Origin of the sequence: Actinokineospora sp. NBRC 105648 (assembly GCF_030269645.1) — a bacterium.
Classification (GTDB): domain Bacteria; phylum Actinomycetota; class Actinomycetes; order Mycobacteriales; family Pseudonocardiaceae; genus Actinokineospora.
Genome location: NZ_BSTR01000038.1, coordinates 1 through 57,671 on the forward strand (window position 1 = coordinate 1; position 57,671 = coordinate 57,671).

At 73.3% G+C, this 57,671-nt stretch carries 30 protein-coding genes and 2 pseudogenes (1 of these 32 running past the window's edge); 19 read left to right on the top strand and 13 right to left on the bottom strand.

The window, feature by feature from the left end; genetic code table 11:
- Positions 1-199 precede the first annotated feature (199 nt).
- The 4 genes from QSK30_RS26775 to QSK30_RS26790 all read left to right on the top strand — a co-directional run bounded on the left by QSK30_RS26775 (position 200) and on the right by QSK30_RS26790 (position 4,290).
- Positions 200-742, top strand: coding sequence for a TlpA disulfide reductase family protein (locus QSK30_RS26775; protein WP_285506901.1), 543 nt, complete (start codon positions 200-202; stop codon positions 740-742).
- 210 nt (positions 743-952) lie between these two features.
- On the top strand, positions 953-1,573 hold the full coding sequence (locus QSK30_RS26780; RefSeq protein WP_285506903.1) for an L-threonylcarbamoyladenylate synthase: 621 nt from the start codon (positions 953-955) through the stop codon (positions 1,571-1,573).
- A 104-nt stretch (positions 1,574-1,677) separates the two neighbouring features.
- On the top strand, positions 1,678-3,459 hold the full coding sequence (locus QSK30_RS26785) for a hypothetical protein (RefSeq protein ID WP_285506905.1): 1,782 nt from the start codon (positions 1,678-1,680) through the stop codon (positions 3,457-3,459).
- 75 nt (positions 3,460-3,534) lie between these two features.
- A complete protein-coding gene (locus QSK30_RS26790) occupies positions 3,535-4,290 on the top strand; it encodes a Calx-beta domain-containing protein (protein WP_285506906.1) in 756 nt (251 codons plus the stop codon).
- 45 nt (positions 4,291-4,335) lie between these two features.
- Here the strand turns inward: QSK30_RS26790 and QSK30_RS26795 are convergent, their stop codons facing one another.
- From QSK30_RS26795 to QSK30_RS26810, 4 genes are all read right to left on the bottom strand, one after another.
- Positions 4,336-4,635, bottom strand: coding sequence for a DUF6191 domain-containing protein (locus QSK30_RS26795; protein ID WP_285506908.1), 300 nt, complete (start codon positions 4,633-4,635; stop codon positions 4,336-4,338).
- 56 nt (positions 4,636-4,691) lie between these two features.
- Positions 4,692-5,660, bottom strand: coding sequence for a LysR family transcriptional regulator (locus QSK30_RS26800; RefSeq protein ID WP_285506910.1), 969 nt, complete (start codon positions 5,658-5,660; stop codon positions 4,692-4,694).
- Between the two features lie 228 nt (positions 5,661-5,888).
- A complete protein-coding gene (locus QSK30_RS26805; RefSeq protein ID WP_285506912.1) occupies positions 5,889-6,893 on the bottom strand; it encodes an aldo/keto reductase in 1,005 nt (334 codons plus the stop codon).
- Between the two features lie 3 nt (positions 6,894-6,896).
- Positions 6,897-7,697 (bottom strand): SDR family oxidoreductase, encoded by an 801-nt coding sequence (locus tag QSK30_RS26810; RefSeq protein ID WP_285506914.1) that lies wholly within the window; start codon positions 7,695-7,697, stop codon positions 6,897-6,899.
- Positions 7,698-7,986: 289 nt separating this feature from the next.
- Here QSK30_RS26810 and QSK30_RS26815 point away from each other — a divergent pair, with 289 nt between their 5' ends.
- The 5 genes from QSK30_RS26815 to QSK30_RS26835 are packed head-to-tail and all read left to right on the top strand — an operon-like array spanning position 7,987 to position 20,892.
- Positions 7,987-14,508: a type I polyketide synthase gene (locus tag QSK30_RS26815; RefSeq protein WP_285506916.1), complete on the top strand. Its 6,522-nt coding sequence runs from the start codon at positions 7,987-7,989 to the stop codon at positions 14,506-14,508.
- A 2-nt stretch (positions 14,509-14,510) separates the two neighbouring features.
- Positions 14,511-18,587: a beta-ketoacyl synthase N-terminal-like domain-containing protein gene (locus QSK30_RS26820; RefSeq protein ID WP_285506917.1), complete on the top strand. Its 4,077-nt coding sequence runs from the start codon at positions 14,511-14,513 to the stop codon at positions 18,585-18,587.
- The gene (locus QSK30_RS26825) at positions 18,580-18,969 is read left to right on the top strand and encodes an acyl carrier protein (protein ID WP_502871893.1); all 390 of its coding nucleotides are present in this window, start codon (positions 18,580-18,582) and stop codon (positions 18,967-18,969) included. Before QSK30_RS26820 ends, QSK30_RS26825 begins: the two co-directional genes overlap by 8 nt.
- 1 nt (position 18,970) lies before the next feature.
- Positions 18,971-19,753, top strand: a complete 783-nt coding sequence (locus tag QSK30_RS26830) for an alpha/beta fold hydrolase (protein ID WP_285506918.1) — start codon at positions 18,971-18,973, stop codon at positions 19,751-19,753.
- Positions 19,750-20,892: a glycosyltransferase gene (locus QSK30_RS26835; protein ID WP_285506919.1), complete on the top strand. Its 1,143-nt coding sequence runs from the start codon at positions 19,750-19,752 to the stop codon at positions 20,890-20,892. The genes QSK30_RS26830 and QSK30_RS26835 overlap by 4 nt, the downstream gene beginning before the upstream one ends.
- A 444-nt stretch (positions 20,893-21,336) precedes the next feature.
- Here the strand turns inward: QSK30_RS26835 and QSK30_RS26840 are convergent, their stop codons facing one another.
- From QSK30_RS26840 to QSK30_RS26855, 4 genes and pseudogenes are all read right to left on the bottom strand, one after another.
- Positions 21,337-23,223 carry an AfsR/SARP family transcriptional regulator gene (locus tag QSK30_RS26840; protein ID WP_285506921.1) on the bottom strand — a complete coding sequence of 629 codons (1,887 nt, stop codon included), beginning with the start codon at positions 23,221-23,223 and terminating at the stop codon, positions 21,337-21,339.
- Positions 23,224-23,235: 12 nt separating this feature from the next.
- The gene (locus tag QSK30_RS26845) at positions 23,236-24,045 is read right to left on the bottom strand and encodes an ABC transporter permease (protein ID WP_285506923.1); all 810 of its coding nucleotides are present in this window, start codon (positions 24,043-24,045) and stop codon (positions 23,236-23,238) included.
- Entirely contained in the window at positions 24,042-24,986 is a 945-nt protein-coding gene (locus tag QSK30_RS26850; protein WP_285506925.1) for an ATP-binding cassette domain-containing protein, read from the bottom strand. The genes QSK30_RS26845 and QSK30_RS26850 overlap by 4 nt, the downstream gene beginning before the upstream one ends.
- 133 nt (positions 24,987-25,119) lie before the next feature.
- Positions 25,120-29,814, bottom strand: a pseudogene (locus QSK30_RS26855) (SDR family NAD(P)-dependent oxidoreductase); the annotation flags it as partial.
- Positions 29,815-30,110: 296 nt separating this feature from the next.
- Here QSK30_RS26855 and QSK30_RS26860 point away from each other — a divergent pair.
- The 5 genes and pseudogenes from QSK30_RS26860 to QSK30_RS26885 all read left to right on the top strand — a co-directional run bounded on the left by QSK30_RS26860 (position 30,111) and on the right by QSK30_RS26885 (position 40,640).
- The gene (locus QSK30_RS26860; RefSeq protein WP_285506929.1) at positions 30,111-31,553 is read left to right on the top strand and encodes an arylsulfotransferase family protein; all 1,443 of its coding nucleotides are present in this window, start codon (positions 30,111-30,113) and stop codon (positions 31,551-31,553) included.
- Positions 31,550-32,833: an adenylyl-sulfate kinase gene (cysC, locus tag QSK30_RS36990; protein ID WP_352231629.1), complete on the top strand. Its 1,284-nt coding sequence runs from the start codon at positions 31,550-31,552 to the stop codon at positions 32,831-32,833. The genes QSK30_RS26860 and cysC overlap by 4 nt, the downstream gene beginning before the upstream one ends.
- Positions 32,830-33,468 carry a sulfotransferase family protein gene (locus QSK30_RS26875; RefSeq protein ID WP_285506931.1) on the top strand — a complete coding sequence of 213 codons (639 nt, stop codon included), beginning with the start codon at positions 32,830-32,832 and terminating at the stop codon, positions 33,466-33,468. The genes cysC and QSK30_RS26875 overlap by 4 nt, the downstream gene beginning before the upstream one ends.
- A 74-nt stretch (positions 33,469-33,542) precedes the next feature.
- A pseudogene (locus QSK30_RS26880) lies at positions 33,543-37,442 on the top strand (type I polyketide synthase); the annotation flags it as partial.
- A 39-nt stretch (positions 37,443-37,481) separates the two neighbouring features.
- On the top strand, positions 37,482-40,640 hold the full coding sequence (locus QSK30_RS26885; protein ID WP_285506935.1) for a S8 family serine peptidase: 3,159 nt from the start codon (positions 37,482-37,484) through the stop codon (positions 40,638-40,640).
- Positions 40,641-41,655: 1,015 nt separating this feature from the next.
- Here QSK30_RS26885 and QSK30_RS26890 read toward each other — a convergent pair.
- A complete protein-coding gene (locus QSK30_RS26890) occupies positions 41,656-44,649 on the bottom strand; it encodes an AfsR/SARP family transcriptional regulator (RefSeq protein WP_285506937.1) in 2,994 nt (997 codons plus the stop codon).
- A 189-nt stretch (positions 44,650-44,838) separates the two neighbouring features.
- Between QSK30_RS26890 and QSK30_RS26895 the strand changes: the two genes are divergently transcribed.
- The 4 genes from QSK30_RS26895 (at position 44,839) to QSK30_RS26910 (ending at position 50,571) form a co-directional block, all read left to right on the top strand.
- Positions 44,839-46,449 (top strand): vWA domain-containing protein, encoded by a 1,611-nt coding sequence (locus QSK30_RS26895; RefSeq protein ID WP_285506939.1) that lies wholly within the window; start codon positions 44,839-44,841, stop codon positions 46,447-46,449.
- Between the two features lie 230 nt (positions 46,450-46,679).
- On the top strand, positions 46,680-47,762 hold the full coding sequence (locus tag QSK30_RS26900; RefSeq protein WP_285506940.1) for a hypothetical protein: 1,083 nt from the start codon (positions 46,680-46,682) through the stop codon (positions 47,760-47,762).
- Between the two features lie 814 nt (positions 47,763-48,576).
- Positions 48,577-49,800: a hypothetical protein gene (locus QSK30_RS26905; protein WP_285506942.1), complete on the top strand. Its 1,224-nt coding sequence runs from the start codon at positions 48,577-48,579 to the stop codon at positions 49,798-49,800.
- Positions 49,801-49,803: 3 nt separating this feature from the next.
- The gene (locus tag QSK30_RS26910) at positions 49,804-50,571 is read left to right on the top strand and encodes a hypothetical protein (RefSeq protein WP_285506944.1); all 768 of its coding nucleotides are present in this window, start codon (positions 49,804-49,806) and stop codon (positions 50,569-50,571) included.
- A gap of 206 nt (positions 50,572-50,777) precedes the next feature.
- On the opposite strand, the gene QSK30_RS26915 is transcribed toward QSK30_RS26910, so the two are convergent.
- The 4 genes from QSK30_RS26915 to QSK30_RS26930 form a co-directional block, all read right to left on the bottom strand.
- Positions 50,778-51,248 (bottom strand): DUF6328 family protein, encoded by a 471-nt coding sequence (locus tag QSK30_RS26915; RefSeq protein ID WP_285506946.1) that lies wholly within the window; start codon positions 51,246-51,248, stop codon positions 50,778-50,780.
- Positions 51,249-51,344: 96 nt separating this feature from the next.
- Positions 51,345-52,646, bottom strand: coding sequence for a caspase, EACC1-associated type (locus QSK30_RS26920; protein WP_285506988.1), 1,302 nt, complete (start codon positions 52,644-52,646; stop codon positions 51,345-51,347).
- Positions 52,647-52,705: 59 nt separating this feature from the next.
- Positions 52,706-55,138, bottom strand: a complete 2,433-nt coding sequence (locus QSK30_RS26925; RefSeq protein WP_285506948.1) for a CapA family protein — start codon at positions 55,136-55,138, stop codon at positions 52,706-52,708.
- Between the two features lie 44 nt (positions 55,139-55,182).
- Positions 55,183-56,112, bottom strand: a complete 930-nt coding sequence (locus QSK30_RS26930) for a hypothetical protein (protein WP_285506951.1) — start codon at positions 56,110-56,112, stop codon at positions 55,183-55,185.
- A gap of 160 nt (positions 56,113-56,272) precedes the next feature.
- On the opposite strand from QSK30_RS26930, the gene QSK30_RS26935 reads away from it, so the two are divergent.
- Positions 56,273-57,671, top strand: partial view of a HAMP domain-containing protein gene (locus tag QSK30_RS26935; RefSeq protein WP_285506953.1) — the 5' portion only. It continues 842 nt past the right edge of the window; only the first 1,399 of its 2,241 coding nucleotides appear in the window; it begins with the start codon at positions 56,273-56,275; its stop codon lies beyond the right edge, outside the window.

A 57,671-nucleotide genomic window follows, 5' to 3' on the forward strand; every position in this document is an offset into this window, starting at 1 on the left:
CCACGCCGTGGAATACGGCATCAACCTGCTCAAACAACACCGGGCGGTCGCCACCCGCTACGACAAACTCGCCCTGCACGACCAGGCCACCATCCACATCGCCACGATCAACATCTGGCTACGCCACATCTGAAACACGGCCTAGCCGCCGCGGTGGGGGACCGGCGCTCGGTAAGATCACGCGCGGGAAGGGGACCGCTTGCGTGCGCGACTGATCGGTGTGTGCCTGGCGCTCGCGCTCGCCGCGTGTTCGTCGTCGGGCGCCGAGCCGGTTCCCGTCAACGGGGCGGAGATCCCGGTCCGGGACCGGATCGCGATCGAGGGCCTGAGCGGTGAGAGCCTGCTCGAACCCGGTGCCACGGTCTCGCTGTCCGACTTCGCGGGCCAGGTCGTCGTGCTCAACGTCTGGGGCGCCTGGTGCGGACCGTGCCGTGCGGAGACACCGGAGTTGATCGCCGCGCACGACGAGACGGCGGACCTGCCGGTGGGGTTCCTCGGCATCGATGTGCGCGACAACGACCGGGGCTACGCCGAGGACTTCGCGCGGGACCGGCGGGTGCCGTACCCGTCGATCTACGACCCGCCCGCCCGGACCCTGCTCAAGCTGGGCGAGTACCGGGGCGTGACGGTCCCGGGCACCGTGGTGCTCGACCGGCGGCACCGGGTGGCCGCGGTCTTCCTCGGCGACCTGCTGCGGACCGACCTGGTCCCGGTGGTGCGCCGGGTAGCGGCGGAGACCTGACCCGGGCCGGACTCACCTGGCCGAGCCGGTCGGGCTGGGCGGGGCCGAGTCGGTCGGGCTGGGCCGACTGGCGCGGGCTGATCGGGCCGAGTCGGCTGGTCGATGGGTCGAGTCGATCGGGTCGGGCCGGCTGGGCCGAGTCGGCTGGGCCGGAGTGGTCGGAGCTGAGCTGATCGGACCACCGGTCGCGGTGGTCCGTAGACTCCGCCCATGGCCAGGTACTTCGACGTGCACCCGGACAACCCGCAGCGGCGGTCCATCGGCCAGGCGGTCGAGCTGGTGCGCGACGGTGGGCTCATCGCCTACCCCACCGACTCCTGCTACGCGCTGGGGTGCGCGCTGGGGAACCGGGACGGCATCGACCGGATCCGGGCCATCCGATCACTCGACGACCGGCACCACTTCACCCTGATGTGTCAGGACTTCGCCCAGCTGGGGCAGTTCGTGCACCTCGACAACGCGGTGTTCCGGGCGATCAAGGCCGCGACCCCGGGGAGCTACACCTTCATCCTGCCCGCCTCCCGCGAGGTGCCGCGCAGGCTGCTGCACCCCAAGAAGAAGACCGTGGGGGTGCGCATCCCCGACCACGTGGTGGCCCAGGCCCTGCTGGCGGAGCTGGGGGAGCCGATGCTGTCGAGCACGCTGCTGCTGCCCGGCGAGGCCGAGCCGATGGTGTCCGGCTGGGAGATCAAAGAGGCGCTCGACCACGTGGTCGACGCGGTCATCGACTCCGGCGAGTGCGGTACGGTACCCACCACGGTGATCGACTTCTCGGACGGCGAGCCGGAGATCATCCGGTACGGAGCCGGTGACACCACTCGATTCGAGTGATCGGGCGCGCTCCGGCCGGAGGAACTCAACCGCCGTTCGGGTTGCATCGTGTGTCGATCGACACGATGACTGTATAACGAGCGGATTACGCTACTGTCTGCCGCGTGTCGGACACCCAACCTTCACCCGATCGGCCGTTGCGCGAGACGCCGAAGTTCCCCCCGCGACCGGAGGAGCAGGCAGCGGCGCCCGCCATGATCGTGAGCGCCCTGCCCGACCGGCTGCCCTGGGCGCCCAAGAGCGCGGCGCCACCGGTACCGGACCAGGTACGAGCCGACCGGGCCGCGCCGCCGGACCACACGCCGCCGCCGCACGCCGGGCAGGCGGCTCGACCGCGGCAGCCCGAGCAGCTCGGGCACGCGCCGCGGACAACCCGGGCCACCGCACCCCCGCCGCGGGGCGAACAGGTCACCCAGGCGCCGCAGGCCTTCCAGACCGAGCAGCTCGAACTCCTGCCGCGATCGGTCCACGCCGTCGCGCCGCCGCCCGCGGACGAGCAGGTGGCCGGCCCGCCGGCGACCGACCGCCCCGGGTCGGTGTCGCAGCCGACCGCGGTGTCGTCGTGGGGCGACCAGGAGGCCGGGCGGCCGTTGGCCGACCCGTTGGGGGCCGTGCCGCAATCGACTGTGGTGCCGTCGCAGGGTGGGCAGGTGGCCGGACCGGGGCGGTTCGGGGTGAATTCGCAGTCGGTTCAGGCCGCTGTGCTGCCGGACGGTGAGCCGGAGGCCGGGCCGCGGCCAGCCGATCAGTTCGGGGCGGTGCCGCAGCCGACCGCTGTGCCATCGACTGCTGTGCCATCGACTGTGGTGCCGTCGTGGGGTGGGCAGGTGGCCGGGTCAGCGCAGGTTCAGCTGTCCGGGGTGGCGCCTGTGGCTGTGCCCCCGCAGCCGGGTCAGTCCACTGTGGTGCCGCGGTCTGCGGCTCAGGATTCCGGGATCGCGCCGGGCGGGCTGCCCAAGCGACCGCCGCGTGGGACGGCCGCCGAGTCGGTTGCTGAGCGCGCTGCCGGACGGGCGCCAGGCGCGGGAGGCGCCGAGATCGGACAGGCGGAGCCGGCCGCGCTCGTCGGCCCGTCAGTGCCGGGCAGTGTGTCCGCGGCCAGGCAGACCGCCGTCGTCGAGGCGGGAGCCGGTCGGCGCCCGGGGCTGGGGTTCACCCGGTCGCGGCAGACCACCGAGCTGCCCACCGTCGTGGACGCGCCGCCGCCGCTTGCCCGGTCGACCCTCCAGTCGCTCAGACCGGTGGAGCCGCCACGCGAGCCCCAGCCCGAACCGTCCACCGACCAGCCCGAGGACCCGCCCGCGAAGAAGACCCGGCCGCGCTGGCTGTTGCCCGCCGCGGCCGTGCTGGTCGCCGCGTTGGTGGCCGCGCTCGTCGCGTGGCTGACCTCCGGTGACGAGCCGCCGCCGGTCCGACCGCGGCCGGAGGGCGCCTACCTGTTCCAGCGGATGGGCGAGACCGCCGAGCCGTTGCGCGACAGCGATTGCGCCGCGCACGCCTACGGCGAGGTCAAGCAGTTCCTCACCGACACCCCGTGCAGGCAGCTCTCCCGCGCGGTCTTCCTCACCGTCACCGACGATGGTCGCACGGTGCACACCGCGATCGCGGTGATCCGCATGCCCGACCGCTCCAGCGCCGAGCGGCTGGAGCTGCTGGCCCGCCAGGACGCGACCGGCAGCGTCAACGACCTGGTCCGCGAGCGGCGGGTCAGCGTGCCCGGTCTGGACCGGCTCAGCCAGGGCGGGTTCGCGGCCACCTCGTTCGACCGGGACGTGGTCATCGCCGAGTCCGACAGCGCCGACCGCAAGCCCGACCTGGCCGCCCACCGCGCCGAGATGAAGCGGGTCAGCGACGACGCCCTCCGGCTGGGCCGCGAGCTCGGCTGAGCCCCGGCCACAACCGATCCACAACCGGGATGCGCTACGCAGACCCAGGGGCGGTTGACGAAAGAGGGTTGGTCGATGAGGGCTGTGTTGCTCGCCGCGGCGGTACTGGCCGCCGCGCTGCCGGTGGCGCCCGCGGTCGTGGGTTCGGCGACGGCCTGCGGGCCCGCCGAGGTCTCGGTCGGGGACTACCGGCAGTACGAGGGCACCGGATCGGGCACGACCGGGTTCGCCTTCACCGTCTCGGTGGCCGTGGCGACCGGGTGCGCCGCGACCGGGTCGGTGGACTACGTGACCGAGCACGTGACGACGGCGCCCGCCGACCTGGTGCCCGCCACCGGCACCCTGCACTGGACCGCGTCCACCGCGGCCCAGCAGGTCGTGGTGGGCGTGGTCCGGGACGCCGCGGCCGAGCCGGAGGAGGCGTTCACGCTGCGGCTGGCCAACCCGCAGAACCTGGTGATCGCCCGGGAGAAGGGTCGCGGGCAGGTCGTCGACGACGACCTGCCGCCGGTGGAGACCTCGCTGGACGGCGGCAAGATCTGCTGGCGGTCGCAGGGTGTGGTGGAGCTCGGGGTGCACACCTCGACCCCGGCGCGGGCGCCGATCACGGTGCACTACCGCACGATCCAGCAGGGTCCGAACAAGCCGGGCTACTACCCGGTCCGCGACGGGATCATCACCATCCCGACCGGCTCGACCAAGGGCGTGGCCACGGTGCGGCTGATCACCGACCCGACGTTGCCGGACGAGCAGTTCCTGGTGGAGATCTTCAACCCGTCCGCGGGCACGCTGGGCCTGTCCAAGGTCCCGGTGACGGTCAAGTCCCACTGAGGGTTCGCGGGTGGCGCTCGGACCGCCGGTCCGGGCGCCACCCGCTCAGTCCTCGGTGCGGCGCCGGGGCAGGACGATGCCGCGCTCCAGGTCCTCGCCCAGCCACGGGCGCTCGCCCTGGGCGTCCTCCTCGCGCATCATCGACGTGGAGTCGCGGTGGTCGAGCTCCGTCCGCTTGGTGCCGTAGAACAGCGCGGTGAACTCGTTGACGTAGGTGGAGGTCAACGGGGCCGCCCCCGCCCGGCCGCGGCGCTTGGACCGCGCGAGCTCCACCGTGCCCACCGCCACCATCGCCAGCACGCCGCCCGGGATGCTCCAGGTCAGCACCGCCTCCACCGAATCCATACCCGCGGAACGCCGGTCCGGACCGCCGGGTTCCCGCGAGACCACAGTGGAGTGTGCTAGAACGTCGGCGTGGTGTGCCTGCCCTCGTCGGCCCACCAGCGCTGGAAGTACTCGTTCGCCCCGCGCCGCTGGTAGGTCCGGACGAGCTGGGCGCAGATCTCCTCGACGTGCTCGGCGACCACGCTGCGCGGGCAGTAGACCAGCCGCAGGCACTGCCGCAGCGGGTTGCCCGCCAGGCCGCGCAGCCGGAGCCTGCCCGGTCTGTCCTGCCCGGTGGCCAGCGCGGGCGCCACCGCCACGCCGGTCGAGACCAGTTCCTGCGCGGTGGGGGAGAAGAGCACCTCGTGCTGCTGGTCCATCGACACCCCCACCCGGTTGCACACCTGGCTCAGGTAGCTGGGCCACTGGCTCATCCCCGGCGGCTCGTCCACCCACGGGTACTCGGCCAGCGCCTCCAGCCGGATCTCGCGCTCCTGGGCCAGGGCGTGGTCGGGGGAGAGCATCACCAGCACCGGCTCGGCGGGCACGATCACCACGCTGTGCACCTCGTCGCCGAGCCGGACGCCGAAGCCGGGCCACTCGTAGACCATCGCCAGGTCCAGGATCCCGTTGGCGACCATGTCGGCGCTGCACTGCGGGTCGGTCTCCTCGGTCAGCCGCACCCCGGGCGCCCAGTCCCGGCCCGCCAGCCACCGGCTCAGCTCGATGTGCAGGAAACCGCCGTAGCCGCCCAGCCGCAGCGGCGCGGCGCCGGTGAGCCGGGACTGGGTCTCGGCCCGCCGCCGGATGCCCTGCAGCCCGCGCAGCACCGCGCGCGCCTCGGTGAGCACGTTGTGCCCGAACGGGGTCGGGCTCGACCCGCGTTCGGCGCGGAAGAACAGCTGGCCGCCCAGGCTGTTCTCGATGCGCTGGAGCTGCCCGGTCAGCCCCGGTTGGGACAGGCCGAGCACCTTGGCCGCCCGGTTGAGGCTGCCCGACTCCGCGATGGCCACGATCACGCGCAGGTGGCGGATCTCGACCTCCATGTGTTGTCTCCGTCCGCAGGGCGGGCGCGAAGCCTGCGTCGCCAGGTGCCGCGACGCGCCCGGTCGGAACGGCGGACCGCCCGGGGACACCCCGTCCGTGTGTGCGCGCCGGACGGGCGGTAGGCGATTTCGCCGTTCGCAGCAGGGAAAACGCGGCCGGTCGGACCGCCGCACCATTATGGTGTGGGCCGCGGTGGCTGGCCTATCCCAATGTTGCATAGCGGATGTCTATAGTGCCACGTGATCCATTGTCCGATATTGCGGTGGGGTGAATGTCAGCCTTGGGTCGGTTTGCACGAAACTTCCCAATAGCTGGTCGACCTGGCTGAGCACGTCGAGGTCGAGCACGACCCCGGCCGCGCGCGCGTTCTCGCGCACCTGCTCCGGTCGGGAGGCGCCCGCGATCACCGTGCCCACCAACCGGTTCTGCAGCACCCAGGCCAGCGCCAGCTGGGCCATGGTGAGCCCGCTGTGCTCGGCGACCCCGCGCAGCGGCTCGATCCGGCCCAGCAGCTCGTCGTGCAGCAGCGGCCAGACCAGCGCGCGGGCCAGTTCCCCGCCCGCGGCCCGGGAGTCGGTCGGCACCCGCCCGTCGCTGTAGCGCCCGGCGAGCAGTCCCTGGGCCATCGACACCGCCGCCAGCTGCCCGATGCCCAACCGCTCGCAGGCCGGGAGCACCTGCGCTTCCGGTACCCGCCAGAGCATCGAGTACTGCGGCTGGTTGCCCACCAGCGGCACCCGGTGCCGCTCGGCCAGCCCGGCCGCGTGCTGGATCTGCTCGGCGGTCCACTCCGCGGTGGCGACGTAGTGCACCTTCCCCTGGCGCACCAGGTCGGACAGGGCCAGGAAGGTCTCCTCCAGCGGGGTCTGGTAGTCGAAACGCAGCAGGTGGTACAGATCCACGTGGTCTGTACCAAGTCGGCGCAGTGAGGCGTGCAGCGAGGCGAACAGGCTCTTGCGGCTGAGCCTGCCCTGGCTCGGCGCGTCCTCCTCGGGCCAGAACACCCCGGTGCTGAGCACGATCGAGTCCCGCGGTGTGCCCGCGAGCGCGCGCGCCAGCGCCGTCTCCGCCGCGCCGCGGCCCCACGCCGCGGCGGTGTGGAACAGGGTCACGCCCTCCTCGACCGCGGCCCGCACGCACGCCTCGGCACCCGCGGCGTCGTGGGTGAGCCAGTTGCCGTAGCCGATCTCGCTGACCACCAGGCCGCTGCGGCCCAGGTTCCGGTACTGCACAGGTCATCCCTTCCCGTTCGGCAGCGCGGCCAGCGTCTCGCGGATCCACTCGTCCGGGGACGCGGCCTTGCGCGCGTAGGTCTCGCCCGCGCTCGGGTGCGGCAGGATCAGCAGCCGCTCCTCGGCCATCGCCGAGACGACCGCCTCGGCCACGTCCTCCGGCTCGATCAGCGGCCCCATGGCCAGTACCGCGGCGGCGGCGGGGTGGCCCGCGTCGACGCCGTCGAACAGGAACGGGGTGCGCACGCCCAGCGGGCACAGCGCGCTGACCTTGATCCCGCGGGTGTGGTAGGTCAGCGCGAGCCACTCGGCCAGCGCCACCGCGGCGTGCTTGGTGACCGAGTAGGGCGCGTCGCCGGGCAGCGTGAGCAGGCCCGCGCTGGAAGCGGTGATCACCAGGTAACCGTTGCGCGCGCGCAACATCGTGGGCAGCGCGACCTGTGCGGCGTGCACGTGCTGGAGCACGTTGAGCGCGAAGGAGTGCTGCCAGCGCTCGTCTTCGGCGTACACCCCGACGCCGTAGGCGATGCCCGCGTTGGAGCAGAACACGTCCAGGCCGCCGTAGCGCTCGACCGCGAGCTCGACCAGCGCCCGCAGGTCGTCCTTGGCCGCGGCGTCCACCCGCAGGCCCACCGCCCGCCCGCCCGCGTGGTTGATCGACTCGGCCACCTCCTCGGCGGCCGCGCCGTCGAGGTCGGACACGACGATCCCGCGCGCCCCGGCGGCGCCGAAGCGCCGGGCCATCGCCGCGCCGATCCCGTGCCCCGCGCCGGTGAGCACCGCCACCCGACCGGTGAGTTCCATGAGTTCGCTCCCGTTGTCCCGGTGCCGCCGGGTTCGCCGGATCTGTGAAAAATGGCATCGGTGAATTCCCGGCCGACTCGACGCTAACACGGGATCCGGGCCCGGGTGGGCCGGCTGAAATCTCGCTCAAGGGACGCTCAAGGCCATTTTCGGAATATGGCGGATGGCGCGTTGTCGCAGGCATTGTCGGTACCACCGCCGGTGCGGGCGTTCACATTGTTCACATTTCCTGGAAATGGCCGTGTGATTACCCGGCCGGACCACAGGCTCACGGAGAACTGGAGGCGCGATGTCCGACGCGCAGGTCGGCGCCCGGTGGCGCGTGCTCGGGACGAGCCCCTTCGACGTGCCCGACCCGCGGCTGGCCGCGGCGGTGTGCCGGGGCGGCGGGATCGGGGTCCTCGACCTGGGCGCGGACGCCCGCGCGGTGCTGTCCCGCGCGGCCGGGTTGACCGACCGGATCGGCGCGCGGGTGCGCCCCGGGTGCCCGCTCGACGCCGCGGACCTGCCCGCCCACGGGGTGGAGCTGGTCCTGCTCGGGCCGGACGCGCCGTGGTCGGTGTCCGCGACCGCCGCCGTGTCGCCGGTGCTGGTCGAGGTGACCGACGTCGCCCAGGCGCGCGCCGCACTCGACGCCGGCGCGCACGGGGTCGTTGCCGTGGGCAGCGAGGCGGCGGGCGCGGTCGGCGAGCTGACCGCCTTCGTGCTGCTGCAACAGCTCCTGGGGTTGGGCGCGCCGGTCTGGGTGCGCGGCGGGATCGGCCCGCACACCGCGCTCGGCGCGGTCGCCGCGGGCGCGGCCGGGGTCGTGCTGGACAGCCAGCTCGGGCTCTTCGACGAGAGCGACCTCCCGCCCGCGCTCCGCGCCCGGCTCACCGCGGTGGACGGCCCGGAGACCGAACTCCGCGCGGGCCACCGGGTGCTGCGCGGCACCGACCTCCCGCTCGGCGAGGACGCGCACCTGGCCGCCGTGCTGGCGAGCCGCCACGACTCCGCCGAGGCGCTGGTCCGCGGGATCGCGCAAGCCCTCGCCACGGCAGGCGCCGATGTCGACCCGCGCGTCCAGGGCGCGCCGCTGTGCCGCACGCTCGGCGTCGAGCGCGCGATCGCGCAGGGGCCGATGACCCGGGTCAGCGACCAGCCGGGGTTCGCCCTGGCGGTGGCCGAACAGGGCGCCATGCCCTACGTCGCGGTGGCGCTGGCCGACGGCCCGCGCACCGAGCGGCTGCTGCGCGAGACCTCCGACCTGCTCGGTGACCGCCCGTGGGGCGCGGGGATCCTCGGGTTCGTCACCGAGGAGCTGCGCGCCGCGCAGTTGGCCGCCATCCGCGCGGCGCGCCCGCGCAGCGTCCTGGTCGCGGGCGGAACTCCTGGGCAGGCCGCCGCGCTCGAGGCCGACGGCATCGCCGCGTACCTGCACGTGCCTTCGCCGACGCTGCTCGGGCAGTACCTCGACCAGGGCGTCCGGCGGTTCGTCTTCGAGGGCGCCGAGTGCGGCGGGCACATCGGTCCGCGCACCAGCTTCTCCCTGTGGGAGGCGCAGTTGGCGGTGCTGGCCGACCGCGCGGATGTCTCGGACGTCGAGATCTTGTTCGCCGGCGGAGTGCACGACGCGGTCTCCGCCGCCGTCGTCGCGGCGATGGCCGCCCCGGTGGCCCGGCGCGGCGCGGGCGTCGGGGTGCTGATGGGCACCGCGTACCTGTTCACCGACGAGGCCGTCGCGCACGGGGCGATCACCGGCAAGTACCAGCGCGAGGTCATGGCCGCCGAGCGCACGGTCACCGTGCGCACCGCGCCCGGGCACCAGACCCGCTGCCTGCCCAGCCCGTTCGTGGACCAGTTCGAGGCCGTCGCCGCCGACCTGGCCGAGCGCCGGGTCTCCGCCAGGGACCGCTGGCTGGCGCTGGAGGAGCTCAACGTCGGCAGGCTGCGCATCGCCAGCAAGGGACTTCGCCGCGACGGCGCCGAGCTGGTCGCGGTCGACGAGGACGGGCAGCTGGCCGAGGGCATGTACATGGTCGGCCAGGCGGCTGTGCTGCGCACCGAGCGCACCGACATCGCCGCGCTGCACCGCGCGGTCACCGAGGGCGCGGCGGAGTTGTTGCGCGCCAAGGGTTCCCCGGCTCACACCGAGGTGCGCGAGCGGGTCGAGGAGCCCGCGGTGCCGGTCGCGATCGTCGGGATGGCGTGCGTGTTCCCCGGCGCGCCGGACCTCGCGGCGTTCTGGTCGACCGTGCTGCGCGGGCTCGACGAGGTGACCGAGGTCCCGGCGGAGCGCTGGGACCCGGAGGTGTACTTCCGGGCCAGCGGCGAACCCGGGACCACGCCGTCGAAGTGGGGCGGGTTCCTGCCCCCGGTCCCGTTCGACCCGATGTCCTTCGGCATCCCGCCCGCGTCGATGGGCAGCATCGACCCGGCCCAGCTGCTCTCGCTGGAGGTGGCCCGCCGCGCGCTGGTCGACGCGGGCTACCTCGACCGCGCCTTCGACCGGGAGCGCGCGGGCGTGATCTTCGGCGCGGAGGCGGGCGGCGACCTCACCAGCGCCACCGTGGTGCGCGCGCTGCTGCCGTCCTTCCTGGGCGAGGTGCCCGAGGAGCTGCGCGCGCTGCTGCCGACACCGACCGAGGACACCTTCCCGGGCACCCTCACCAACGTCATCTCCGGCCGGATCGCCAACCGCCTCGACCTCGGCGGCGCCAACTACACCGTCGACGCGGCCTGCGGCTCGTCGCTGGCCGCGCTCGACCTGGCCTGCCGGGACCTGGCCCGGGGCAGCAGCGACCTGATGCTGTGCGGGGCGGTCGACCTGCACAACGGCATCAACGACTACCTGATGTTCGCCTCCGCCCGCGCACTCTCGCCGACCGGCCGGTGCAGGCCGTTCGACCGCGGCGCCGACGGGATCGCCCTCGGCGAGGGCGTGGCCTGCGTGGTGCTCAAGCGCCTCGACGACGCCGAGCGCGACGGCGACCGGGTCTACGCGGTGGTCCGCGGCGTGGGCGTGGCCAGCGACGGCCGCTCGCTGGGGCTGACCGCCCCGCGCCCGGAGGGTCAGCGGCGCGCGATGGAACGGGCCTACGTGGCCGCGGGCGTGTCCCCGGCCGCGGTCGAACTGGTCGAGGCGCACGGCACCGGCACCGTCGTGGGCGACAGCACGGAGCTGACCTCGCTGACCGACTTCTTCGTCGCCGCGGGCGCCCGGCCGGGGACCTGCGCGCTGGGCTCGGTCAAGAGCCAGGTCGGGCACACCAAGTGCGCGGCCGGGCTGGCCGGGCTGATCAAGGCCGCGCTGGCGCTGTGGCACGGGGTCGTCCCGCCCACGCTGCACGTGGCCGAGCCGATCGAGGTCTGGGACCGGCGGCGCAGCCCGTTCACCTTCAGCACCGCGGCGCGGCCGTGGCTCACCCCGCGCGGCGCGCGCACGGCCGGGGTGAGCGCGTTCGGCTTCGGTGGCACCAACTTCCACGCCGTGCTGACCGCCGGCCCCAGTGGTCCGCTGGAGCGGCACGCGCTGCGCGACTGGGACGCCGAGCTGTTCCTGCTGCGCTCCGAGGCCGCGGTGCGGGACCTGTTGGCGCTGACCGACGAGCCGCACACGCTGACCGACCTGGCCGTCCTGGCGGCGGGCTGGTCGCGCACCGAGCCGGTGCGGCACGCCATCGTGGCCCGCGACCACGCCGAGCTGTCGTCGGCGTTGCGCGCGGCCCTCGCCGGTGGCCGGGACCGCGCGCTGTTCACCGCCGACCCCGACGCAGACCCCGGCAAGATCGCGTTCCTGTTCCCCGGCCAGGGGAGCCAGCGCACCGGCATGCTCGCCGACCTGTTCGTCGCCTTCCCCGACCTGCGGTCCGGCCTCGACGACCCGGCCGCCGCGGTGGCCTTCCCGCCGACCGCGTTCGACCCCGAGACCACCACCGAGCAGGACGACGCGCTGCGCGACACCCGGGCCGCCCAGCCCGCCCTCGGCCTGGCCGCCACCGCGGTCGCCGAGCTGCTGGACCGGGTCGGCGTCCGCCCCGACCTGCTCGGCGGGCACAGCTACGGCGAGCTGGTCGCCCTCTCGGTCGGCGGCGCCTTCGACCGCCCCACCCTGCTCCGGCTCAGCACCCGGCGCGCCGAGGCGATCACCACCGCGGCGGGCGCCGAGCCGGGTGCGATGGCCGCGGTGCGCGCGGCGGCGGACGTGGTGTCCGCGCTGCTGGGCGACTGGGGGCTCGACGGGGACGTCGTACTGGCCAACCACAACGGCCCTGAGCAGATCGTGCTGTCGGGCCCGACCGAGCGGGTCGCCGACGCCGTGGCCAGACTGCGCGCGGAAGGCTTGTCCGCCAAGCGGATCCCGGTCGCGTGCGCGTTCCACAGCGCGGTCGTGGCCCCCGCCGCCGGTCTGTTCGCCGCCGTGCTCGCCGACGAGGACGTGCGCCCGCCCCGGCTCCCGGTGTACGCCAACCGGACCGCGGCCGCCTATTCGTCCACTTCGGACGTCCGGGCCGAGCTCGCGGCGCAGCTGGCGGCGCCGGTGCGGTTCGTCGAGCAGGTGCGCGCCATGCACGCCGCGGGCGCCAGGACCTTTGTCGAGGTCGGCCCCGGCTCGGTGCTCACCGGGCTGGTCGGCGCGGTTCTCGGCGCCGACCCGCACACCGCGCTGGCCTGCGACCCCGGGGCCCCCGGGCTGCGCGGGTTCCTGACCGCGCTGGCCCGGCTGGCGGCGGCCGGGGTGGACCTCGACCCCGACTGGCTGGTCCGCGGCCGGGGCCGGGTGCCGACCGCCCCGGCCCCGTGGACGGTCGACGGCCAGCTGGTCCGCCGCGCCGACGGCACCATCCCGCCCGGGGCACTGGTCCCCGCCCGACGAATCACGAGGTCCCCGATGTCACCGGACACCCCCACCGAGCGCGACCACGTGGTGGCCGCCTTCCTGCGGACCAACCGCGAGATGGTCACCGCGCAGCGCGACGTGCTGCTCGGCTACCTCGGCCACGTGGCCACCGCGGGCCCGCTGCCCGCCCCCGCGGCGGTGCCCGCCATGATCGCCGCCGCGCCGGTGATCGTCCCCGAGCCCGAGCCGATCGACACGTCCGAGGTGCCCGCCCGCGCGCCCGAGCCGGTGGTCGTCGAGCCGCCCGCCGACGTGCTGGCCGCGGTGGTCGAGGTGATCAGCGCCCGCACCGGCTACCCGCCGGAGATGATCGACGGCGACCTCGACCTGGAGGCCGACCTGTCCATCGACTCGATCAAGCGCACCGAGATCGCGGGCACCCTGATGGCCCGGCTGGGCGTCAGCGCGCAGGACACCGTCGACGACGAGCTGCACCGCAGGCGCAGCGCCCAGGCCATGGCGGACTGGCTCGAGGTGCGGCTTGGGGTGGCGACCGCGCCACCCGCTCCCGTCCAGGGGCGGCAGATCGCGGGCGTGCCACCGCGGCGGTTCCTGCCACGGGCGGTGCCCGCGCCCGTCGCGGGTGTGCCCGACCTGATCGGTAGGCGGGTGCGCGTCGTGCACGACCCCGCCCGCTCGGAACACGCGGCGGCCGTGCGGTCCATGTTGTCGCTGTACGAGGCGATCCCGGTCGAGGACGGCCCGGACACCGTCATCCTGCTCACCCCGCTCACCCCGGCCGACGACCCGTTGGCGCCGCAGGTGTTCGCCACACTGCGCGACGCGGTGACCGCGGGCGCGCGCACGCTGCTGGTAGTGGCACCGCACGAGTCCGGCTTGGCACCGGTGCACGCCGCGGGACTGCGCGGCTTGGTCCGCGCGGTCAACCACGAGCACCCGGATCTGGTGACCCGCCTGGTCGAGGTGGCCCCGGACCTCGAGCCCGGCGCGCTGGCCGACGTGCTGGCCGCGGAACTGGCCGACACCGGCGCCCGGCCCGTGGTCCGGTACACCGGCGCCGACCGGTTCGCCTTCGACGTCGTCGAGGCCGCGCTGCCGGAGACCGCACCCGCCGACGGCCCACTCGGTCTCGACCGCGACTCGGTGGTCCTCGTCCTCGGCGGCGCCCGCGGCATCACCGCCCGGTTCAGCGCCGCCCTCGCGGGCGCCGTGGGCTGCCACATCGAGCTCGCGGGCCGCACGCCGTGGCCGCCGGAGACCGTGCTGCCGCCCGAACTGGCCGACGCCGACGAGCACCGGCTGCGCCAAGCGCTGGCCGCCGAGGGCAGGCCGCTGCCCGAGGTCGAGCGCGCGGTGCGCGCCATCCTGGCCCAGCGCGAGGTCGCCGGGACCCTGGCGGCCGTGCGCGCCGCGGGCGGGCAGGTCGACTACCGCTCGCTCGACGTGCGCGACGGGGCCGCCGTGCGCCAGCTGGTCAAGGACGTCCACACCCGGCACGGCAGGCTCGACGGGGTCGTCTACGCCTCGGGGGTCCTCGACGACCGGTTGATGCTGGAGAAGGGCGACGAGTCCTTCCGCCGGGTGTTCTCCACCAAGGCCGACGGGGCGCGGGCGCTGCTCGACGGGCTCGACGAGGCGGGCGTGCGGCCCGCGTTCACCACCTTCTTCGGCAGCGTCTCGGCCGTGTTCGGCAACCGCGGCCAGACCGACTACGCCGCGGGCAACGACGCGCTGGAGACGCTGGGCGCCCGGTTCGCCGAGCGCACCGGCTGCCGGGTGCTGACCGTCCACTGGGGACCGTGGGCGCCCACCGCCGAGCACGGCGGGATGGTCTCCGCCGAGCTGGCCAGGGACCTCGACCGGCGCGGCGTCCGGTTGATCGACCCGGCGGCGGGCACCGCGTGCCTGCTGCGCGAGCTGGCCCACGGCGGCCGGGACACCCGCGCGGTCGTCTACACGGCGTGGGTGTGACGATGCGGCCCTCGCGCGAGCCGGTGGCCGTCGTCGGGATGGCGGTGATGCTGCCCGGCGCCCCCGACCTGGACACCTACTGGCACAACCTGCGCACCGGGTACGACGCCATCACGGTGATCCCGCCCGAGCGGCGCGACCCGGTCTTCCACGCCGAGGTGGCCGACCCGCACGCCCCGGTGCCGCCCGACCGCACCTACTGCCACCGCGGCGGTTTCCTCGACCCGTTCACCGTCGACGCCGCCGGGCTGGGCATCATGCCCAACTCGGTCGACAGCATCGAGCCCGACCAGCTGCTCACGCTGCGGGTAGCCGCCGCCGCGGTCGCCGACGCCGGTGGCCTGCCCGGTCTCGGCGACCGCGCCCGGATCGGGGTGATCCTCGGCCGCGGCGGCTACGGCGGCCCGCGGATGGTCCGCTTCGACCACCGGGTCCGCGCGATCCGCCAGATCGTGCGGGTGCTGGCCGAGCTGAGCCCGTCGCTCCCGGCGGCCGAGCTGGCCCGGGTGAGCCGGGCGCTGCTGGACCCGCTAGGACCCGCGCAGCCGGGCTCGGAGATCAACCTGGTGCCGAACCTGGCCGCGTCCCGGGTCGCCAACCGGCTGGACCTGCGCGGCCCGGCCTACACCGTGGACGCCGCGTGCGCGTCCTCGCTGCTGGCCGTCGACCAAGCGGTCGGTGAACTGGCGGGCCACCGCTGCGACACGGTGTTGGCGGGCGGGGTCTACCAGGGCCACGACGAGGCGTTCTGGGCGGTGTTCAGCCAGTTGCGCGCGCTCTCGCCCACCGAGCGCATCGCGCCGCTGTCCCGGGACGCCGACGGGTTGCTGATCGGTGAGGGCGCCGGTTTCGTGGTGCTGCGCAGGCTCGCCGACGCCCACCGCGACGGCGACCGCGTGTACGCGGTGATCCGCGGCGTGGGCACCGCCAGCGACGGCCGCACGCAGAGCCTGTTCAACCCCGACGCCAGCGGCCAGGTGGGCGCGCTGCGCCGGGCCTGGGCGGCGGCTGGCCTGGACCCGACCGCCGCGGACTCGGTCGGCCTGGTCGAGGCGCACAGCACCGGCACCCCGGTCGGCGACGCCGCGGAGCTGACCGCCCTGGGTGAGGTGTTCGGCGCGCCGCCGGGCGCGTCGGCGGTGATCGGGTCGGTCAAGTCGATGATCGGCCACACGATGCCCGCCGCGGGCATCGCCAGCCTGATCAAGGCCGCGCTCGCGGTCCACCACGGCGTCCTGCTGCCCACCCTGCACTGCGCCGACCCGAACCCGCTGCTGGCGGCGACCCGGTTCCGCACCCTCGACGCGGCCAAGCCGTGGGAGGGTGTCGGACCGCGGCGCGCGGCGGTCAACGCGTTCGGGTTCGGCGGTATCAACGCGCACGTGGTCATCGAGCAGGACCGCCCCGCACCACCCCGTTCGCCGGTGCGGGTGGCCGAACCCGAGCGGGTCCTGCGGCTGGCCGCGGACGACCCGGCCGAGCTGTCCCGACTGCTCGTCGAGCAGCCCACCGACCGGCTCATCGGCCGCTACCGGCTGGGCGTCGTGGACCCGACCGAGCGCAGGCTCTCGGTGGCCCGCCGGGTCCTGGCCAGGGCCGGGCAGCCGGACTGGACCTGGGGCTCGGGTGGCGTGTGGTTCACCGGCGTGCCGCTGCTGCGCGAGCCAGGGGCCAAGACCGCGTTCGTCTTCCCCGGCCTGGAGGCCGACTTCGCGCCGCGGGTCGACGACGTCGCCGCCCGCCTGGGCGAACCGCCGCCGCCGAGCGACACCGGCACGGTGCCCGGCCGCGCCGCCGCGGCGGCCGAGGTGGGGCTGCTGCTCGAGCGCGCCCTGGCCCGGCTGGGCGTGCGCCCGGACGGCCTGGCCGGGCACAGCATCGGCGAGTGGACCGCCGCGCTGGTCGCCGGGATGTACTCCGGTGACCGGCCGCGGATCGGGCTGCACGACTTCCCGCTGCCCGAGGTGGACTACCTGGCCCTGGGCTGCTCGGTCGACGAGGCCGCCCGCTGGATCGCCGAGGAGCCGGAAGTCGTTGTCTCCCATGACAACGCGCCCCGGCAGACGGTGGTGTGCGGACCGCGCGCGGCGATCGGGCGGCTCACCGCGCGGATCCGGTCGGCGGGGGTGTTCGCCCGGCCGCTGCCGTTCTCGACCGGCTTCCACACCCCGATGATGGCCCCGTACCTCGCGCCCTACCTCACCGCGATGGCGGCGAACGGGGCCCGCCCGCCCACGCTGCCGATGTGGTCGGCCACCACCGCCGCCCGCTACCCGGACGACCCCGCCGAGCTGGGCGCGCTGGCCGTGGCCCACCTGCTGCGCCCGGTGCGCTTCCGCGAGCTGGTCGAGGCGATGCACGCCGACGGGTACCGGGTTTTCGTCCACATGGGACCGGGGCAGCTCGGCTCGTTCGTCGGCGACACCTTGGCCGGGCGCCCGCACCTGGTGCTCAACGCCGCCTCGGCGTCCCAGCCCGGGCTGACCCAGCTGCGCTGGCTGGCGACCGCGCTGTGGGTGGAGGGTGCCGACCCGGACCTGACCGCGCTCGACCCGGTCGTCCAAGCCCCGCCGAGGAGCAATCAGTCGACAAAGGACAGTCCGGGGCGGGTTGGGGTTCCGGTGAAGGTGAGCACGCCGGTGCTCGTGGTCGAGGAGTCCGCGCGCGGGATGCTCGATCGGCGGGTGCCGCTTGGCGCGGGCGCTGTGCCTTCAGGTCTGCCCTCGGGGTTGCCCGCGGAGGTCGCCGCCGAGTTGTCCGCGCTGCTCGCCGAGGCCGACGCCGCTGTGCGGGTAGTGGCAGCCGCGTCGGTCCGGCGGCCCGCCGCGCCCGCGGTGATCGACTCGCCTGTCGGGCTCACCACACCGATTGGATCCACTGTGGACAACCCAGTCGCGGTCCGGACGAGTGTGCTCCGGGTGTCCCTCGTGGACATGCCTTACCTGGCGGGGCACCGCTTCTTCCGGCAGCGCGCGGACTGGCCGGACGAACTGGACCGCAGACCGGTCGTCCCCGCCACCACACTCGTCGAGTGGGCCCAGCGGGCCGCTGAGGCGGCGTGGCCGGGGGAGGTGGCGGTAGCGGTGCGCGACATCCGGTTCCTGCGCTGGGCGCTCGCCGAACCCGCGCGGCCATTGGAGATCAGGCTCGAACGGCACGCGGCCGGCCCGGTGTCGGTCCAGCTCGGCGAGTGCGCCGCGATGACCGTCGAGCTGGCGGCGGAATACCCGCCCGCGCCCGATCCCATGTCCGCCCCCGGGCCGGCAGTGGGCCCGGTGGTGACGCCCGTACAGGTCTACGGCGACCGGTGGATGTTCCACGGCCCGCAGTTCCAGGGCCTCACCCGGGTCACCGCGCACGACGGCGACCTGGTGAGCTGCTCGATCGACGTGCTGCCCGCGCCCGGTGCCGTGCTGGACAACGTCGGCCAGATGCTCGCCTGCTGGCTGCGGACCCGGACCGAGGACCGGGTGCTGGCCTTCCCGGTGCGGGTGGACGCGATCACCTTCCACGGCCCGCCACCGCCGGTGGGCGCCCGGGTGGACTGCGTCGCCGCCGCCCGGACCCCCGACCCGACCGCGCTGGAGATGGACGCCGAGGTCACCCACGCGGGCCGGGTATGGGCGCGGGTTACCGGCTGGCGCGACATCCGGCTCGACTGCGACCGCGCCGACCAGCGCGTCTACGCCTTCCCGCTCGACCACTCGCTGTCCCGGCGGCTGCCCGGGGAGTGGTGGCGGGCCGAGGACCGGTGGACGACCGTCGCCTCCCGCGAGGTGTTCGTCGGCGTCTACCTCAGCGCGACCGAGCGCGCGGCCTACGCGGTTGTCCCCCCGCGCGAACAGCGGGCGTGGCTGCTCGGCCGGATCGCGGTCAAGGACGCCGTGCGCGGCTGGCTGGTCGAGCACGGCGACGAGCGGGCGTTCCCCGCCGAGATCCTGGTGACCGGGGACGGTGACCGCCTCTCGGTGCGCGGGCACCACGGCCGGTCACTGCCCGGACTGCGCGTCACCCTGGCGCCCGACCGCGGTCCGACCGCGGTGTCCGCCCGAGTGGAGAGGACCTATGGCCATGACTGAGACCGACACAGGGGCAATTGACACAGCGGCGATCGGCACCGGGCCAATCGACACAGGGGCGATCAACGCGGGGACAGTCGACACAGGGGCGGTCGACACGGTCACGACCAGCGTGTTCGACGCCGTGGTCGAGCTGATCGGCACCCTGGTCGGCGACGACCTGGAGGTCCTGGGCGTCCAGGTGCGCCACGACACCCCGTTCCACGAGGGGCTCGGTCTGGAGAGCATCGACCTGGTGACCCTGGCCGGGCTGCTCACCCGGCGGTTCGGCCCGCGGGTGAACCTCGCCGAGCACCTGGCCGAGCTCGACCTCGACGAGGTGATCGGGCTGACCGTCGGCGAGATCGCCGACTACGTCGCGCTGCGCGTGCGGGAGGGCTGAGGTGCCCGAGTTGAAGGTCAACGGGTTGCGGGTGAACTACCAGCTGATGCCCGGCGCGGGCGCGCCGTCGGAGTCGGTGGTGTTCATCCACGGGATGGGCACCGACAGCCTGGCCAGCTTCTACCTGACCCTGGCCGCGCCGGTCGCCGCCGCGGGCATCGACGTGATCAGCTACGACCTGCGCGGGCACGGCAAGTCCGAGCGCCCGGTCAGCGGCTACGCGCTGCGCGACTTCGTCGACGACCTCGACGAGCTGCTGCAGGTGCTCGCCCCCGACCGGCCGGTGCACCTGGTGGGCAACAGCTTCGGCGGCACCATCGCCTACGCCTTCGCCGCCGCGCACCCGGACCGGGTGCGCAGCGTGGTCTCGATCGAGTCGGAGCCGCCCACCGAGGTCTGGGCGGCGAAGATGGCGGGCATCCTGGCCGCGACCGTCGAGCTGCTCGGGGTCGAGGAGAACTTCGAGTGGATCGAGGCCACCTTCGGCGCCCACCACCGGCGGCTGGCCCGGCTCGCGGCCGCCCGGATCAGCTCGACCACGATGGCCGAGGAGGTGCCGACCGGGCCGATGCTCTCGCCCGCCGAGGTGGCCGCGATCGGCTGCCCGGTGCTCTCGATCCTGGGCAGGCACGGCTACCAGTCCGACGACCTGGACGCGCTGACCGCGCTGATGCCGCGCGGCGAGCTGTTCGTCTTCGACGGGCAGGGGCACTCGGTGCTGGTCGAGCAGCACCGCGCCGTGCGCGGCCTGCTGGTCGACTGGGTGCGCAGGCACGCCGGGTGAGCAGGCTGCTGTTCGTCGTCCCACCGCTGGCCGGGCACGTCAACCCGCTGGTCGGGGTGGCCGCCGCGGCGGTGGCCCGCGGGCACGAGGTCGCCTGGGTGGGTCCGTGCCCGGTGGTGCGCGATCTGGTGGGGGAGCGGGTGTACCCGGCTGGGTCCACTGTGGAGCGTCGACCCGCGGGCCTGCGGGCCTACGCGGCGCTGCGCTTCCTGTGGACCGGGTTCCTGGTGCCGCTGGCCGACGCGATGGTGCCCGGGGTGCTGGCCGCGGTCGAGGACTTCGGCCCGGACCTGCTCGTGGTCGACCAGCAGGCGTTCGCCGGAGCCCTGGTGGCGAGTCGGCTCGGGCTGCCGTGGGTGACCTCGGCGAGCACCTCGGCCGAGCTGTCCGACCCGCTGGGCGCGCTGCCGCGGATCGCGGACTGGGTGCGCGAGCAGCAGCGCGGCCTGCGGGCCCGCCACGGTGTCGAGGGTGAGGACGACCTGCGCTTCTCACCGCACTCGGTCGTGGTGTTCAGCACCGCCGAGCTGGCGGGTGAGCCCGCGGTCCGGGTGGCGGGCCCGCTGTTCGTCGGCCCGTCACTCGCCCCCCGGCGCCCCGTGCTGTTTCCCTGGGCCAGGCTGCGCCCGGGTGGGCGGATCGTGTTGGTGACGCTGGGGACCACGAACTCCGAGGCTGGTGGCCGGTTCCTGGCTGAGTGCGCCCTTGCGCTGGCTGAGGTGCCTGAGTTGCAGGGTGTGCTGGTTGATCCGGGCGGATTCCTTGTCGGGGTGGCGGACACCGTTGTGGTGCCCGCGGTTCCGCAACTGGAGCTGATGACCCGCGCCGCTGCCGTCGTCTGCCATGGCGGGCACAACACGGTCTGCGAGGCGCTGGCGCACGGCGTGCCGTTGGTGATCGCGCCGATCCGTGACGATCAGCCTGTTCTTGCCGATCAGGTGGTTGGCGCGGGTGCTGGGGTGCGGCTTCGGTTCGACCATGTTCGGGCGGGCGATATCGCGCGGGCGGTGCGTACGGTGGTTGGTGATCCTGCCTATGCGTTGGCGGCTGGGCGGGTGCGGGGGTCGTTTGAGCGGGCGGGTGGGGCTGAGGCTGTGGTGTCGCATGTGGAGGATCTGCTGCGGGCCGTGCGCAGGTGATGTGGGCAGCGCGTGCACATGGGTTGCCCGAGTAAGAGCGGGGCTCGATCTAGTGAACTCGCTTCGTGTGGGGCCCCTAGAGCACCGCGGTGGGAGAAAAGCGTGGGGTGAAGGGCATCCCCACCACAGGTCAAGTTTAGCGGTGCTCTCCCCCCACACGAAGCGAGTCCACTAGATCGAGCATCCGTAGCGGGGCCGGCGGTACCAGCGGGGTCGGGAACCCGCTGAGGTTGCTGGACGTGGTGGCCTGTTGCGTACCAGCGGGGTTGAGACTCTGTTTCGTACCAGTTGGCTCGGGATGCCGCTGCGATTTGGTGGGGTGGGGATCCTGTTGCGCACCAGTGAAGTCGGGATTCTGTCGCGGTGCTGGCGAGGTCGGGGTCTTGTTGTGTAACTGTGGCGTGGGGATCGTGTTGTGTGCTGGTGGGGTCGGGATGCTGTTGGCTACCAGCGGGCTCGGGATTCTGTCGCGGTGCCGGCGAGGTTGAGGTCCTGTTGCCTACCAGCGGGGTTTGGATTCTGGTGGGGCCGGCCATCGTGCGAGCGTGGGGGTGGTGTCCAGACTGTCGTGTCGTAGCGGGAGGACCTCGCGCACAGCTCGCGGACCGCGCGCAGGTACAGCGGGTCGATTCGGTACCGCTCGGCCGTGAGGCCCCGGCCCGGTGGTGCTTGATCTGCCAGTCGTACCAGGGAAAGGCGTTCCAGCAGTGCTGTCGCGGTCGTGCGGGGTAGGGCCAGGGCGCGGGCCGTCCAGTCCGCCGTGACCGTGTCCGGTCGGGGGTCGCGGTGGGCCAGGCGCACCAGGGCTGCCCACTGTGGGGGTGTCAGCCCGGACGCGCTTCGGGCCACGCTCGCGGCCAGGTCCAGCGGACCCGCGGCCAGCAGGGGGTCCGCCGCCAGTCGTTGGGCCAGTCGTCCGAGTGACCAGTGTGGACGGTAGCGGGCCAGTTCGGCCAGCACCGCGGCGGCCAGGGGCAGGCCGGAGCAGCGTGACACCAGTGACCAGGCCGCGGCGGGCTCGCGTTCCACCCTGGCCGGGCCGACCCGAGTGGCGAACAGTGCCAGCAGGTCCTCGGCCGACATCCTGGGCAGCTCCACCGCCGGGATGCCTGCGGGCAGCCGCGCGGCGCAGCCCAGCAGCAGTGCGCTGTCCGGTGATCCCGGCATCAGCACCGACAGATCGACCCGGTCGTCGACGTTGTCCAGTACCACCAGCAGTCGGGAGTCCGCGGTGTGCCTGCGGAACAGCCGCGCCCGCGCGGTCACCCCGTCCGGTACCGGGGCGTCCGGCCGCAGCGCGACCAGGAAACCCGCCAGCACCTCGGCTGGGCCGCGGTCGGCGACGTCGGCCGACAGCCTGCCGTCGGGGTAGGAGGCGCGCACCTCGTCGGCGACGCGGGCGCAGAACGTCGTGGTGCCCGCGCCTGGGGCGCCGACCACCGCTAGGACCGCGGGTCGGGTGCGCCGGGTCCGGGTGAGCTCGGCCCGCGCGGACTCGACCTGCTTGTCGCGGCCGACGAGCTCCCCGACCGGCGCGATCTGCTCCGGCCGCGCGCGCAGCGGTCGCACGGTCGCCACCGGGGCCGCGGGCTCGTAGCGCAGCGCTTGCTCGAAGGCCGACCGCAGGGCCTGGCCGGGTTCCAGCCCGGACTCCCTGGCCAGTCGGGCGCGCACGTCGTGGAACAGGTCGGTCGCCCGGGCGCGCTGCCCGACCAGGGCGAAGCCCAGCAGCAGCGAGGCGTAGAGCTGCTCGTGCCGGGGGTCCTCGCGCACGATCCGGTCGGCCAGCGCCAGCACCGCGTCCGGGCGCCCCAGGTCCAGCTGCACCCGCAGGTAGCGCTCCAGCACCCCCACCCGCAGCAGGTCCAGGCGGGCCTTCGCCAGTCGCAGCACCGGGCCCAGTGACACGTCCGAGAGCACCTCGCCGCGGCACAGGCCGACCGCGGTGCCCAGGACCTGGGCCGCGGCGACCGGGTCGGCCGCGCGCAGGTGGGCCTCGGCCGTCTCGCGCAGCCGGGTCAGGCGCTCGGCGTCGAGGTAGTCCGGCGCGCGCAGCTCTAGCCGGTAGCCGACCTTGGGCGTGTGCACGCAGGCCTCGGCCGTGCCGAACAGCTTGCGCAGCTGGGAGACGTAGGTCTGGGTGATCCGCGCGAGCTTCACCGACGGCGGGCCGGACCACAGCTCGTCGGTGATCGTCTCGTGCCGGACCACCGCGCCGGGGTCGACCGCCAGCAGCGAGAGCAGCTGGCGCAGCTTGGGCTGCGACGGGGTGACCGGCACGCCGTCGACGGTGGCGCGCAGCGGCCCGACGATCTCGATCCGAATGCTCATGGCGTCCTCGCCTCAGGTCGCCCGGCGGAAGTTCCGGACGGCGACGGCACCCGCGCCGAGCGCCGCGCCCAGCGCCAGCAGCAGCGCCCACGCGGGCGCGGCGCCCGGGGGTCTGCCCAGCGCGAGGGCGCGGGTGGCGTCGATCGCGTAGGTGATCGGGTTGACGGTGGCGACCGCGCGCATCCACCCGGGCATGCTGGCCAGCGGCATGTACGCGCTACTGGAGAACATCAGCGGGAACATGGCGACGAACGACACCGCCTGCATCAGCTCGACGTTGCGCCGCCAGGTCGCGATGGCCACGAAGACCCAGCTCAGGCCCCAGCCCACGACCGTGGCCAGCAGCACCGCCGCGGCCAGGCCGAGCACGCCGCCGCGGGGCTGGAAGCCCAGGAACAGCACGCCCGCCCCGGTGATCGCGGCCAGCTGCACGGTCAGCCGGGCGCTGTCGGCGAAGGTGCGGGCCAGCAGCACCGACACCGGGCGGATCGGCAGGCTGCGCAACCGGTCCACCACCCCGGTGTAGGTCTCGGCCATCAGCCCGGCGCCCGCGCCCATCGCGGTGATCACGGCGATGTTCACCAGGGTGGCGGGCATCAGGTAGTTGACGTAGCCGGCGTAGGGCGCCACCCCGGGCAGCGCCCCGACACCGGCGAACACCTGGGTGAACAGCAGCAGCAGCACGACCGGCTGCAGCAGGCCGAAGAACACCAGCCGGTAGTCGCCGAAGGCCGCGCGCAGCGAGCGGGTGGTCAGCACCCACACCTGGGTGGGCAGCGAGCTCCCGGTCCACTCGGCGCGGTCGGGACCCGGCGCGCTCACGCGAGGTCCCAGGCGGCGTGGTGCAGGGCGAGGTAGACCTCGTCGAGGGTGGGCTCGGTGACCGCGAGGTCCACCACGTCGAGGCCGGCCCGCTCGAGCGCGCGCAGCAGCGGCAGCAGCCTGCCCGCCTCGGGCAGCGGCGCGCTCACCCGGTGCCCGCCCGGGTCGAGCACCGGGGCCAGCCCGCTCTGGCGGAACCGGTCCAGGGCCGAGCGCGCGGACCAGGCGTCCGGGAAGCCGAGCGCGGCGGTGCGCGCCCCGACCCGCGCCTTGAGCTCGCGGGGCGTGCCGCCCGCCACGACCGCGCCCGCGGCCAGCACCACCAGCCGGTCGGCCAGCTGGTCGGCCTCCTCGAGGTACTGGGTGGTGAGCACGACCGTGGTGCCCGCGCGCGCCAGCTCCCGGACCAGGTCCCACAACCCGTTGCGGCCCACCGGGTCCAGCCCGGTGGTCGGTTCGTCGAGGAAGAGCACCTGCGGCGAGCCGACCAGGCAGGCGGCCAGGTCGAGCCTGCGCCGGGTACCGCCGGAGTAGGTGTGCGCGGGCCGCTTCGCCGCCTCGGTCAGGCCGAACAGCTCGACCAGTTCCGCGGCCCGTTCCCGCGCCGCCCGGGCGGGCGCGCCGAGCAGCCGGGCGAACAGCACGAGGTTCGCCCTGGCGGACAGCGTCGTGTCGATCGACGGGGTCTGGCCGGTGAGCGCGATCCGCCTGCGCACCTCGTGGCCCGCGCGGCGCACGTCGAACCCGCACACCGTCGCGGTGCCCGAGGTCGGTGGGACCCGGGTGGCCAGGATGTCGACCAGGGTCGTCTTCCCGGCGCCGTTGTGCCCGAGCACGGCCAGCACGGTGCCCGCCTCCACCTGTAGGTTCACTCCGGTCAACGCGGTCACCTCGGCGTAGGTCTTGCCCAGGTCGACGGCGTCGATTCGTGGTCGCGGCATTGTTGTTGGCCTTGTCGCCGGGTCCGGAAAAGGGTGGTCCAGTGCGTTTGTCCGATTTCGCGGCACTGGCTCGTCCTTTCCGAACAATCGGGCCGCACGCGGTCGACGATCTATTGTGAATACTGGTGGTGAATCACTGGCCGGGGTAATCCCAGCCGCTCATAAGGTCGTCCGCCGCCGGTGCCGCCGACACGCTGACCGGCCGCGCGCGCGGTGGGTCGTCCGCCGCCAGAACCCTTGTGGGGCTGGGGTTCGCGGGGCTCTCGGGTGTGTCGAGGTGCCGGGCGAGCGCGGCCGGGCTGGGGTGGTCGAAGACCAGCGTCGGCGGCAGCGCCCGGCCGGTCGCCGCGCCGAGCCGGTTCCGCAGCTCCACCGCGGCCAGCGAGTCGAAGCCCAGTTCGCGGAATGGCCGGTGCGGGTCGACGGCGGCGGGGTCGCGGTGTCCGAGCACGGTGGCGACTTCCCGGCGCACCAGGGTGAGTACGTCCGAGGGCGCGTCCGGTTCCGGTTCCAGGTCGGTGGTGTCGCTGATATCGCTGTGGCGCAGGGGGACCAGCAGCGGGTCGGGGCCGCGCAGCGCTCGGTCGAACAGCGCGAGGGCCTCCTGTGTGGACAGTGGAGCGAGGCCCGCGCGGGCGATCCTGGCCAGGTCGGCGGCGTCGAGGTCCGCGGTCATCGCGCCCCGGTGCGCCCACACACCCCAGGCCAGGGCGGTCGCGGGTAGTCCGGTGGCGTGCCGGTGGCGGGCCAGCGCGTCGAGGTAGGCGTTGGCGGCGGCGTAGTTGGCCTGCCCGGCGGCGCCCAGGACGCCGGCCGCCGAGGAGAACAGCACGAACAGGTCGAGGTCGGCCCCCGCGGTCAGCTCGTGCAGGAGTCGCGCACCGGTGACCTTCGGTCGCATGACCTCCTGGACCTGTTGGGCGGTAAGCGACTCCACCGTGGCGTCGGCCCGCACACCCGCCGCGTGGACCACGCCGACCAGCGGTCGGCCGGCCTCGATCCCGGCCAGCACCTCGGCCAGCGCGGCGCGGTCGGCGACATCGCACGCCCGCACGACGACCGTCTCGGCCCCGGCCGCGCGCAACTCCGCCAGCTGCCCGTCGGCGACTTCGCCAGTCCGGTTCAGCAGCACCAAGTGCCGCACGCCGTGCGTCGAGACCAGGTGCCGGGCCAAGATCCGGCCCAGCGCACCGGTTCCGCCGGTGATCAGCACCGTGCCGAGCCCGAGCCGGTCGGCGGGGACGGTCACCACGAGCTTGCCGGTGTGCCCGCCCGAGCGCATGAGCCGCAGCGGGCGACCGATGTCGCGGACGTCCCACGCCCGCGGCGCGGGCGGGTCGAGCACCCCGCGCCCGGCCAGGGCGGCGAGCTCGGTGAGCAGCTCGGCGATCCGGTCCGGCCCGGCGGAGTCGAGCAGGTCGAACGCCCGGTAGGCCACGGCGTGCTCGCGCTCGACCCGCTCCGGGTCCCGCACGTCCAGCTTGCCCAGGTCGACCAGCCTGCCGCCGGGGGCCAGCAGTTCCAACGAGGCGTCGAGCAGCGGCCCGGTCAACGAGTTGAGCACCAGGTCCGCGCCGTGCAGGCGCCGCGCGAAGCGGGTGTCCCGGGAGGAGGCGACATCGTCGACGCCCAGGGACCGCACCAGCGCGTGCTTGCCGGGTGCCGCGGTGGCCAGCACCCGGGCGCCCGCGAGCTGGGCCAGCCGGACCGCGGCCATCCCGACCCCACCCGCCGCCGCGTGCACCAGCACTGTCTCCCCGGCACGCAGTCCACCGAGGTCGAACAGGCCGTGCCAGGCGGTCAGGTAGGCCACCGGGACCGCGGCCGCGGTGGCGAACGACCAGCAGGCGGGCATCGGCGCGAGCAGGCGTCGATCGGTCACCGCGCGCGCCGCGAACGCGCCCGGCACCAAGCCGAACACGCGGTCGCCCGGCACGAGGTCCGCGACTCCCTCGCCGACGCGGCGGACCACGCCAGCGGCCTCGCTGCCCAGCAGGCCCGAACCGGGGTAGCTGCCCAGCGCGAGCAGCACGTCGCGGAAGTTGATCCCGGCCGCGCGCACGTCGATCTCCACCTGGCCCGGTCCGGGCTCGGACTCCGCGGTCGCGCCGGGAGCCACGTCCTCGATCGCGCCCCGCTCGCCTGGAACGAGTCGCCACTGGCCCTGGGGGAGTGGGAAACCCCGGGGTGCGTACGGCCGCAGCTCGGGCACCAGCACCTCGGTCCCCGACGCCACCGCCTCGCCGACCGCCGCACTGGCCACTGTGGACACATCAAGCGGTCCGGCGCGGTCGACCACGGCGAGTCTGCCGGGGTGCTCCGCGCGAGCCGAGCGCAGCAACCCCCACACGGCCGCGCCCGGCAGGTCCGTCGGCGGGTCGTCACCCGCCGCGCCCCGGGTCACCACGACCAGCATGCTGCCTCGCCACCGCGGCGCCGCCAGCCAGGCGCGCACGGTCGCCAGCGCCCACGTCACGGCGGACTCCGCGGTGGCGCCCTCGCGTTCGACGAGCACCAGGTCCGGCACCGGGTCACCCGCGTCGACCGCCACCGCCAGCGCGGCCAGGTCGCTGTGCCGGTGCCCGGTGGCCCCGACCCAGTCCGCGTCGCCCAGCACCGCGACCACGCCGGGGTGCGCGGCCGGGGAGGTGGACGTCCACACCTGGCTGAAAAGTCCACCGTGGCTGGTGCGGAGCCCCATCGACCCGATCGCCAGCACAGGCCTGCCGCCGGTGTCCGCGGCGGCGATCTCCAGGGATCTCCCGCTCGTCGGGGTGATCCGCACCCGGAGTCCGCGCGCGCTCGCGTTCAGGGAACGGACCTCGGTGAACGAGTGCGGCAGACCGTCGGCGGTGTCGGTGTCGGCGAGCACGTGCAACGCCGCGTCGAGCAGCGCCGGGTGCACGTCGAAGCCCCGAACCGCGTCGACCGGTCGGGTCGTCTCGGCGTAGCGGTGCCCGTCCGCTCCGTGCCAGGCGCGGCGCAGGGCCCGGAACCCCGGACCGTAGCGGTAGCCCCTCTCGTCGAGGTCGCGGTAGAGCCGGTCGAGGTCGATCAGCCGCCCACGTGGCGGCCACGTCGTCGCCCACGGCAGCGGGGGGAGTGGTTCGTGGTCGTCGCTGAGCACGCCGGTGGCCCTGGTTGTCCACTGCGTACCTGCGGTGCGCGCCTCGATCCGCAGCGCCCGGGTGCCGTCGACCGCGGGTTCGGCGGTGAGCCGCAGTTCGCCGTCCGCCACCGCGATCGGCGCGTGCAGGACCAGTTCCGCCACGACCGGGTGCCGGGTGCGCCGCCCCACGTGCAGTGCGCACTCCAGCAGCGCCGAGCCGGGCAACGTCGCCGTGCCCGCGACGACGTGGTCGGCGAGCCAGGGGTGGGCGTCGAGCGCGCCGGTGAACACCACCGCACCATCCGCACCCGTCATCTCGTTGTCCAGCAAGGGGTGTGGCGCGGCCGGGACACCGGTCTCCAACGGCGCGTGGTCGTGCAGCCAGTACCTCGTACGCGTCCCGGGGTGCGGCGCGGGTTCCGCGGGCCAGGTGGCGTCGCCCTGTTCCAGCACCACGTGCGCGTTGGTGCCGCTGATACCGAAGGCGGACACCCCCACCCGGCGCGGACGGCCACGGTCGGGCCAGAGCACGTTGTCCCGCAACACCTCCACCGGCCCGGCTGACCAATCCACGCCGTCGCACACCTGCTCGGCGTGCAGCGTGCGCGGCAGCACGCCGTGCAGCAGTGCCGCGATCGCCTTGATCACCCCCGCCGCGCCCGCCGCCGCCGCGGCGTGGCCGATGTTGGACTTGACCGACCCCAGCCACAGCGGCGCGGTCCGGTCGCGCCCGTAGGCGGCCACCAGGGCGCGAGCCTCGATCCGGTCGCCCAACGGCGTTCCGGTGCCGTGCGCCTCCACCAGGTCCACCTCGTCGGGCGCCAGCCCGGCGGCCTCGAGCGCCCGTTCGATCACCACTTCCTGCGCCGCGCCGCTGGGTGTGCGCAGACCGTCGGACGCCCCATCGGAGTTCACCGCGCTGCCGCGCACGAGCGCCAGTACCCGGTGCCCGTTCCGCTGCACGTCCGACAAACGTTCCACGACAAGGACTCCGACGCCCTCGGCCCACACCGTCCCGTCCGCGCCGCTACCGAAGGCCTTGCAGCGCCCGTCCGGCGCGAGCCCGCGCAGCTGGGCGAAGTCGACGATCCCGCCTGGGGTGCACATCGCGGTGACCCCACCCACCAGCGCCAACGACGACTCGCCCGCGCGCAGCGACTGGCACGCCAGGTGCAACGCCACCAGCGACGACGAGCACGCGGTGTCGATGGTCATCGCGGGACCGGTCAGCCCCAGCACGTAGGCGACCCGGCCCGAGGCCACGCTGCTCAGGCTCCCGGTGAGCCGCTTGCCCGCCACCAGCGCCGGGCTGAGGTGCAGCGGCATGCCGTAGTCCTGGTACGCCACACCGGCGAACACGCCGGTCCGGCTGCCGTGCAGGGAAACCGGGTCGATGCCCGCGTGCGCCAGCGCCGAGTGGCTGACCTCCAGCAGGAGCCGCTGCTGCGGGTCCATCGCCAGCGCCTCGCGCGGGGAGATGCCGAACCGGTCGGCGTCGAACAGCGGCAGGTCATGCAGGAAACCGGCCGCGCGCGTGTAGGTCCGGCCCGCCCGGCGGGGTCGCGGGTCGTGCAGCGCGTCGAGGTCCCAGCCGCGGTCGCGCGGGAACGGCCCGATGCCCTCGCCCCCGGCGACCACCAGCTCCCACAGGTCGGTCGCCGAGGCCACGCCGCCGGGGTAGCGGCAGCCAAGCCCGACCACGGCGACCGGTTCGTTACTCGGGTTGTCGGTGTGCACCGGTCGAACATAAGGCGAAACAGTCGCCACTGGCCATATCCGGCTGTTCTCCGACGTTATAAGAATTGGCTATAACGTCCGCTCCCGGACCAGTTCCGGGAATTGCCGGATCTTGGCCTGCTCGACCGCTTGTGCCATGCTGGCTGGACTTCCGGATCTCGGCGGTGCCGATCCGGTATCCCCTCGGCTGTCTGGATGTCGAAATGCCTTTAGCGCCGAAGCTTTTCCTCGACCGTACCCGAGCGTCGTTTCTCGGTGCCATTACCGGGGTCATTGTCGTGGTTTTCCCCGGTTTCTCGGTGCCGCCCGCGGCGCTGGCGGCGGTGCCGGTCGCCCCGCTCGCGCCGGTCGACGCCGCCGGGCGCTTCCTGTCCCGGCCCGACCTGTTCCCACCCGCGATCACCGTCGACCGGGCCGTCGCGCCCACCTCGCCGGGCACCATCCTGCTCGCGCCGAAGTCCGCCGCGGGCACCGCGCAGACCGGCCCGATGCTGGTCGACGACAGCGGCAGCCCGGTGTGGTTCCTGCCCCGCGGCGACAAGCTGCGGCTGGTGATGAACGCCCAGGCCCAGACCTACCAGGGCAAGCCGGTGCTGATCTGGTGGGAGGGCTCGTTCGTCCCGCTGGGCTGGGGGCAGGGCATGGTGACCATCGTCGACCAGAACTACCGCACGGTCGCCCAGGTCGGCCAGGACCGCAGCGTCGACCTGCACGCCATCCGGATCACCCCGCAGAACACGCTGATCACGGTGGGCTACCGGACCACCACCACGACCCCGGACGGCGTCTCGCTGCGGCCGATCGTGGAGAACGTCATCCGGGAGATCGACATCGCCTCCGGGCGGGTGCTGATGACCTGGTCGAGCCTGGACCACATCCCGCTCGCCGAGTCCTACCTGCGCTCCAACGAGCTGATGGGCTACGACTACCTGCACATCAACGCCGTCGACCTCGACGACGCCGGGAACCTGGTGGTCAGCGGGCGCAACACGCACACCGTCTACACCCTCGAGCGCGGCACCGGCCGGGTGCTGTCCCGGTTGGGCGGCAAGCACTCCGACTACGCGCTCCCCCCGGAAGCGGTGTTCGCCTGGCAGCACAACGTCCGCGCGGTGCCCGGCGGTGACATCAGCATGTTCGACAACGAGGCCGCCGCCTCCTTCCCGCCCACCACGCCGACCCGCCCGTCCTCCCGCGCGATCACGCTGCACCTGGACCCGGTCGCCCGCACGGCCACGCTGGCCCGCTCGCTGAGCACCCCGGACGGCTTGTCCACCGGCGCCCAGGGCAGCAACCAGACCCTGCCCGACGGGCACGCGCTGGTCAGCTGGGGCGACCGCGGCCGGTTCAGCGAGTTCGACCGGGACGGCGCGATGATCTACGACGCGCACTTCGCCAACCCCAGCACCGACACCTACGTGGCGAACCGGGTCGACTGGCACGCCACGCCCACCGAGCCCCCCGCCGTCGCCGCCCTGCGCGCGGCCGACGGCGGCGTCACCGCCTACGCCAGCTGGAACGGCGCGACCGAGGTCCGCCGCTGGCAGCTGCTCACCGGGTCCAACCGCAACCGCCTCACCGTGGCGGGCGAGGCGTCCCGCAGCGGGTTCGAGACGGTCGTCAGCGCCGCGCGGGGCGACGGTTTCGCCGCTGTGCGGGCGTTGTCGGCCGACGGCAAGGTGCTGGGCACCTCGCCGGTCGTCGAAGTGCGGTCGACGTGAGCGCCCCGGGGACCGTCGTCTGGCTGACGGGTCTGTCCGGGGCCGGGAAGTCGACCATCGCCCGGCTGCTGGCCGCCGAGCTGGACCGCACCGGGGTGCCCACCGAGGTGCTCGACGGCGACGAGGTGCGCGCCGCGCTGTCCACCGAGCTGGGCTTCAGCAAGCGCGACCGCGACATCCAGGTCAACCGGGTCGGCTACCTCGCGCGCCTGCTCACCCGGCACGGCGTCACCGTCATCGTCGCGCTCATCTCGCCCTACCGGGAGGCCAGGGACACCGTCCGGGCCAGTCTTCCGTCCTTTGTGGAGGTACACGTCCGGGCGCCGCTCGACGAGCTGGTCCGCCGCGACACCAAGGGCCTCTACCGCAAGGCGCTGGCGGGGGAGATCTCCGGGTTCACCGGCGTCAGCGACCCGTACGAGACGCCGACCCGGCCCGAGGTGGTCGTCGACACCGACACCTGCACCGCGACCGAGGCCGTGGCCCGGATCCTCGCGGTGCTCCGGCGCTCGCCCGGCGACACCCGCGACCACGTGCTCGCGGGCAACCTCGCGGCCACCGCGGGCAGGCGGCTGCTCGACCTGCGCGACCAGCTCGGCTTCACCGACCCGGAGGCGCTGCGCGCGGCGGGGGACAAGCTCTCGCACCGGTTCCTGGCCGACCGGATCGCCGAGCACCGGCGCACCGACCGGCTGCGCTCCGAGGAGGCGCCCGGCGACGGCGCGGGCGACCGGCTCTGGATCGTCGACCCGCTCGACGGCACCCGCGAGTTCGGCGAGCCGGACCGCACCGACTGGGCGGTGCACGTCGCGCTCTGGGAACGCGGCGCGCTCGCCGCGGGCGCGGTGTCGCTGCCCGCCCGGGACCTGGTGCTCACCACCGGGAGCGCCGTCGCCCGGCCGCGCGCGCCGGGCCGGTTCCGGATCGCGGTCAGCCGCAGCAGGCCGCCCGCGCTGGCCGGGGCGCTGGCCGAGCGGCTGGACGCGGACCTGGTCCCGATGGGCTCGGCCGGGGTCAAGATCGCCTCGGTGCTGCTCGGCGAGACCGACCTCTACGTGCACGGCGGCGGGCAGTACGAGTGGGACTCCGCGGCGCCGGTCGCGGTGGCGCTGGCCGCCGGGCTGCACGCCTCGCGCCTGGACGGGTCCCCGCTGGTCTACGGCCGCCCGGACGCCTGGCTGCCCGACCTGGTGGTCTGCCGGACCGAGGACGCCGAGCGGGTGCTCGCCGCGATCCGCGCGTCCGCCACCGAAACCGAACCGCAGGAGGAGCTCGCATGAAGGTCATCGGCGCCGGGCTGGGCCGCACCGGCACCGCCTCGGTGAAGGCCGCCCTGGAGCGGCTGGGCCTGGGCCCGTGCTACCACATGTTCGAGGTCACCGAGCACCCCGGCCACGGCGAGCGCTGGCTCGCCGGGCTGGCTGGGGAACCGGTCGACTGGGCCGCGCTCTACGACGGGTTCCAGTCCACAATGGACTGGCCGGGCTGCGCGTTCTGGGCCGAGCTGGTGGAGCGCTACCCGGAAGCCAAGGTCGTGCTCACCGAGCGGGACCCGCAGAGCTGGTACGACAGCCTCGCCCGCACGCTGCTCCCCGTGTGGCGCATCGCCGCCGACCCCGAGCGGGCCGCCCGGGTACCCGGGTACGAGTGGTACGGGCAGCTGGTCACCGCCATCTCGGCGCGCTCGTTCGGCGGCCGCACCGACGACCGGGAGCACATGGTCGCGGCGTTCACCGCGCACAACGCCGCCGTCCGGGCGGGCGTGCCCGCCGACCGGCTGCTGGTCTACCAGGTGGGCCAGGGGTGGGCGCCGCTGTGCGAGTTCCTCGGCGCGCCGGTGCCCGACGAGCCCTTCCCGCACCTCAACGACACCGCGTCGTTCCAGTCCATGGTCGAGCGGCTGCTGACCGCCTGAGGTCGAAGGACCCCCTGATGGAAGAGCTCCTCGCCGAGCTGCGGGTGCTGCGCGCCCGGGTGGCCGAGCTGACCGAGCCGATCGCGATCGTCGGCGTCGGCTGCCGGTTCGCCGGTGGTGTCGACTCGATCGACGGGCTCTGGGACCTCGTGGCCGAGGGCCGCGAGGTGGTGTCCGCGCCACCGACCGACCGCGGCTGGGACCTGCGCGGGGTGACAGGCGGCGGCGGTTTCCTCGAGCACGCGCTGGACTTCGACGCCGAGCTGTTCGGCGTGAGCCCGCGCGCGGCGCTGGGCATGGACCCGCAGCAGCGGGTGCTGCTGGAGGTGTGCTGGTCGGCGTTCGAGGACGCCGGGATCACCCCGGGCGGCGCCGAGCCGGTCGGGGTGTTCGTCGGCGTGGCCCACCACGACCACGGCACCCGGCTGCGCGCGGTGCCGCCCGAGGCCGCCGGGCACCTGGGCCTGGGCAGCGCCACCAGCGTGGTCTCCGGCCGGGTCGCCTACACCTTCGGGCTCACCGGTCCGGCGCTGACGGTGGACACCGCCTGCTCGTCGTCGCTGGTGGCGCTGCACCTGGCCGTGCAGTCGCTGCGCCGCGGCGAGTCGGCGCTGGCGTTGGCCGCCGGGGTGACGGTCCTGTCCACGCCCAGCACCTTCACCGAGTTCGCCCGCCAAGGGGCGCTGTCCGCCGACGGGCGGTGCCGGGCTTTCGCCGAGGGCGCCGACGGGTTCGGCCCGTCGGAGGGCGCGGGTGTGCTGGTGCTGGAGCGGCTCTCGCGGGCCCACCGCCTCGGGCACCGGGTGCTGGCGGTCGTGCGCGGCAGCGCGGTGAACTCCGACGGCGCGTCGAGCTGGCTCACCGCGCCTGACGCCGACGCCCAGGCCCGAGTGATCGCCGCCGCCTTGGCCGACGCCGGGCTGACACCGTCCGATGTGGACGCGGTGGAGGCGCACGGCACCGGGACGCCGCTGGGCGACCCGATCGAGGCGCGGGCGCTGGTGGCCGCGTACGGGGCCGGGCGGGACCGGCCGCTGTGGCTGGGGTCGGTGAAGTCCAACATCGGCCACACCCAGGCGGCGGCGGGGATGGCGGGCGTGATCAAGACCGTGGCCGCGCTCCGCCGGGGTGTGCTGCCCCGGACGCTGCACGTCGAGCACCCGTGCGCGGGTGTGGAGTGGGGGCCGGTCTCGCTGTTGCGCGAATCGGTGCCGTGGCCCGAGACCGGGCGTCCCCGTCGAGCGGGTGTGTCCGCGTTCGGGATCAGCGGGACCAACGCGCACGTGCTCTTGGAGCAGGCGCCTGAGTCTCCGTCGCGCACGACCGAACCGGGCGTTGGCCTGGTGGGGGCGACAGTGCCGCTGCTGTTGTCGGCCGCGTCGTCGTCGGCCTTGCGCGCCCAGGCGGCCCGGCTGGCCGATTCCCTGGCTGGCCGGTCGACCGCCGGCGTGGCGGTCACGTTGTCGGGCAGGCCGCTGCTCGGTCATCGCGCGGTGGTGCTCGCCGCCTCGGTGGAGTCCGCTGTGGACGGTCTGGGCGAGGTGGCCGCCGGGCTGGTGCCCGGTCCCGGCGATGTCGGCCGTGCGGGTTCCGGTGTGGTGCTGGTCTTCGGCGGCCAGGGCTCGGAGTGGGTGGGCATGGGGGTCGAGTTGCTCGACACCTGCCCGGCGTTCCGGGACCGGATGGCCGACTGCGCCGCCGAGTTGTCCCGTTGGGTCGACTGGGATGTGCGCGCGGTGCTCGCCGACCCCGTCGCCCTGCGCCGGGTGGAGGTTGTGCAGCCCGTCTTGTTCGCGGTCATGGTTTCCCTCGCTGCTGTCTGGGCGGCCGCGGGAGTGCGCGTCGACGCGGTCGCCGGGCAGTCGCAGGGGGAGGTGGCCGCCGCCTGCGTGGCGGGCGCACTGTCCCTTGTGGACGCCGTGCGGGTCGTGGTGGTCCGATCCCGGTTGGTGGCCGAGCTCGGTGGCGGTGCGATGGCCTGGGTGCAGGCGCCGTGGGAGTGGTTGCACGCGGCGGCACACGACGTCGCGGGCGTGAACGGCGCGCCGTGTGAACCGGATGGCTGCCCGAGCACCGGGGTGTGGTTGGCGGCGGTGAACGCGCCCGCGTCGATCGTGGTGTCCGGCACGCCCGAAGTCCTCGAAACCCTGCTGGCGCACTGTGAACTGAACGGCGTTCGCGCGGGCCGTACCCCGATCGGCTACGCCTCGCACAGCCCACACGTGGCCGTGGTCGAACCCGCCTTGCTGGCGGAACTCGACGGGATCACCCCGTGCGCCCCGACCATCCCGATGATCTCGACCGTAACCGGGACCGAGGTCGAGACCCTCGACCCGGCCTACTGGTACCGCAACCTTCGTGCGCCGGTCCGGCTCGACCGCGCCATCGACGCGCTTCTTTTTCTGGGCCACAAAGCTTTCGTCGATTGCAGCCCGCATCCGATCGTCACCGCGGCGCTGAACCAGAACTTGCACGGCCACGGCGACCACACCGTGATCTCCACCATCCGCCGCGACGACGGCTCCCCGGCTCGGCTCCTGATGAACCTGGCCGCCGCGCACGTGCACGGCATCGGTGTCGACTGGCGGGCGCTGCTGGCTGATATCCCGGACACCCCGGAACCGGTGCCCGGCTACCCCTTCCAGCGCACCCGCTACTGGATTCCGGCCGAGCGCCACCTCCTCGGCGCGCTTCTATGTCCTCAGTGGATAGAGGTCGACCCTGTCCCGGCGGAGGTACGACTCGCCGACGAGGTCGTGGCGGGGGAGACCTTGACGGGGTCGGTTGTCCTCCCGGTCACCGACGAGGACGCGTTGAGCGCGCTCCGCCAGGTGTCCACACTGCTCGAACGGTGGCGCACCGACCCGGACTGGGCGGACGCCCGACCGGTGGTGGTCACCCGGGTCGGCACACCCGACCACCCCGCGACCGCCGCGGTGTGGGGGTATGTGCGCTCGGCCCAGCTCGCCCACCCGGGTCAGGTGGGGCTGATCCACCTGCCCACGGCGGAGCCACTGTCTATTGTGGCCACAGTAGCCGGCAGCGGTGATCAGTTGCTCGTCCGTGACGGCGCAGTGTTCGAGCCCAGGCTCCTGCCCGCAGGCGGCCACTGCCCGCCACCCGATCTCTCGGCCGGCACGGTCTTGATCGCGGGCGGATCCGACGACGATCGCGCGTTGTTCGCCCGCGCGATGGCCGACTTGGGTGCGCTCCACCTGCTCCTGCTCGGCACCCCATTACCCGGTTTGGCGGAGGAACTGGTCGACACCGCGATCCGCTTCACCGATGACGACATCCCGCACGCGCTCGCCGAAGCGCTCCCCCTCGCCGGTGTCGTCTACGCGGGCGGGCGCCCGGATGAGGCGCGCGCCCTGCACGAACTCACCGCCGAACACGACCTGGCCGTGTTCGTTCTCTCCGGCTCGGCGACCGGACTGCTGGGCGGCAAGGGCGCTGTCCCCGCCGCCGCCCTCGACGCCCTCGCGCACCGCCGCGCCGCGCTCGGTCTCCACGCTCTGGCACTGGCTTGGGACCCGGGCGAGGTGGACCACCCCGGCGTCACCCCACTGTCTACTGAGGACAAGCGTGCGTTGGTCGTGGCGGCGCTGAGCACCCAGGGGACCGTGTTCGTGCCGGTCGAGCTGGATCCTGACGCGTTGCGGATATGGCCAACGGTGCCGGTCCCGCTGCGCCACCTGGTGGTCCGCCAGACGCCGGTGGCTGTGTGCGCGGCCGAGCTGCCAGACCTCTTGGAGCTGGTGCGCGGGCACGTCGCCGCGGTGCTCGGCCACCGTGGCCCGGACGCTGTCGACGCCGCCGTTCCGTTGCGTGAGCTGGGTTTTGACTCGCTCGCCGCGGTCGAGCTGCGCAACCGGCTCAGTGCGGCCACCGGCCTCGTCTTGGCGCCCACCCTGGTCTTCGACCACCCCACACCCGCGGCGGTGGCCGAGTGCCTCCGTACCGGACTCGCATAGGAGAGACCATTGCGTACAAGTAGGAGACGCGCGACGAGGGTGGCCGCCGCCACCGTCGTCCTCGGCACCGTGCTGAGCGGCGTCCAGCTCGCCCCGGCCCAGGCGGCGCCACCGGCGCCCGAGCCGGTCGTCGGCCGATCGGTCACGCTGCTCACCGGTGACCGCGTGGTGGTGGACGCGCTCGGGCACCGGTCGATCCGTCCCGGGCCATCGCGGGAGAGGACCGCCTTCTCGCACTACGAACGCGACGGCCACCAGTTCGTGGTCCCGGTCGACGCGCTGGCCGCGATCACCGACGGCAAGGTCGACGAGCGGCTCTTCGACATCACCACCCTGCTCGACTCCGGCTACGACGACGCGCACGGCGCGGGCCTGCCGCTGATCGTGACCTACGACCCAGGTCTGGCACCGGTCGCGCTCGCCGGGACGGTGACCACCGCGAACCTGGCTGCTGTCAACGGTTCCGCGGTCACCGCCAGCCGAGACGGCTCGGCTTGGCGCGCGGTCGGCACGCCCGGCGTGCACCGGATCTGGCTCGACGGCGCCCGCAAGGCACAGCTGGACCGCAGCGCCGCCCAGATCGGCGCCCCCGCGGCCTGGCAGGCCGGGTACACCGGCGCGGGCGTCACCGTCGCCGTGCTCGACACCGGCGTCGACGAGACCCACCCGGACCTGGCCACCCGGGAGGTGGCCGAGCACAATTTCTCCGACGCCCCGGACACGGTCGACCGGGTCGGCCACGGCACCACGGTGGCCTCCATCCTCGCCGGGACCGGCGCCCGCTACCGCGGCATCGCCTCGGGCGCGCGGCTGCTGGACGGCAAGGTGTTCGACGACAACGGCCTGAGCCGGGACTCGTGGATCATCGCCGGGATGCAGTGGGCGGTCGAGCAGGACGCCAAGGTCGTCAACCTGAGCCTCGGCGCCGCGGACCTGCCCGGGGCCGACCCGCTGGAGGAGGCGGTCAACACGCTCTCGGCCCAGCACGGCACGCTGTTCGTGGTCGCCGCGGGCAACACCGGCCCGAACCCGGGCACCATCACCTCACCCGGCAGCGCCGAGGCCGCGCTCACCGTCGGCGCGGTGGACCGCGCCGACAAGATCGCCTCGTTCTCCGGCAGGGGCCCGCGCATCGGCGACGCCGGCGCCAAACCCGACATCACCGCGCCCGGCGTCGGCATCGTGGCCGCGCGCTCGTCGGCCTCACCCGGCGACGGCCTCTACGCGGCCGACACCGGTACTTCGATGGCCGCCCCGCACGTGGCGGGCGCGGCGGCCCTGCTGGCCCAGCAGCACCCGGACTGGACCGGCGAGCAGCTCAAGGCCGTGCTGATGGCCAGCGCCAAACCCGGTGTGTCGCAGACGATCTACCAGGAGGGCCTCGGGCGCGTCGACCTCGCCACGGCCATCAAGCAGACGCTCGCGACCAGTCCGCCGTCGGTGCACCTGGGCGTGCAACAGCTCCCCGACACCAGCGGCCGCACGCACGCCAAGACCGTGACCTACCGCAACACCGGCACCGAGCCGCAGACGTTGGACCTGTCGTCGATCATGTACGGCCCCGACGGCAAACTCTCCACGCTGGTCACCGTCACCCCGGCCCGACTCGTCGTCCCGGCGGGCGGCACCGCGACCGCGACCTACACCGCCGACGCCGCGACCGCGACGCTGCAGGGCATCTACGCGGGCGTGGTCATCGCACGCGGCCCGGGCCAGTTCGTCCGCACGCCGGTCGTGTTCCTCCGCTCGGAGCAGACCTTCGAGATCACCGTCCGCCAGCTCGGCCTGGACGGCCACCCGGCGATCGCCTCGCAGGCCGGGTTCACCTCGACGACCACCGGCAGGCAGTGGGGCGTGCCCGCGTCCGGCAGGCTCCGGCTGCCGAAGGGGGACTACGCGGTCAGCGCCCTGCTGACCGGTGACAACCTCAGCTGGCTCTACCAGCCCAAGCTCACCGTCACCGGCGACACGGAGGTGGTCCTGGACTACCGCCTGGCCAAGCCGATCGACATCAAACCCCCGGTCGACGCCCGCGGCTACTTCCTGGATGTCGCCGTCTCCTACGGCCTGGCGTCTGTCGGCTTCACCATCGCCGACGTCACCCGACTCGCCACCGCGGGCCTCGGCGACCCGGTGCCCGGCAGCGACTTCACGGCCCGGTTCCACACCCAGTGGCTCACCGACGACGCCACCTTCTACGGCCTCGCCTGGTTCGTCCACGGCGCCATGCCCACCGGTTTCACCAAGCGACCGAGCAAACGCGAACTGGCCCACGTCCACGCGGACCTGCGCCCCACCCACCCCGCCCAACCGGCCCTGCGCGGCGAGTTCCCGTACCCGGTGGAGGGCAAGCTCCCGGACCCCTTCGTCGCCAACGACACCATCACCCTGCCCCGCGTGCGCGAGGAGTACTACACGACCGAGGACCAGGGCACGCTGTGGAACACCCAGTTGGTGCAGCTGCAGCCGGACGGCCAAACGGTCGAGAGCACCGTGCTGAGCCCGATGCGCCACTACCGCTCAGGCCGCACCTACGAGGAAACCTTCAACCACGGCGTTTACGGCCCGGTCTTCCCGGCCTTGCCCAAGGAACAATCCTGGGTCAGCCGAATCGGTGATTACGTGCACGCCTACATCCCACTGTTCGGCGACGGCAACGGCAACGCGGGCACCTCGGCCATGGCCACCACCGCGACCACCCTGTACCTGGACGACAAGAAGATCGGCGAGTCCACCGCGCCACCCCCCGTCGACTTCGCGGTCCCCGCCCCAGAAGGCAACTACCGCCTCGTCGCCGACGCGACCCGAGCACCGGGCACGGCCGACGTCTCCACCAGGGTCACCGCGTCATGGAGCTTCCGCTCAGCACACACCGACACCCTGACACCGCTACCGCTCTCCACGATCCGCATCACCCCGAACCTGGACAAGGCCAACGCGACCCCGAAGGGCCGGTTCTTCGCCGTGCCGTTCTCGTTGCAGGCCCAGGGAAGCAGTGACCTACGGCCAGCGAAGACACTGTCGGTCGAGGTCTCCTACGACAGCGGGACAACCTGGCAGAAGGCCCCGGTATTCGGCGGCACCGCATTCCTGTGCCACCCCAACAAGGCGGGAACGGTCTCACTACGAGCCAAGGCGACTGACCGCACAGGCCAGGCGTTGGAGCTGACCGTCATCGACGCCTACAAGCTGGTCTGACGAACCTGCGGCCCGGGCTCCCACACCGGATCCCGGCCCGCGCTGGTTCGACCATGCCGCGCGGCCCGGGCGTGCAGGGCCCGGCCGCGCGGCACTGCCGGTCCAGTCCCGTGCCGAAAAGCCATGAACTCCCTTGGTGCCAACCAGAACCGCATGGCGAGTCCAGGTCCTAGCCCACCGCCAACCAAACCGCAGTGCCAAACTCCGCCTGCCCTGGCAATAGCACCAACAGGAACGGGACTCACCACTGATCCGTTCCTGGCTTTCCCCTGGCAAACCCCGCCGCTGCGACCCCGATCGACTACCCCACAGCCCATTCACCCTGCCGCCGCCCCCACCAACGTCCCCACTGACCAGCCCGCCCCCTGCATTCCATACGCAGCCAAAACACGGCCTGTGATTGTTTGTCAAGGTACTCTTTCCCGCCTTGACAAACAATCACAGGCCGTAGTGATAATTGGCGTAGGGGATTCAGGGGATCACGGGTGGCTTACACTCCACAGGCCTCGGGCGGCACATACACATGGGCTGCCCGAGGAAAAGACGGGGGCTCGATCTAGTGAACTCACTTCGTGCGGGGCCCCTAGAGCACCGCGGTGGAGAGAAAAGGGCAGGGTAAGGGCATCCCCACCCACGGCAAGTTTAGCGGCACTCTCCCCCCACACGAAGCGAGTCCACTAGATCGAGCATCCGTAACGGGACTTGCGTACCAGCGGGGTCGGCCTATCTGCTGTGATTTCGTGGGGGAGGGGGGCGGCCTTCGGGTGCGGTTGTATGGGCGTGAGGGTCTGTCCGCGCGGGTGAGCGGGGAGTGAGGGCGATCTTCCGCTGCAGTTGGTTGGTGGGCAGGAGTCGGTTGCGGCACCGGCGGGGCAGTCATTCCGCTGCAGTGTGGTGGTGGTGCGGCGTTCTGCTGCGTCAGGTCGGCTGAGCACCGTAGTTCCCGCCGGTGCCAGCGAGATCAGCACCAGCACGATTCCTTGCCGCGGTCAGAATTCCCGAGCCGTCATCGATCCTAGGTCAGTTGGGTCATCAGCTCAGCTGCCTCGACCATCGCGTTCGCCTGGTGGTACAGAGCCCTCGCCCGTGCCCAGTGCCGCCCAGCCGACGCTCGATCGCCCACTCGGGCCTCCAGTTCGCCCAGGTCCCGGTGCAGGTGTGCCAATTCGTAGTCATCCGGCACCGCGGTCCGCACCGCCAGTGCCCGCTCCAAGTGCTCTCGGGCCGCGGTCAGGTCGTCGCCCGCCAGGTAAGCGCGGCCGAGTTGGTTGAGTGCCGAGGCTTCGCCGTGTCGGTCGCCGACGTCTCGGCTCAGGTCCAGGGCCGATCGGAAAGTGGTCACGGCCGCCCGGACATCGCCTGCCGCCAGGTAGGCCCGGCCGGTGTCCAAAAGGGACTCCCATTCCAGCCACCGGTCGCCGATGGCCCGGCTCATCGCCACGGCCTCGTCCAGGTGGGCCAGCGCCGCCTGGTGGTCGCCACGCTGGAGCCAGGCCTCGCCGAGGGTGTCCAGGGTTGCCGCGGTGAGGCGGTCGTTGCCCAAGCCCCGGAACGTCTCCAGGGCCTCGGTCAGCGGCGGCAGGCTCTCGCTGGCGCGGCCCATCCGCACGAAGGTGTGTCCCAGGTTCCGTTGTGACAAGGCGCGCCCCAGGTCGCTGCCCGCCTCGGCGCAGCGGGTCACGGCCAACTGGTGTGCGGCGATCGCCTCGTCGAATCGGCGGAGTTCGGCGTAGGCGTTGGCGATGTTGTTGTGCACGTGCCCCTCGCCCGCCAGGTCGCCCGCCGAGCGAACGGTCCGGAGCGCCCGCTGGTTGGTCTCGAGGGCTTCCCGGAGGCGTCGCGTCATGAAGTACGCGACCCCGAGGGCCCGCAGCATCTCCGCTTCCGCCACCGGGTCGCCCAGTGCCGTGGCCGCGGCGGCGCCCTGCCTGCACAGCTCCACGCGGTCGTGCCAGTGGCCGGTGGTGTCGTAGAAGCTGGTCAGCAGGTACGTCAGCTGCCACGCCGAGTCCAGCCTGCCCAGTTCCCTGGCGCACTGCGCCACCGCGCGCAGGTTCGCGCGTTCGGCGTCGAGGAAGGCCAGTGCGCCGTGCCGGTCGGCGAACGGCACCGACGGCCGCGGGTGCCGCAGCGTCGGGGTCACCAGGTCGCGGTTCGGGTCGATGACCCGGTTCGCCTCGTCGGCCACCACCAGGTACCAGTCCACCAACCTGGACAGCGCCGCCGCGCGCTCGTCCGCGCTGGCCTTGCCCGCCGCGAACTCCCTCACCAGGTCGTGGAAGCGGAAGCGGTCGTGTTCGGTCTCGGTGATCAGGTGCGCGGCCGCCAGCGCCGCCAGCGACTCGCGCGCGCTCTCCTCGGACACCCCGCTCAGAGTCGCCGCAAGCGCGGTGCTCACCGTGCTGCCGGGACTGACCCCGAGCAGTCGGAACACCAACGCCCGCAACGGTTCCAGTGGCTCGTACGCGCTGGAGAACACCGCTCGGACCGTCCTGGCGTCGCCCTCGACCGCCAGGGTGTCGAGCCTGCCCGCGCCGACCAGCTCGGCCGCCGACTCGGCCACCGTGCGGGTGGGGTGCGCGACGAGCCGGGCCGCGGCGATCCGCAGGGCCAGCGGCATCCCACCGCACAGCCTGCCCAGCCGGGCCGCCGCGCCTGCCTCGCGCTCGATCCGCTCGGTACCGACCACTCGGGCCAGGAGCGCGAGGGATTCCTTGTGCCCCAAGGTATCCAGCGCGACCGAGTGCACCGCGTGCCGCGTCCCCAGGGCCGCCAACGTCTGCCTGCTGGTCACCACCAGCAGGGTGTGCCCGCTGCCGGGGACCAGCGGGAGCACCTGGTTGACATCGCCCGCGTTGTCCACCAGCACCAGGCAGCGCCGCTCGTGCAGCAGCGACCGGTACAGCGCCGCCCGCTCGGGCAGCTCGGCGGGCATCCGCTCGTCCGGCACGTCCAGGGCGCGCAGCACGTGCGCCAGGGCGTCGGCCGCGCTGGCCGAGCGGCGCGCGTCGTGGCCGCCGAGGTCGAGGAACAGCTGACCGTCCGGGAAGCGCGCCGACACCCGGTGCGCCCACTGCACGGCCAGCGCGGTCTTGCCCATCCCGGCCGCCGCCGAGATCACCACGACCGGCCGCTCGTCACCCGGGTCGGCCACCACGGCGTCCAAGGTCGACAGTTCGCGCTCGCGCCCGGTGAAGTGCCCGACCCGGGCGGGCAGCTGGGCGGGCCCGCGCACCGCGGGCCGCGGGTCCAGCGCCGGGTCGCGGCGCAGGATGGCGGTGTGCAGGGCGACCAGGTCCGGTCCGGGGTCCACGCCGAACTCGTCGGCGAGCCGCTCCCGGACCTCCCGGTAGACCGCGAGGGCGTCGGTGTGCCTGCCGCGCCGGTGCAGGGCGAGCATGCACAGACCGGCCAGCCGCTCCCGGGTCGGGTGCGCCGCGACCAGCCGGGGCAGCTCGCGCTCGGCGTCCTCGTGCCGCTGCAGCCGCAGCTCGGCGTCCCACAGGTCCTCGACGGCGGCGATCCGCTGCTCGCGCAGCGAGTCGAGCTCGCCGCGGCCCCAGCCGTCCAGCACGGCGTCGGCGAACGGGTCGCCCCGCCACAGCGCGAGCGCGGCCCGCAGCAGCGGCGCGGCGTGCTCGGCCTCGCCCGCGGCCAGGTGCTTGCGCGCCGAGCGGACGTCCCGTTCGAACCGGAGCGCGTCGACCGACTCCGGCTCGACGACCAGCACGTACCCCGGCTCGCGGGTCTGCAGCACGGCCGGGAAGCCGCACGCGGTGAGCGCCTGGCGCACCCGCGCGACGTGGCTGTGCAGGGTCTTGACCGCGGTGCGCGGCGGGTCCTCGCCCCACAGGACGTCGATCAGCCGGGACGCGGGCAGCACCGTGCCCGCGTGCAGGGCCAGCACGCCGAGCACGGCGCGCTGTCGGGTGCCGTGCACCAGCGCGCGCCCGGCCGGGCCGACGGCCTCGACCGGACCCAGCACGCGCAGTTCGCCGGGTCCGGTCACCCCAGCTCCTTCCGCGCACCTTGGTAAAGAAAGCGTAACCAGGCGACTGCGCCGCGCAAACGGCCAACCGGCTGAGCCGGACGGTCCACGCGGGCCAGCGTCGGTTGCGCTGCGCGACAACCGTGCCACAACCGGTCGCCAGCAGGCTCGCGGCACACCCTGTCAGCGTGACCCGCGAGGAGAACCCCGATGTCCCGCAGTCGCCCAGCACTACTGGCCACCGCCGTCGCGGCGGTGGTCGGCGCGCTCGTCCCCGCGCTGCCCGCCGCCGCGGCCGACGCCGTGGCCCAACCCCTGCTGCCGCCGCCCACCAGCCAGTGCGGCCCGCTCGACGTCACCTTCGTCATCGACGACACGTCCAGCATGGGCGGCGCCATCGCCAACATCAAGACCGGCATCAACGCGATCATCTCGGACGTGGCCACCCTCTCCGGCGGGGACTTCAAGCTGGGCCTGGTCAGTTTCAAGGACAACGTCCGCGTGCTCAACGACCTGGCCGCGGGCAACCAGGCCGCGGTCACCACCGCGGTCAACGGCCTGGTCGCCAGCGGCGGCGGTGGCACCCCGGAGGCCTCCGACGAGGCGCTGAACACCGCGGTCAACAACCTGCCCGCCGCGGGCCGCCCGCAGACCGGCGACTTCCTGGGCACCTGGCGCAGCAACGCCACGAAGATGATCGTGCTGGTCACCGACGCGCTGCCCGGCGGCTTCGACGACGTGCACGCCCCGGTCGACGTGACCAACGCGCACACCCGCGCGCTGCAGGCGCAGAACAACATCAAGATCAACAGCATCTACGTGCCGACCGGCGGCGTGTCCGCCCCGGTCGTCACGATCATGCAGGACTACGCCACCACCACCGGCGGCGTCTACACCCAGGCCGCGGCCAACGGCTCGAACGCGGCCACCTCGATCCAGCAGAGCCTGCGCAACTGCCGCCGCACCGACGTGTTCATCCGCGATCACGGCTCCGACACCGGCGTCGAGCCGCACGGCCTGAACCCGATCTGGACCAGCCCGGACATCACCGTCTGCCCGACCATCGCACCGTGCGCGGGCACCAACCCGGTCGTCGGCGGCACCAGCTACATCCACGTCAAGCTGAACAACCCGGGCCCCAACGGCTCGGGCAACGGCACCGGCAACCTCAAGCTCTACTACACCTCGCAGGGCGGCGCGGCCGTCTGGCCGACGCACTGGACCCACATCAACACCGCGGTGAACGTGACCGTGCCCGCGGGCGGCATCAACGTGGTCATCCCGTGGAACGGCGTCCCCGGCCCCGGCCACTTCTGCCTGCTGGCCCGCTGGGTCTCGGCGACCGACCCGATGACCTTCGCCGAGGGCCCGAACACGCTGACCAACACCCGCAACAACAACAACATCGCCTGGCGCAACGTCGACACCGTGCGCCTGGTGCCCGGCCAGCCGACCACGCACCCGTTCACCCTGGGCAACCCGAACCCGCGGGCGACCACCAACCTGGTGATCACCGCCGTGGACGAGCCGTTCGTCGGCCGCGGCAAGCTGGTCATCGACCTGGGCCAGGCCCTGACCGCCCGCTGGAAGGAGTCCGGCGGCCGCGGCACCGGCGTCCGGCAGGTGGGGGAGACCCAGTTCGAGGTCACCGACGGCAAGCTGGCCCGGCTCGACGGCCTGGTCATCGACCCGAAGGAGCGGTTCGAGACCAAGCTGACCTTCACCGCGGGCGCGGACGTCAAGTCCACCCTGCGGGTCAACCAGACCGACGAGAAGGACGAGGACCTCGGCGGCGTCGAGTTCCGCATCACCACCGGCTAGGGGCGGGGTAGGGGAGGGAACGGTCCGGCCACCGCGCGGTGGCCGGACCGTTCGCCTGCCGGGATGCCCGCTGGACATGCCTCCCGGACATGCCTGCCGGGGATGCGTGGTGGACATGCCCGCGGGACATGCGTGCCAGACATGCCCGCGGGGGATGTCTGTCAGGCATGCCGGACAGACATGTCGTCAACCATGTCTGTCCGGGACGCAGGGGAGCGATACTGTCGCGCATGCGCGCAGCGGTCTGGGCAGTGGCGGCGGTGGTGGTCCTCGCGGGATGCGCGGCCCCGGACACGGCGGTCCGCTTCGAGCGGGTCGACCTGCCCGCGGAACCGATCACGCTGACCACCGCGGGCGACGCGCTGGTCATCGGGGTGCGCCGGGGCGAGACCCCGGGCATCCTCCGCCGGGCGGCCGACGGCACGACCACCGAGATCCCGGCCCACGGCACCACCCCGTACGGCCTGCTCGCCCGCTGGACCGCCATCGCCGTCGACGGCGACAAGGTCGTGGCCGTCGGCGGCGAACGCGGCGGCGCCCACGGCAACGTCCGCTGGAGCGTCTGGAGCGGAACCACCGCGGGGATCACCGAACAACGCCAAGCCTTCAGCACCTTCGGCGGCTACGGCGCGGGCGACCTCTTCGACGCCGAGATCACCACAACCGGCCCAGTGGTCCTGGGCGGCTGGGAAAGCGCCAAGGTCGGCTTCGACGTGGCCACCTGGCTACCGGACGGCGACATCTGGAACAGGCAGAGTTCGGCCGGAACAGCACTGGAAAGCTCCCAGGCAGAACTACCGTTCCCACTGGCCGCGACAACCACCGGCGACGGAATCCTGATCGCGGGCTGGGAACTGGCAGGCAGCCGAGAACAAGCAGTCGTCTGGCGATCGACCAGGGGTGTGACCGGCTGGACAAAGCAACCATTACCGGACACCGGCACCGCGGCCCAGGCAATGGCCATCCGCTGCACCGGACCGAGCTGCCTCATCTCCGGAGCAGTAGACGGAAAACTGGCCATCTGGCGCTTCGCGGACAACACGTGGACCCGCCTATCGGGCGTACCGGCGATCGCGGTGAACCCCCAAGAGCCCATCGCCGCCCCACTGGAGTCCAACGGCCAGGTACTCCAACTCATCACCGACGGCGACCGGGTGAAAGCGATCACCGGCCAACCGGGAAGTTGGCAGACCCACGACACCACAGGCCCCACCGGCAAGATCACCACGGCGATCCAGCTGGCCGACACCACCTACGCCATCACAACCCCCGGCACCCTCTGGCGAGTGTCCATAAAGGATCTGAGTGCATAGATCGCAGTCAGCGGCTCCCACCATTCGGCAATGCCCAACTCACACACCGTCATCCACGTCGGTCGGGGGCAGCCGCAAGGCGCCGATTGCTTCCATCTCTCATTCTCAAGCCCTACGGAACGCAACACCCGTTACGGATGTGCTCGATCTGGCGGACTCCCTTTGTGTGGGGGAGGAGTGCCGCTAACCTTGACCTGGTGGTGGGGATGCCCTTCACCCCACGCTTTTTCCCCACAGCCGTGCTCTAGGGGCCCCGCGCAAAGGGAGTTCGCCAGATCGAGCCTGCGTCTTAGTCGGGCAACCTGTATGAGCTACGCGTCCTGAACTGGGCGTAGCCCATACAGGTTGCCCGACTTAAGAGCGGGCTCGATTCAGTGAACTCACTTCGTGCGGGGCCCCTAGAGCACCGCGGTGGTGAAAAAAGGGCGGGTGAAGGGCATTCCCCACCACCGGCAAGTTTAGCGGTACTCTCCCCCCGCACGAAGTGAGTTCACTGAATCGAGCACATCCGTAGCGGGTGTTGCGTTGGGTGGGGCTTGAGATTTAGGGATTCGAGGGATTCAAGGTGAGAATATTGCGAGCGAGGGTGTATTGGTGGGTACCCCGTTTCCGGGGCCGTGCCTGGGAAGCGTTTCGGGGGCAGTGTCTGAGGGAGCGGGCAACGGACAGCGGGGCAGGGGGCAGGGGGCAGCACACCGTCTGCGTGTCCTGGCTGTGCTCTCGAACGCCCTGACCACCGCCCAACCCAACGTGCGCGCCGCGCGGGCGACCGATTTTCGCGTAACGCGGTGATCACCGGTGTCGACTAACGGTTGTGCCCAGGGGGAGCGCGTTGCCGGACACCGGCGAACCCAGCCTGCGGGTGGTACGCGGGCCACGCCCGTTCTACCTGCGGCGCCGCTTCCTGCGCCCGTTCGCCCCCGCCGCCCTCGTCGCCGTGGCCGGTCTGCTGGCGCTGACCACCTCGGCGAACCTGCTGCTGCCGCTGCAACCGCTCACCGTGATCAACGGCAGCGTCGGGTCGAAGGCCGACTACTTCGAGGACGACCAGGTCCGCGACCTGCTGCTCCGCCACCACATCCGGGTGAACATCACCCGGCAGGGATCCCGGGAGGGTGCGGGCAGTGACCTGGACACCCTCGACTTCGTCTTCCCGTCCGGCCAGCCCGCTGCCCGGCTGGTGGTCGAGAAGCGGATCGCCGAGGGCAAGCGGCAGACGGTGCACCGCCCGTTCGTCAGCCCGGTAGTGCTGGCGACCTACCGCGAGTACGCCGACACCCTGGTCGCGAACAACCTGGCCACCGCCCAGCCCACCGCCGGTGGCGAGCCGCCGTACTACTACAACGTGTCGATGGCCCCGTTCCTGGAGCGGATGCGCGCGGGCGAGACCTGGAACGACCTGCGGCTGGGCGACCGGGGCCTCAGCAACGACAACGTCGCGCTGGTCAACACCACCGACGTCTGCGTGTCCAACGGCGCCGCCACCTACCTCAGCCTGGTCGCCTACCTCCACCGGCACGGCGTCCCCAAGGATCTCGCCGACGCCACCGACCTGGGCAACGAGATCAAGCCGCTGCTGCGCGCCCAAGGCCAGCCGATCGTCTCCCCGGAGCTCTACTTCGTCGACGAGGGCCGCAGGAACGCGCCGATCATCGTGATCTACGAGCACCAGTACCTCGCCCACCAGCTGCGCCACCGGGCCCGGCAGGGGCAGCTCGACCGCGACCGCGTCCTGCTCTACCCCGACGTCGCGCTGCCCAGCGAGCCGCAGTTCATCGGCCTGACCGAGTCCGGCACCCGGCTCGGCAAGCTGCTCACCACCGACCCCGACCTGCGCAGGCGGGCGATGGAGCTCGGCTTCCGGGTCTTCGACCCCACCGGCGAGACCGCCAGCCCGCAGCTGTCGAGGTTCCTCGCCGAGAGTCGCGTCCCCGAGCCCGCCCGCGGCGGCATCGAGACCAAGGTCCTGCTGCCCGACCTGCCGCTGCTGGAGAAGATGATCGAGGTAGTCGGCGACTGCCCGAAACCGGGGAAGTGAGCGGTGGCCGTCTTCGACGCGCAGTGGTGGGGTGCCTGGTGGCCGTGGCTGCTGGTCTGGGTGGTGACGGTGGCCGCGCTGGTCATCGCGATCACCATCGCCGTTCGGCACTGGCGGGAGAACCGCGCGCCGGAGCGCAACCGCCGCCACGGCGTCGGGTTCTACCTCGACGACGAGGGCGTGATGGCGCTCTACCGCCAGTACGGCGGCAAGTACAAGGCGGCGCTGCGCCAGGAGGTGCAGGAGCGGATCAGCGCCAGCCGCGAGGTCGAGCTGGGCGTCGAGCTGGCCCCGGTGCGCGCGGCGGCCAAGCGCGGCGTCAACAGCGAGGTCTTCCGCAGCTACATCGAGAACGTCGAGCCGATCACCGCGATCGAGATCATCCTCGACGTGCTGGCGCGGGCCGGTGACGTGGTCGACGTCGACCTGCGCAGGCAGCAGGTCGTCGGCGGGCCCGCGCTGGACAACACCCTCGACGAGCAGGACCGCCCCCGGGAGGTGCGGCTGCGCGACCTGGAGACGTTCGTGTCCCTGCGCGGCCTGTTCCACGCGACCACCACCGACGCCGAGACCTCGGTGTTCGAGGCCCCCTACGGCGACCCTGCCGACCCGGCGGCCTCGCCGCGGATCCGGTTGTCCTGCCGCACCTCGGGCCTGCGCGCCGGTCCCGTCCCGACCCGCTCGTTCCCGGCGCGCTGCCTGGGCCGGGTCGAGGACTGGGACCCCGAGACCAAGGTGCTCACCGTGCACCCGATCGCGATCTTCCGCTGACCGCCCGCCGCTCTCGCCCACCGCACTGTCCAGTGCGGCTGTCCACAGCGGCCACTCACCGCGGCCACTCACCCAGCAGCGATTCACCTGGCAGCGATTCACACAGCAGCGATTCACACAGCAGCGATTCACACAGCGGCCAAGCACACAGCGGCCAAGCGCCTGCGGCGATTCACACTGCGGCGATTCACTTGGCGGCCAGGCACTCAGTCCTCGTCGTCGCGCTCGCGCAGCGGCACCACGAACCACAGGAACCCGATCAGCAGCGCGCTGGCCCCGGCGATCGCGAACGCCCAGCCGCCGCCGACCACCATCTCCGCCAGCAGCAGCACCGAGGCGGTCACCGCCAGGGACAGGCAGACCAACCCGGCGATCGTGGTGCGGGTGGCCAGCCGCATGATCTCCGGCCGCTTGCCGCGCCGGAAAAGGATCCGGTGCCACGCCGCGGGCGCGGTCAGCAGGCCGACCGACGCCACCGCGAACAGCACGGCCACCAGGTGCGTGGCGCGCTCGAAGGCGTTGGCGTCGCGGACGTACACCTCGGTGAACGCGATGGAGAGCAGGAATCCGAAGAGGATCTGGACGCCTGCCTGGGCCACCCGCAGCTCTTGCAGCAACTCGTTGAGGTTGCGGGTGATCCGCTGCTCGGGCGACTCGTCGGCGGTCGGTGTACTCATGTCGGGACTCTCCTCGGTGCGCGGTCTGCACAGGGATGTTCCTCGGACCGCCCGATCGGAAACCGGACATTCGGCTCAACTGCCCGCCGTGCGCGATCAGCCCTGATAGTCGCTGGTCACGATCACGATCACGCCCGGGTCGGCGAGCCGCAAGCTCTCGGGGCGCGCCAACGGCTGCAGGTGGAACTGACCCGCCAGGTTGAGCGCGGCGGGCTCCTCCTCGGTGCCCGGCCGGTAGTACACCGTGGAGGTGGGGAGTCTGCCGCCGGTGTAGTTGCTCACCTCACTGACAGTCCAGCCGCGCTCCCGGAAGTCCGCTTTGGCCTTGTTCCCGAGCCCGGCGATCGTGGAGTTGTTGTAGACCCGCACTACCGAGGTCCCGGCCACGGCGGCGCTGGAAGTCGTCGTGGCCGTCGCGGTGGTCGAGGTCGTCGTGGTCGCCGATCGCTCCACGGTCGTGGTCGTGCCTGCCTGCTGGGCCGACGTCGTGGGTCCCGTGGACGCCACCGTCGGTGCGGGGTTCGCCGTCCCCGCCGGCTCGTCGACCAGCGCGTTGGTCGCCAGCACGGCGGCGGTCACCCCACCCGCCAGCCCGACCGCGGCGGCGGTGATCCACAGGGCCCGTCGGGGAGCGCGGGCGGGTGGCGTCGTGGGGATCGCCGTCCGCCCGGTCCAGGCCCCGTTGCGGACGAGCGCGAGCTGGTTCGCCGTCCCGGTGCCCAGCCTGCTCGGCATCGGCCGCCCGGCCGCGCGGGCCATCCGGCGCAGCTCCGCGTACAGCACCTCCAGGCTCAGCAGCTCCGGCCCGCCCGCCACCCCGTCGCGTAGCAGTCGGATCAGGCCGCCGGTGAAGGCCGTGTACCTGGCCCCCGGCGGGGCGAGCGCGACGGCGTTGGCCGGTGCCGAGGCGAGCGTGTAGGTGCCCTCCACCTCGACCTGCCCGGACAGCGCGGCCGCCATGGTCCCGGCGGTGGCCCGGCCGCTGAAGCAGCAGTCGAGCACCAGCACCCGGTTGACCGCCGGGCTGTCGCGCAACACGTCGCGGATCACCTCGAACGGCAGCGCGCTCACCCGCAGCTCGTCGGGGTGGGTGTCGGGCAGGGTGAGGTAGAGGTCGCCGCGGTCGGGGCTGAGCAGGCCGTGACCCGCGAAGTAGACGAAGACGGTGTCGTCGGCGTTCCCGGTGTGCTTGCGCAGGGCGCGGTAGACGGCGCGCACCGAGTCCGCGTTGTCCACCACCGTGCAGCGCTCGGGCAGGAACCCGCCGCGGCGCGGGTCGGTCAGCGCGGACTGGAGTCCATCCAGGTTGTTGACCACACCCGCCAGGTCGGGCAATTCCGGCGCGGTGTGCCTGCTGGTGCCGATCAGGATCGCCGACGACCGCGCCGGATCGGGCATGCGCACCCGCGTCTGCACCCCCTGGGACGCCGTTCAGAACGAGATCACCCTAGACGCCCCTACCGCGACGCACGCGGTGATCGCGCCACGTAGGCGAACGGGACCTCCGCCTTCCCGCGGTTGCGGGCCATCGTGTAGTCGCCGAACGCCGTGGTGCTCCCCGCGAGCGCGCGCCACTCGACCAGGTGCAGGTCGTCGACCTCGGCCCACTCGGTGCGCCCGGGCACGCCGGTGACCTTGACGTACGGGGTGACCACGGTGGCCTGCTGCCTGCCCCCGGCCAGGTCGGCCGCGGTCAGGTCCACCACGACCTCGTGCCACCCGCCGTCGTCGGGCACGGTGATCGGCCGGGACACCGTGGTGACCAGCTCCGGCGCCTCGGCCCCCGGGTCGCCGGTGAGCCGGGCGATCTCGAAGCGGGCCTCCGGGGTCGCCCCGGCCGACCGGCGCACCCGCACGACCAGCGAGTACGACGGGTCCGCGTCGACCGCGACCGCCTTCCCGCGCCGGGTCTCGAACAGCCGGTGCCGGGGGAGCGCGACGGTGGCCACCGGGCGGGTCTGCGTCGTCCCGCCGTCGGCCTCCAGGCGCAGGCTGCGCAGGCCCTCGGCGGTGTCCCCGGTCTGCAGGCCCTCGCGCTTGCTGTTGACGTTCCAGTGCACCGCGTCGGTGACCACGCTGTCGGCGACGTCGTCCTCGAAGTCGCCCCAGCCGAACAGGTCCCGGCCGACCTCGACGCCGGTGCCCGAGGTCGGCCGCACCAGGGTGCCCTCGCCGTCGGGCAGCCGCCGCACCTGGCCCGGGGGCAGGGTGACGGTCCGCGGGGTCTCCGGCGCGGGCTGGTCGGTCACCAGGATGGTGTGCCGGTCCAGCACGAGGTGCGCGGGTCTGGTGTCGGGGGAGGCCGCGGCGAGCCGCGTCCTGACCACGCCGTCGGTGTCCTCATAGGACTCCAGGGGGCTGCGCTCGGCCGCGTGCGCGAGCGCTCGGGCGGCGGCCTGGTCAGTGACCACCGCAGGCCGCCCAGCGACGTTCTCCACCGGCAGCACCCGCGCCTGCAACAGCTTGTCGCCGTCCCAGACCGTGCGCAGGAAACCGCTCTCCAGCGCCTCCACCCGGCTCAGGTCGGACACCAGGTCACCGAGGCCGTAGACGACCAGCTTGCCCTTGTACCACTCCATCCCCTGCGGCACCTGGGAATGGTGCGCCACCACCAGGTCGGCGCCCGCGTCGACCGCCTTGCGGGCGATGGCGCGCACGGTGTCGGCGGGCGCGTCGGCGAACTGGTGGCCGCCGTGCACCTGCACCACGACGACCTTCGAATCCGCCGCCGCCGCGCGGATCTGCTCCGGTGAGGTGGTGTCGTCCCAGAGGGCGGCGCCACCGTGCCCGCGCCGCGCCACCCAGTCCTGGACCTCCGGGTAGACCGCCGAGAGTGATTGCCACATGGCGGCGGCGTCGGCTGGGCTCGCCTTGCGCTCGGCGCCGGTGTAGAGCTCCCACGCCGCCCGGATGGGCCGGGCGGCCCGCGGCACGCGCACGGCGCCCGCGGTGAACCCCCAGTCCCGCGACTGGTACTGCCAGGCCTGGTTCTCCGAGAGGTCGGCCGGCTTGCGGGTCGAGGCGGTGGGCAGCTGTGCGTTCGCCGCCGAGCCGTCCACGTCGGTGTAGGCGAGCATGCTCGTGGTCGTGCCGTTGGTGGTGGTGCGCAACGGTTTCGCCGCCTCGGCCGGGTCGGCGCCCGCGCCGATCGCGCCGATGTCGACCGCCGCCAGCGCCGCCCGGGTGTCCGCCAGGCCGGGGTCGAGCAGGTCGCGCGCGTGGTCGTTGGCCAGCCCCGCCACGTCCACCGACAGCTTGCGCAACCCGGCGACGGCCGCGGCGGGCGCGTGCCGGACGGGCCGCCTGCCCGGGTACGCCGCCGTCTCGGGCTTGTCGCTGAGCACCGTCTCCAGGTCGACCGACCCGATGTCGGCCGCGGCGAACGCGGGCGCCAGCGCCTCCACCGCGCGCTCGGCCGCCGGCCCAGCGTCCGCCGCCGCGGCCGGGTCCTGCTTGCCGAACGACAGGTCACCGCCCAGGTGCAGGACGAACCTGCCCGGGGTGCGGGCCAACAGCGTCACGTCGGTGGTCTTGCCGCCGTCGGCCCAGCCCAGCGACACCGGCTCGGTCAGGTAGCCGTCGGCGCTCACCACGGCCACCGCGGGCCCGCTGAGCGCGGGTGTGGTGGCCAGGCCGTCGTCGTCGGTGGTCAGCTCGACCGCGGCGTCGACCGCGGTCACGCCCTGCACGGCCACCCGCGCGTCGGCCAGCGCCTCGCCGGACTCCCCGCGCACCCGGACGGTGGCGGTGATGGTGCCGCCGCCGCTGGAGGTCAGGCAGTCGCCGCAGTCCGGGCCGGACACCTCGTGCACGACCACCACCGCCCCGACGACCGCGGCCACCAGGCCGCCCGCCAGCAGGCTCTTCCGCACCGTGGTCCACGCAGGCACGCTCGGGTAGTTCCTTTCCAAGAGATCAGTCGGGTCGGGACGCCTTACTCGGCGCGGAAGTCGACCTTCGCCAGCACCTCGACGACCGCGCGCCAGTGGCTCTCCTCGGAGCGCACCGTCCGGTTCATCTCCACGTGGGCGAAGGGCACCCCGTGGGCTGCGGCCTCGACACCCTGCTCGTTGCGGGTGCCCTCGAGCGCGCCGCACTGGTCGCGCCAGGCGCGGCACACGCGCAGGCCCCGGTCCGCGAGGTCCTCGGCGGCCTGCCGGAACCCCGGGCCCGCGGCGCCCGCGCCGGGGGAGAGCACGACGTCCTTGCCGGACAGGCTGGCGTTGTCGAAACCGTGCAGCTGCACCTGCGGCAGCCCGGTGGCGCCGAGCGCGGTGACCACGGCGTGGAACATCGAGTCGGCGCGGTGGGCGACGTCGCCCGCGCCGTCGGCCACCCGCCGGTGCGTGCCCGAGATCGCCAGCACCGAGCCGGGCGCCTGCTGGAACAGGGCGAGCCCGACCTTCTCGGTGTCCATGTCGGCCACCGGGTGCGGCACCTCCACGACCAGCTTCGCGGGCGTGGACAGGTCCACCACGTACATGCCCCACGCGCGGTCGGACCCCGGCTGCTGGTCGAGCACCGCGATCGGCCGCCCGGTCCGCTCGTCGGTGCCGATCCGGTAGGTGTAGCCCAGCTCGGACAGCGACGGACCCGGGTCGGCCACCGGTGCGGCGCCCGCCACCCGGCTGAGCCGGTCGACCACCGCGGTGAGCCGGTCGCGCTCGTCCTGGTCGGGCGGGCGGTACTGGGCGTCGTCGCGCAGGCCGCCGACGAAGCGCCCGATCTCCTCGGCCAGCCCGATCATCGATGCCTGTCCCTGTTTCTCGTTGTCGCCACCGGGGATGACCAGCACGACGAGGACGGCCAGCACCGCCAGGACGAGGACCGTGACCAGGGTTCGTGGCCGCGTGACGTAATGCACGGTTTAGGAACCCATCCCCCAGTCGTGTCTTTGATCCACCCGGTCGGGTGAAGTCGCGTGAGTCGCTGTAGCAGAATGCCACAGCGGCAACGGCAGTCGCGGGACGAGGCTGCCGGTTGTGTCATTCATCCGACTGGGGAGACCTGTGCGAAGAGAGTCCGTGCGTGCGCGTTCAGGCGGTGCGGCGAAACTGGCCGAGCAGGTGCCCGAGGGCGGTTTCCTGGGCAGTGTCCGTGCGCCCGCAACCGTTGTGGCCGCACTCTTCCTCATTCTCGCCGCGCTGACCGTGATCCTGTTGGAACCGCACGGCGAAAGCCGCCTGCCTGCGGCGTTCCGCGATTCGCAGCAGCAGTTCGCGGTCTCGGCCGCCCGCTCGATCGGTGTCTCGGCGACCAGGGGTCTGGGTGATCTCCGGGTGCTGGCAGCCAATTCCAGCGCGGCCAAACCCGACGAACTGCTCGATCTGGTCATGGACAACCGGAAGTGGCGCGGCGCGGCGGTCGTCGACCGCTCGACCCGCGCCCTGCTGGCCACCCGGGGTGAGCAGGTGCCCGCCCAGGCGCTGCCCACCGACCTCACCCGCGACGTGCTGACCAGGATCAGCGAGCCGAACTCCGAGCTCGGCCTGCTGGTCGGCACCCCGCTGCCCGACGGCCGGGTGCTGGTCGCCACCGCCACCCTGCGGCTACCCGACCCTGGCCCGGACGGTGGTCTGGACCAGTCGTTGTTCCTCACCACCGCCGCGGGCGAGGTCATCGCCACCGCGCACGCCTCGCCCGACGCGGCCGCCATGGCGCCCCGGGTCACCCCGCTGGTGGTCGAGGCCGCCCGCGCCGCCCCGGGCGGGGCCGGGCTGCTGCTGGCCCCGGTCGCCGACGACGCCCAGCAGGTGGTCGCCTACGCCCCCGCCGCCTCGGCCACCGACGGCCCGCAGCTCGACCTCGGCGTGGTCGCGGTCGCCAGCGGCCGGGTCGACGGCCCGACCGCGGGCCGGTCCGGCTGGCTGCCCGCCGCGGTGCTGGCAGTGCTGGCCGCCCTCGGGCTGCTGGCCACTCGCTGGGCCCTCACCAGCCCGGTCCACGCCCTGCGCGACGACGCCCTGCGGGTCGCGGGCGGCGAGGTCGAGCACCGCGTCCGCACGCCGCGCACCGCGGAGACCGCCCGCGTCGCGGCGGGCATCGAACACTGCCGCGCCAAGGTCGCCGGGACCGCCGCCCGGCGGATGCGGCGGGCCCGGGTGTCTGCGCTGGTCGTGGTCCTGCTGACCTGTGTGAGCACCGTGCTGTGGGCGGTGCTGGTCGTGCTGGCGAGCCGTGGCGACGACACCGTGGTGCCCGAGACGGTCGTGTCGAGCCTGCGCAACCAGACCGGCCGCGCGGCCGACACACTGCGCCGCAGCATGAACGACGGCCTGGCCGACCTGGAGACCGTGGCCAGGGCGAGCGGCGCGAACGACAAGGCACTGGCCACCGCGCTCGACCGCATGTCCCAGGACCAGGTCCGCTACCGCAGCCTCTACGTCGTCGAGCGCGACGGCGAGCCGTCGATGCAGGTCGGCC

Coding starts and splice junctions, on each gene's coding strand:
- QSK30_RS26900 (WP_285506940.1), top strand. CDS start 46,680: ATGCGCGCAGCGGTCTGGGCAGTGGCGGCGGTGGTGGTCCTCGCGGGA.
- QSK30_RS26790 (WP_285506906.1), top strand. CDS start 3,535: ATGAGGGCTGTGTTGCTCGCCGCGGCGGTACTGGCCGCCGCGCTGCCG.
- QSK30_RS26795 (WP_285506908.1), bottom strand. CDS start 4,635: ATGGATTCGGTGGAGGCGGTGCTGACCTGGAGCATCCCGGGCGGCGTG.
- QSK30_RS26815 (WP_285506916.1), top strand. CDS start 7,987: ATGTCCGACGCGCAGGTCGGCGCCCGGTGGCGCGTGCTCGGGACGAGC.
- QSK30_RS26895 (WP_285506939.1), top strand. CDS start 44,839: ATGTCCCGCAGTCGCCCAGCACTACTGGCCACCGCCGTCGCGGCGGTG.
- QSK30_RS26875 (WP_285506931.1), top strand. CDS start 32,830: ATGAAGGTCATCGGCGCCGGGCTGGGCCGCACCGGCACCGCCTCGGTG.
- QSK30_RS26920 (WP_285506988.1), bottom strand. CDS start 52,646: ATGCCCGATCCGGCGCGGTCGTCGGCGATCCTGATCGGCACCAGCAGG.
- QSK30_RS26810 (WP_285506914.1), bottom strand. CDS start 7,697: ATGGAACTCACCGGTCGGGTGGCGGTGCTCACCGGCGCGGGGCACGGG.
- QSK30_RS26780 (WP_285506903.1), top strand. CDS start 953: ATGGCCAGGTACTTCGACGTGCACCCGGACAACCCGCAGCGGCGGTCC.
- QSK30_RS26800 (WP_285506910.1), bottom strand. CDS start 5,660: ATGGAGGTCGAGATCCGCCACCTGCGCGTGATCGTGGCCATCGCGGAG.
- QSK30_RS26850 (WP_285506925.1), bottom strand. CDS start 24,986: ATGCCGCGACCACGAATCGACGCCGTCGACCTGGGCAAGACCTACGCC.
- QSK30_RS26820 (WP_285506917.1), top strand. CDS start 14,511: ATGCGGCCCTCGCGCGAGCCGGTGGCCGTCGTCGGGATGGCGGTGATG.
- QSK30_RS26825 (WP_502871893.1), top strand. CDS start 18,580: ATGACTGAGACCGACACAGGGGCAATTGACACAGCGGCGATCGGCACC.
- QSK30_RS26840 (WP_285506921.1), bottom strand. CDS start 23,223: ATGAGCATTCGGATCGAGATCGTCGGGCCGCTGCGCGCCACCGTCGAC.
- QSK30_RS26915 (WP_285506946.1), bottom strand. CDS start 51,248: ATGAGTACACCGACCGCCGACGAGTCGCCCGAGCAGCGGATCACCCGC.